Source organism: Scytonema hofmannii PCC 7110, assembly GCF_000346485.2.
Lineage (GTDB): Bacteria > Cyanobacteriota > Cyanobacteriia > Cyanobacteriales > Nostocaceae > Scytonema > Scytonema hofmannii.
On record NZ_KQ976354.1, the window covers coordinates 6,299,510 to 6,351,255 of the forward strand.

Here is a 51,746-nt window from a genome sequence, read left to right on the forward strand (position 1 = left end):
GGAGTGGGGGAGTGGGGGAGTGGGGCGTGATGTGCTGGCATTTGCATGGTATGAGACATCAGTAGGTCATGCCAAATGTGGGTGCCGAAAAAGTACCATAAGATAAATGTTAATAGAGCAGCTGTCAATACACCGTAGGTAAAGTATCCTGCTACTGTATCTGCTAATTTTTGTACGGGTGCTTTGCGAGTTTGGGCTGTTTCTACTAAAGCAACAATTTGAGCTAAAGTGGTATCGCTTCCAGTACGAGTTGCCCGGATTGCGATCGCACCTGAAGTATTGATTGTCCCTGCTACTACTAAATCTCCCGGTTGCTTGATAACTGGCACTGCTTCTCCAGTTAGCATCGACTCATCTACAGTTGTTTGTCCATCCACAATCTCGCCATCAACGGGAATTTTCTCTCCAGGAAGAACTTGCAACCATTCACCAACACGCACGACCTCAGCAGGAATTTCTACAACTCCCCCATTGGCAAAAACTGTAGGAGTCCCATCTTCCTCTGCTTTTGGTTTAGCAATCAACCGGGCTACTTGCGGCTGGAGAGCAAGTAATCCTTTAAATGCTACAGCCGCACGATTCCTGGCTTGTTTTTCCAGTGTGCGCCCTAGTAAGATAAAGCCCAGCATCATCACTGGTTCATCAAAGAAACACTCCCAACCAAGTTGGGGAAACAGTAAGGCAACTAAGCTGGCAATGTAGGCTGTTAGCGTTCCCAGTCCTACAAGAGTATTCATATTAGGTGCATTGTGCCGCACGCCCAGCCAGCCATCTACCAGAATTGGACGACCGGGGATCAGTATGGCAACAGTTGCTAAGCCACAGTGGAACCAAATATTTTGCAAACCGGACGGTATCGGTCCACCAAGACTGCCGATATGCCCGGTAATTGATAGTACCAGAAGTATTGCTGCGATCGCCAACTGCTGACGTGCCACCTGCATTTCTCGACGCTGCCGCTCTTCTGGATTGGGCATTTCTTGTGTCTCGCTTGCTCCTTCTTTGCCTCGTTTCCGGGGTTGAGTCGGAAATCCAGCCGATGTCAATTTCTTTGCCAGTGCTTCTGGCTCTGCCGCACCAGTTTCTAATTCTACGACTGCTACTTCTGTCGCTAGGTTCACACAAGCGCTTTTAACTCCCGGATGTTGAGTTAGCTGACGTTCTACCGCCTTTACACAGCCAGCACACTTCATCCCCCCAACATCCAAAGTAATTTTCTCTGTTGTTAGGGCTGGTTCTGAGGGAAGGTTAGTCTTCGAGACAAATTGCATGGAAATGTTTAGATTTGCTACGAAAGAAATATAAACGCTAAATTAAGCGCCTCTTATTTGAGCGTAGGCGAAATCCGAAGCATTGACAGATTGTCAAATATATTAAGTTTTGTTAAGAGGGCATTGGGCATTACCTCTGCTACTTCATCGATAGCAACGCCAATAAGTCACGTAAATTAACGCAAGCACCTGTAGTGGTATAAGAACAAATTCACCTTTCAAAAAAGGATGTATTTCCAAATGAGACATAGTACTGAAATACGCCATTGCCATGAGAGCAAGAGCTATTAAGGTTAGATTTTTACCTTTGAGAGCTAACATAAACACAACTATAGTGTGGGACTTCTAACGGGAAATAGTTGAATTTTGAACAAGCATCCTGAAAGGGATGAGATAGTCGAGAAATAATATATTATGTTAGACGGCAATAAAAGATTGTCAGTGACTGGTCACTGGTCACTGGTCACTGGTCACTGATTAGAACCAACCTTGCCTATTCAGGAAATAGGTGCTCACAAACTCATCGTGTGATTTGTTTAAATAAATCATTCCTTCGATTAAACCAACAAGCTGCATAATGAGTAATGTCAAGCCATAGGTAAAATAACTACCGACCAACGAAATGATTAGCATGGCAAATCCTTCTGGAGCATACCCAAGAATGAATTTGTGGATACCAAAACCTCCAAAAATAATACCGCAGTATCCAGCTAAAAGTTGTTTGGTAGCATGACTGGGGCTGAGTTTAGCCATGGGTTTAGTTCCTTTGCTTTATGAGTGATTGATAAGTAAGACCTATAAGTTGAAGCTAGTTAAGGATTTTGGTGACTTAACGAGCGATCGCGGCAGAAGCACGGATAAAAATAGATATGCAGAAATAGCGTGACACCAATGCATAGTGAACGCTAAGAACGCGAAAAACTAACAGTCCTCAGGCATAGCTGAAACTGCACTCCTTCGTGACTCTCCTATCTTTACTTTAGCTAGAAAATCCGGCAAAGCGGCTTGACAGCACTATATGCTGGAAAATTCTTTGATAGAGAGCGATCTATAAGAGTGGTAAAAATACCAGTACGCCTAGTATCTTTTACTACTCAAGCTCTGCGCTCTCCGGATTCTTTTGATATTTCTACAGTGATAAAAATACTAGTGTAGATACCTTTATTATGAAGTGATTTCCTACAAGCTAGGATACCAAGTCGATAAAAATAGCAGTAACTTTATGGTTCGCTGTCTACTCGCAGTTCTGGGATAGAACAGTGAATATGCGATCGGTTAGTTGCAGCTATTCATGCCATCAAACGTGCCTACACCTAATGAATAAGTAGAAGAAGACAACTTTAACACATTTGCTTCAAAGTAGCATTTATTGACATTAAACACCAAGGGTGATGAGTAAATTTTTGTAAAACTTTTAGCAAAGAATTTGTAAAGTTGGTAGCCCGAAAAAATCATTGACCGGGACTACCTAAGATAAACAGGCTTAGAAGAGTGCCACTATTCCAAAGGCTGTGGAGAAGCATGGGAGCAAGGAGGTTGCGCGATCGCGTATAAACGACGCCCAGCACAATACCCAAAGAGAACAGGGGGAAAATTTCCGCCAAGCTAAGGTGAGCCGCCGCAAACAAAAAACTACTGATGAGGATCGATCCCCACACGGGTAGATAACGGGTGAGAGAGGGTAACAAAAAACCGCGAAAGAGAATTTCTTCAAAGATGGGAGCTGCGATCGCCGCCGTCGAGAAAAATATCGTCAGTGCGACAGAATCCTGGCTTTCAAGCACCAGTTGTAACAGGGGATTGCTACCGCCTTGTCCTTTCCACAACTGTTGATTAATCAAGGATACGACAACTACTACAGGCAATGCTACACAGTAGCCACCAAATCCCCACAAAAACCAATTTTCCTTAAAACGGACTCGAAACCAATCATTTGATAGTGGGAAAAAGCGCTTGATAGCTAAATACAGTACTGACAAAGCCCCTAATGCCACGAACAAATAACTGATAAAAACAGATAGCGCTTGAATTCGCACGCTAGAGGCGAGGGTTTTGATAGGGAGAACAGATTTGACTAAAGGCACAAGGAATGCTTTTATCGCCACAGGTACGAGGAATTGTCCCGTGAAGAAAAAACCCACGACAAAAACCACCAAAATCGTTTCAGCATCCCAAGGAGTTAACCAAGTGACATCTCCATTTTGAGCAAGTATTGCAGCTTTTCCCTTGAAAAAACGTTCTGCTAGCAAAAAGAGCAATAAGCCCACCCCAATTAGAGAAGCAATCACCGGGACAGTACCTATCAGTGATAATCTCAACATTGCTGTTTCAGCGACTTCCTGTTGAGATGCTTTTAAATTTGTGAGGGCATCTTGTCGTTGCTGGAGTTGATAGAGTTTTTCCAAAGCAATATATTTAAACCAGCCATCTAAATTAGGTTGAATCAGTGGTTCAGAATCAGGCAAAAGACGAGGGGGATCGCTCCACAGCCCCGCTAAAACTGCTGCAACCTTGCCAAATTCAGAATCACTTCCCAAACTTTGCTGCATTTCATTCCACGTTTTAAAAGCAGCATCCGTTTTTCCTTGCTGTGCTTGTAAAATTCCCAATCGCAAATCTAATTCGGTAATTAATTTTTGCACTTGCTTCAGCGACTGCTGTAACAGTTGCTGCTGTTCGGAAGTGGGGTTAGTTGCAGGAGGATATTGCGATTGAGGTTGAGAGGTTGCAGGAGCCGTTTCTGGTTGAGACTGGAGTTGTGCAAGTTGTGTTTTAATTTTCTCTAAATTACTTTGAGCCGATTTCCTTGCTTCTTGATACTGCTGTGTAGCTGCATCCAAGGGTTTAGTACCAAGGATTGCATCTTCCAAGGGCTTCAAATTTGCGCTGTCGCTATCCGACGCTTCCAAAGAGACTGCTTGCAGGGCAAGATTTGTTTGGTAAAGTTCCAAGCGACTTTGAAACTGAGGTTGCTGCCAACTCGATAATAAAGACTGACCGACAGTCAAGGTTGTTAGCAGAGTCAGAACTATTAAAATAAACCGCCCTGCGGTTCTTACAAACGTTGAACTTGGCTGCTCGTGACTCATTTTTCCTCCCTTGACTAACCAGTGCAGAGTCAATAGTCTCACCCCTTGGGAATTATCGCAAGAAAATGCATTGAATGGTTAGTAACCAGTGACCAGTGACCAGTGACCAGTGACCACTAACCACTAACCTTAGATATCATCAACTCATAAGTCTCTCGCTGTTCCATTATGTTAGAGTACAAACCATTATTCAATTGCTTGCCTTCTGCAGAGGATTTACCTGATTCTGACGATATTCCTGTAGATGACGAACTGCAAGATTTAATTCCTGGTTTTCTCAAAGCAATCTTGGCTTGGATATGGGCTAGCCGTATGGATTGGTTTTTTGGTGTGGACATGGGGGTTTACTACGATCCCGACTTACCTCCTGTCGTACCAGACGGATTTTTGAGTTTGGGTGTCCGCCGGATTGTCAGCGAAAACTTACGCTTGAGTTACTTGCTGTGGGAAGAAAAGGTACTTCCTACCATGGTGCTAGAGGTTGTTTCTAAAAAACGGCGTGGGGAGTATACGAAGAAAAAAGATTTCTACGCCGAGTTAGGAATTTTATACTACGTTATTTACAATCCCATCCGTCCTAACAAACCTCCTTTGGATGTTTATCGTTTGGTAAATGGTGAATATGTTAAACACAAAGGAAACCCAGTGTGGTTGGAAGAGATAGGTTTGGCAATTGGTTATGAAAGAGGAACTCACCTAGGCATTACTCGTGACTGGTTGTACTGGTATGACCAACAAGGAGTAAGATATTTAACACCAGAAGAACTAGCCACCACTGCTGAACAACGTGCTAGCACTGCCGAACAACGTGCCAAAAGGTTAGCAGAAGAGTTACGCTCTTTAGGAATAGATCCAGATACGCTGAGAGCACAGAGGCGAAAGATGAGGAATTACCACCTGAATCAAAATTTTATGAGTCACCTTGACAGAGCTAGCGGTGCCCACCCTACCTACTTTTATTAAGCTACTGCTAACGATTTATCTTCTTCCCAAGAAAGTAATGGATCGAGTTTTCCTAATTCTGTAAAAGTTCTAGCGGCTAGCAAACAACGTAACAAATCAACACACATCTTTGCCGGATAAATTCCTTCTTGTCCGCCAACAACTAGCTTTTCTGTTATATTGGGCTTAGATGAATCAACTAAGCTATAAAAGCTTAAGTTATCAAAAGTTACAGTAACAATATATTTTTCTGACTCACCACCTCCAATACTCATATACATTTCATCATCAGCACCCAGTGTCACTAAAGTTTTACTTTTACCATTTAATTCGCGGATAGCTGTTTCTATATGATTCCAGCTTGGATTTTCAATTAATTCCCCTTCATTTTTGTTTCCAACAGACATATCTAATACAAACATTTTCTCCCTCTTAAACTGCAAGCATTATAGAGTTCTCAGTCTACAATCAAACTTGATTTAGCAACTGGAAATAATTGTCTCTAGAGATTTCGGCTGTTTTCAAATTATTTTTGATGATTGAGACGGGAATTTCATCGTATGTAGGAATTACAATTGGTCTTGAGATGCCTGGTTTGATGTAGCAACGATGACTTCCTTCTTGCCTAGCAAATGTAAAACCAGCAGCAAGAAATACCTTTTCTAGTCGTTGCCAGGAAATGGGTGTTATTCTTGGCATCGTCAGACACCTACTGTCATAGAATGCCTTTCAATTGCTACCCAATCAGGGCTTATCCAGTTTCCATCTTGTAGTTTGTAACCTGTTTCTTGAAGAATTTCCTCTAAAGTATCCATGTCAGCAGCAGTAACTAGAAAAAGATGGACTGCTTCGTCTAAAGCAATTCTCGCCTTTTCTTGTGTTTCTCCTGAACTCATAATGTCTAGCGGCATCGCGTGAGCTACAAATTGCGAGTCTTCTATCCAAATTTGGACTGTATAGTTGATCTGCATTTTTTATCCTATCTTTACGACTCAATTCTCTCACCACTGCTTGTATTTATACTTGTGGTGAATTTTCTCGTACTATCCTAATTTCAGCGATTGCATTTAGACAAATAAATTTTATACTATAGTGATGATAGCAACCTGATAACTTTCTAACGCTCTAGCTACAAAGCAGAATCAAAAATTTGCTGGGCTGTCAGATTGAGTTGAGGGAAAGTAGGGGATACGATTGAAGTGTTGCCCCTAAACAGATTCATTTGATATTCCCCATTAAGTAACTGGCATACAAAAATGGCAGGTTGTTTGGGGTTACCAATAAAGTTGCGTCCCCCTAATGCAGCATAATCAGCAATCCAAAACTCAGGAATACCCATTTCTTCATAATCGGCGAACTTTTTATAGTAGTCATCTCGCCAATTAGTTGAAACAACTTCAACGACTAAGGGAATAGATGCAGGTTGAGAAACAGTTGACTCGTTTTCCCATAGCGGTTCATTTGGGAGATTGTCGCGATTTATTAATAAAATATCTGGAGAGTAGGCTGATTCTTGGTTCGGTGGTTTAACTAATGCAGTTTTAGGAATGTGGTAGGGAAGGTTGAGCCGATCGAACTCTACAGTTATTTTACGTGCTATGAACCCAACAACATTTTCATGCTTCCCGGTTGGTTGAGCCATTTCGACAATTACTCCATTGTGCAGTTCGTAGCGTCCACCTTCAGGACGCCATGCTGTAAATTCTTCAAAAGTTACTAGTTTGGGTGAGACTGGTGCAGTAGTCATAAATTCTTCTGATGATATGAGTCCCTATCAGTCATTAGCGATCGCATTCATACGAATAAATTCTATACAAACAAGCATAGCCTGCGTAGGCAGGCTTCATTCCATAGCTCTATAATTCTATTTTGCGGGGAGCATAAACCTCCAGAATTTAACTTCCAAAACTGCCAAAGAAATCCAAAGTTTCCTTCAGTGCTTTCACAAAAACATCAATTTCTTCACGAGTATTGTAGAAAGATAAACTTGCTCGTGCAGTTGCTGCAATACCTAAATGACGGTGTAATGGTTGAGTACAATGGTGTCCGGAACGAATGGCAATCCCTTCTTGATCTAATAATGTAGAGAGATCGTTAGCATGGACATCTTTTGCAGTGAAAGCAGCAAGGGCGGCTCTCCCCAAACCTGCGACTTTAGGTAATGGTCCGAATAGACGAATTTCAGGAATTTGTACTAGCTTCTCAAAGAGAAAGCCAGTCAATTCTGATTCATAAGCATAGATTTTATCCATACCAATATTGCTTAGGTAATCCACTGCTGCACCTAGAGCAATTGTTTCCGCGATCGCAGGTGTACCCGCTTCAAACTTATGAGGTAAATCGGCGTAGGTTGAACGATCTAAAAACACTTCAGCAATCATTTCTCCACCACCAAAAAAGGGAGGCATTTGCTGTAGCAATTCCAACTTACCATACAAAAAGCCAATCCCAGTTGGAGCGCACATTTTATGCCCAGAAGCTACCAACCAATCACAGTCAATTTGCTGAACATTGATAGGCATATGAGGGACACTTTGGCAAGCATCAATTAAAACTTTTGCTCCATATTGATGAGCGATCGCGCAAATCTCTTTTACAGGATTAATACAACCCAAAGTATTAGAAACATGAACAACCGACACCAATTTGGTTTTATCAGAAACCAGTGTTTTAAACTGTTCCAAATCAACACTTTCCTCTGGTGTCAGTTCCACAAACTTCAGCACAGCACCCGTTTTTTGTGCCACAAAATGCCAAGGAACCAAATTACTGTGGTGTTCCATGACCGAGAGAATAATCTCATCTCCCCGTTGCAAATTCTTCATTCCCCAACTGTAAGCCACCAAGTTAATAGCTTCAGTCGCATTACGGGTAAAAACAATTTCTTGACGCGATGCAGCATTGACAAACGCAGCTACTTTATCTCTAGCTGCTTCATAAGCTTCAGTCGCTTTAGCACTGAGAGCATGTACGCCACGATGCACGTTGGAATTGTACTGCTCGTAATAATCTCGCAAAGTATTAAGTACGAGCAAAGGTTTTTGTGACGTAGCAGCGTTATCAAAATAAATTAAAGGCTTCCCGTTGACTTCCTGATGTAATATCGGGAAGTCAGAACGGACTTTGTCAGCGAGGGTTCTTTCCTGAGTATAAGTCATTGGTTGATAGTTGATAGTTGTTAGTTGTTAGTTGATAGTTGTTAGTTGATAGTGGTTAGTTGTTGGTTGAAAACTACTAACCACTAACCACTAACCACTAACCATTTGCATAAGATATTGTCTCACTGAAGGAATAGGTATTTGATTGATGACTTCAGCCGCAAAGGCGTTAACCAGTAAATTGCGAGAATCATTCGCATCAATTCCCCGACTTTGCAGATAGAAGATTTCATCATCCTCCAACTGACTAACGGTAGCACCATGGGCGCATTTTACATTATCAGCCGTAATCTCTAATTGAGGCTTGGTATCAATTCTGGCTTTAGACGATAGCAACAAATTCTGGTTTAACTGGGCTGCATCCGTCAACTGTGCGGGCTTCGGAACAAAAACCTTACCGTTAAATACTCCATGAGCGCGATCGCTAAGAATACACTTATGCAACTGCTTGCTTGTACCATGAGGATAATTAAGAGCGATCGCACTGTGAGTATCCGCCAACTGTTCTCCCCCAATCATCGTCAATCCGTTGAGGACAGTTTCCGTTTGCTCCCCAGTTTGCAAAATCTCTAAATTATGACGTGAAAGCTTCCCACCAAAAGTTACAGCATGACAACTATACCAACTGTAACGAGCTTGAGAAACAGCCGTCTTCCCAATATGAACAGCTTCTGCACTTTCCGTCTCAATCCGAGTATGATTTACCCGAGCATTTTCCCCAACCCAAATTTCCGTAACCGCATTAGTAAAGTAAACTCTCTCTTCCTCTGCGCCCTCTGCGCCTCTGCGGTTCGTATACTCTTCAACCAAAGTCACACTACTACCAGTCTCCGCCACAACCAAACAACGCGGAAGAGAAATTCCCGACTTCTCACCAGTAGCAAGAAATACCAAATGAATTGGAGTTTCTACAACCACATTCTTCGATACCCACACTACCGCGACATCAACCATTCCACTCGTATTCAGAGCAGTAAACAATTCATGCGCCCCCTCAGTCTGAGCCAAATATTCCTGTATGCGTTGACTACACGTAGCAGGTAGATCGGTTAAATTGCTAACTACAACTCCATCTGGTAAACCCGCAACCGAGGACAACTCAGATGCATAAACCCCGTTAACAAACACCAACCGACTGGTAGCTGCTTCTGGTAAGGAGTCTAGAGACGCGCCATTATGAGACGCGCCATGGCGCATCTCTACATTAAATTGAATTTTCCGCAAAAAAGATAAATCGGTGAAGCGCCACTCTTCATCACGAGTCGTAGGCAAAATGGATTGACGAACCCAAAAAACAGCGCGTTCCCGTAATTCCTGTAACCAAGAAATATCATCGTGACGCGTCTCAACATCACGCACGATTTGATTCAACAAATCTATGAGATAAGCATCTCTATCCAACATAGTAGATGCCAAATCGATGGAATGCGAATTAGGAAATGGACTCGGAGAAACAAGAATACTCATTACACAGTCACCTCAACCCCATTTTCTTCCAACACCCACTCATAACCGCGAGATTCTAACTCCAGCGCCAGTTCCTTACCACCACTAGTAATAATCTGTCCTCGTGCCATAACATGAACGTAGTCTGGTACGATGTAATTCAATAACCTTTGGTAGTGAGTAATCATAATCGTCGCATTCTCAGCGCTCGTCAGTTGATTAACCCCATTCGCCACAATTTTTAGCGCATCAATATCCAAACCCGAATCCGTTTCATCTAGAATTGCCAGTTTCGGTTCTAAAAGCGCCATCTGTAGAATCTCATTGCGCTTTTTCTCACCACCAGAAAACCCTTCATTCACACTGCGGTTGAGGAAAGCAGGATTCATCTTTACCACTTCCAGCTTTTGCTCTACCAAGTCATCAAAATCAAAAGTGTCCAATTCCTCCAAACCCCGTGCTTTCTGACGGGAATTGTAAGCCACCCGCAAGAAATCCAAATTACTCACACCAGGAATTTCCAAAGGATACTGAAATGCCAAAAATATTCCTGTTCGGGCGCGTTCTTCTGGTTCCATCTCCAATAAGTTTTGTCCTTGGAAAATAATTTCCCCACCAGTCACCTTATAAGCAGGATGTCCAGCCAAAACTTTAGAAAAAGTACTCTTACCGGAACCATTCGGTCCCATAATCGCATGAATTTCACCCAATCGAACCTCAAGGTTTACACTCTTGAGAATTGGTGTCCCATCAACATTTGCCGTCAAATCTCTCACTGACAGCACGACTTCACTATTCTCAATAATCATGATTTTCTCTCTTCTCTCTCTTCTTCCTTCGTGTCCTTTGCGTCTTTGCGGTTAGACATTTTTTGAACCACAAAGACACAAAGAGCGCGAAGATAAATTGCTAAGATTACCCAACACTATTTTCCAACTTCAAACTCAACAACTTATCAGCTTCTACAGCAAACTCCATAGGTAGCTGATTGAATACATCCTTACAGAAGCCACTCACCATCATGGAAATAGCATCTTCTGTCGAGATACCGCGTTGTGCAAAGTAAAAGAGTTGATCTTCCCCAATCTTAGAAGTAGAAGCTTCATGCTCTACCTTGGCAGCATTATTCTGCACTTGGATATAAGGGAAAGTATTGGCATGAGCATTATCCCCAATCAACATAGAGTCGCACTGAGAATAATTTCTCGCCCCTTCTGCTTTGGGATTGATTTTTACGAGTCCGCGATAGCTGTTGCTAGAGTTACCAGCAGAAATCCCCTTAGAAATAATTGTGCTGCGGGTGTTCTTACCAACGTGAATCATTTTGGTCCCGGTATCAGCTTGCTGCATATTGTTTGTCAGGGCTACTGAATAAAACTCACCTACAGAGTTATCACCCACTAGCACGCAGCTGGGATATTTCCAGGTAATTGCAGAACCTGTTTCTACTTGAGTCCAAGAAATTTTAGAATTGATACCTTGGCACAAACCGCGCTTGGTGACGAAATTGTAGATACCACCTTTGCCATTTGCGTCGCCCGCGTACCAGTTCTGAACGGTTGAGTATTTAATTTCAGCGTTGTCTAAAGCAACGAGTTCGACAACAGCAGCGTGTAATTGGTTGCTGTCGTACATCGGCGCAGTACAACCTTCAAGGTAAGAAACATAGCTTCCTTCCTCAGCGACAATCAGTGTTCGCTCAAATTGCCCAGTTTCACCGTTGTTAATGCGGAAGTAGGTAGACAGTTCCATTGGGCATTTCACACCCTTAGGAATGTAGACGAAAGATCCATCACTAAATACAGCAGAATTTAAGGCTGCAAAGTAATTATCTGCTCCCGGAACAACGCTACCCAAGTACTTTTGTACAAGTTCTGGATGTTCTTGCAATGCTTCTGAAATGGAGCAGAAGATAACACCATCTTGAGCGAGCTTTTCTTTGAATGTTGTCGCTACGGAAACACTATCGAAAATTGCATCAACGGCAACATTTGCCAGCCGCTTCTGTTCTGATAGGGAGATGCCTAACTTTTCAAAGGTTTCCAATAAAGTTGGATCGACTTCATCCAAGCTGTTAAGCTTTTGTTTCTTTTGTTTTGGTGCCGAATAGTAGATAATGTTTTGATAATCTATTGCAGGGTACTTGACACTCGGCCAAGTTGGTTCAACCATTTTTTGCCACTGACGGAAAGCCTTGAGGCGAAAGTTCAACATAAACTCCGGCTCGTTCTTCTTGGCGGAGATTATACGGACGATGTCCTCGTTCAGTCCACGCGGAATTGTGTCGGCTTCAATGTCAGTAACAAAGCCGTACTTATATGGCTGGTTGACTAAGGTTTTGACAGTGGCGCTCATCGGCTGTTACTCTTGTGTTCGCTTTCTTAATCTCTTTAAGGACGGAAGACGGAATCTTTAACCGGGCTTCCTTTTCAAGCTAGCCGAGTTGTGACTCGACTGCTATCATAATAAGTATAAGGACTAAAACAACATTCGTGTTGTTTAACATATCTTTATTTTACGCTAGATTATCCATAATTTAGCTTTGTCATGAATAAATTTTTGGGACGACGATGGCGACTATCCACCAGTCCTCAACCAAGCAAGATATTCTGGAATATCTTTTAAAACACTCACAAGCTACGGCTTTCGATCTGGCTGACGCTTTAGACGTTAGCCCTCAAGCAATTCGCCGTCATCTTAAAGATTTGGAAGCAGAGCAACTCCTGACTCTCTTGTCATCCGTACAAGGGGGAATGGGGCGTCCGCAACATATCTATCAACTGACTCGTCAGGGCAAAGAACGGTTAAATATAAAAGTCAGCGAACGTCTCGGCGATAGCTATGGCAGGTTCGCCGTTTCTCTACTGGATACATTAGCGGAAACGGTAGGAGTGGACGAAGTCAGTTCAATTCTCAGAAAACAATGGGAACGCAAAGCGCAAGATTATCGAGAACGCGTTGGTGATGCTCCTCTATCAGAGAGAGTGGCGACTTTGGTAGAGCTGAGAAAAGCTGAAGGCTATATGGCTGAATATCATCCAGTAGCATCAGGTGAGTCATTGGACGAGCAGTTTATTCTCACCGAACACAACTGCGCGATTTCCAATGTTGCAGAGTCTTTCCCCAGTGTTTGCGGTCATGAATTAGAAATGTTTGCTGCTGTATTACCAGATTGTACGGTAGAACGTACTCACTGGATTATTAATGGCGAACATCGTTGTGGATATCTAGTCCAAGCCAGAAAGTAAGTGCTTTTATGAGAGGGATTTCCTTTGTGAGTGATGGCTTTTCATTAAGCATAAGTCATCAAGAATAGATCATTGGTAATAGGTATTACCAAGCAAAGTAATGCCATTTTGGATTTTAGATGCGTGGATTTTGGATTGGCAAAGTCTCGCTTGGACTTTATTCCACCCAATTATCTGTCAGATTCTTTCTTCAAGCTGGTGTCTGGTTATTTTAATAAGTGTGAACTTTTTTGAATTATTTATTATGAACTTACCACCGCAATCGCCGCCACAATTTTTAACATTAGAAGAATCAGCAAAGGTTGATGCTGCTTTACTATCTTCACCAGAAAAGTTCTTAACTAGAATAACTATTTCATCCCTCAGGCTTTTGAATCATATAGCTCACGAGTATAACGTGACTATTGAGGATTTAACAGCACAACAAGTGATTGCTTGGTTTGAGAAAGACAGCAAGATTCGCCGAGAACAAGGAGTTGATGCTGCTTATTTGAAGTGGTAAGAAGGGTTAGTTGTTAGTTGTTAGTTGTGTGGGACAGGCGTCTCGCCTGTCATCGTTAGTGATTAGCAATGCCACCACTTACATATTCATGATGGTGGGCATTGCAAACCCTACTAAGTGACGATCGCTATCTAATCAAATAACTAAAAGTCCGCGCAGGCGGACTTTGTTTGTATAGCCTCAGACTTCCAGTCTGAAGGCTTTCTTTGGCTATTCATTAAGCGTAGTTATTATTATTACGCGGACTGCGGGTTCCTGCCGCTGCTCCAACCATTGAGGCAAGTAAACCCAACAAAGAACCAAACACAAACCACCATAAACCTCTACGCAAATTGGCTGCAATTTCAGAAGCCTCCTGAGCAGTTACATTAGGAGTATTTTGAGGTATATTCACACCACCTTGCTGCACCTGGTTAACAACTTCTCCGGCGTTAGAAGCAGCAACACCAAAAGCGCCTGATACTCCACTTGCTAACAACCAAGAACTTAATGCCAATGTTGTTGCCCACAGTATTGCACCATTGAGAAGAGCTGTATTGCGGTTCATTGGACCGCAAGCACGAGCCATTACCCAACCACCAGTAAATAGTGAAATTAATAAAGCAATGGTTGACCAAATTCCCACATTGCCTGCAACATTAGGTGCAATAGATCTGGGTGCGCCTGAACCCTCAATTGTTCCAGCCCCAATTGCTGCAAATATAGAACTTAATATTAATTGAGTTGCTAATGCAATAAATAGACCGGAAATGATAGGACCCCAACGAACGCGATCGTGGTAATCGGCAATTCGACCTACTACAGCCGATTCGGTAATAACCTCGTCACCTACTCGATTTGTGTATGACATACTTTATTTTCCCCTTACCACTCCAGTAATGTTTTTAGTTTATAATAGTCAACTAGTTACTAGAATTAAATTACTTTTTTGTATTTTCAATATCTACCACTAGAAATACTTGTATGGTCTATCTTTGGTGAGAAAAATTTTCTTGATTTTGTCATGTTTTTTTAAGATATATTAAGTTTTAAGTATTCACTAACTTGCAATGAGAATGACTGCTTTTACCAAGCAAACAACTAAATTTGATTTTTAGAATATTTCTAAATTTTTATTGAAATATATCAGAGCTAATTTCTATAGGAATCATAAATGATTTATGAAAAAATCTCAGTACTGTAGGGTGGGCAATGCCCACCCTACATAGATTTCAAAAATCAAATAGGATGGCTATATAGTTTATTCTATCAACTTAATTTTTATTGAAAAATATTTTTTTGGTTATTTAATAACATTTTTGTTAGTGGTTAGTGGTTAATAGAACTACTAACCACTAACCACTAACCACCAACCACTATCGCAATTTCACAGCTGTCCCTGTGGCGGTAATAAGTATGAGAACGCCTGATTGGTCAACATTGATGGTACCAGTATCAATTTCAATACCAATAACAGCATCCGCACCCAAACGCCTTGCTCGTAGGGATAATTCTTCTATTGCTTTCTGTTGACCCTGCTCAAATAGCCGTTCGTAACTTCCAGTGCGTCCACCAATGATGTCTCGGATACTCGCAAAGAAATCTCGCAGGAAATTGCTTCCGTAGACAACTTCTGCGGTCACAATGCCTAAATATGAATCAACGATAGACCCCTGAATGACATCAGTTGTAGTCAAAATCATAAATCGAACCTCAATTCCATTTGATATGCTAACGTTCTGCTCCCCTTAATTTGAAACCAGGGAGTGGGGAGTCGGGAGTGGGGAGTCGGGAAAAATTGGTATCAGAAAAACTTCCTGAGGAGGCAAAAAGCTTATCGAATAGCTGAATTGAGGTACACACTTGTAGGAAAATAGTTTTTGCCCGTTCATAGGGTTCATCTCAACGGGTAGCAATGCTGAGGCTGCGATTGAGTTAGGTCAGCCCCTTAAGCATGACTACCAGTTGTCTTTTGTTGCTCGTCCAAACAAATTGTATTAAATCAAACAAGGCTTTTAACGTACTTTTACAGACCAATGAAAATTCTTCATAAATCTTGTACAAAAGTCAATACAAGCTGTTTGCAAAATCGGATATTTTTGTTTTAATGGACAAGCAATCAAGGAAACTTTGAAAAAGTTGCAAAAAATATCAGGAAAATTACTGTGTACAAGCAAACATCTTTTATAGTAAGTATTTTCATTATTGGCAGTATCGCAGCAACAATACCATCAGTGGCTCGCGCTCAAAACATTTTGCCACAACAGAGTTCTCAGGAGTTGAAAGAACTTCTAGATGAAGGGCGGCGACTTGTGGATACAGGTGATTACGATAATGCGATCGCAGTCTATCAAAGAGCCACAACTTTAGAGCCAAAAAATGCCACAATCTACGCTGGCATTGGCTACCTCTACGCCCAGCAAGGAAATTTGCCTGCAGCATTAACGGCGTATCGGCGTGCTGTAGCGATCAACCCCAACAATGGGGATTATCAATATGCTTTGGGCTACGTAAGTGGTAATTTGGGAGATAACAAAACAGCTAAAGACGCTTACAGACGTGCAATACAAAGCAATCGGACTAATGCCAATGCTTACATAGGGTTATCAACAGTACTTTTGCGTTTGGGAGAGTACGTAAATGCCAAATGGGCGTATGAACAAGCAGTCAACCTAGACCCCAAAAATCCACAAGTGTATGAGTTGCGGGGTAATATATTGATGAAGCAAGGAAAATCGAAAGATGCGATCGCAGTTTTCAAAAAAGCTAGAGAATTATACGAACGGCAAGGTAAGTCAGAAAGCGTGGTTAGACTAGAAGCCGTGCTCCGTAATTTAGGAGTTTGATCGGTGAGCAATTATGCAGTTACCAGTTATCAGTTACAGAATGACTTCATCTTATTATTATTGACTTTTTATTATTTACTGGTCACTGGTCACTGGTCACTGGTCACTGGTCACTGGTCACTGGTCACTGGTCACTGGTCACTGGTCACTGATTAATCCAACTTCCTTCCTGTAAGTTCTACAAAAATATCTTCTAAGTTCGAGGGACGTGCCATCATCCCTGTTTTATTTTGTTGTTGATTGAGGTAATCGTTGGCATCTTCTACAGTTGGGAAAAAGAGATACTCCCAACGATCTTGCAACTGCTTCATGACCAAACCTTTGCCATGAGTAGTGCGTAGTTCTTGTAGAGTGCCTAGAGAAATTAACTTTCCACCATCCATAATTCCAATGCGTCCTGACTTGCCAGAGCCAAAGGCATCGCATAAATATTCAACCTCATCCATATAATGAGTTGTAAGCAGCATTGTCATTCCCTGTTTGTTCAAATCTCGAATAATTTCCCAAAGACGTCGCCTTGTTTGGGGGTCTAATCCCACAGTCGGCTCATCTAAAAACAGAACCTGCGGTTGATGTAACAAAGCTCTTGCTATCTGTAGACGCCGCTTCATCCCACCAGATAAGGTTTTTACCAAATCATTACGTCTGGATGCAAGTTCAACATAATCCAGCCATTGATTGATAAGTCGTTGTCGGTTGGGGTTGGGAATATGATGCAGTCTCCCATGCATTTCCATATTTTCCCAAATAGTTAGATCTCCATCTACGCTCACTTGTTGCAACACCACACCGATATTCTGCTTTGCGAGCATTGGTTGGCGAACCACATCATAACCTGACACTTCTATTTTTCCTTGTGTAGGTTTAGTCAAAGTGGTTAGCATCCGAATTGTGGTGGATTTACCCGCACCATTGGGACCGAGTAAGCCAAAGATTTCGCCTGCGTTGATCGTAAATGAAAGGTCATTCACCACAGGAGTCTTATCGTAAACCTTATAGACGTTTTCTAAACGAACAGCAGCAGTCATGGGAAGGATTCAGTGGGTCGAATAAAGTATAATTACTTAATTTTTACTGAAATTAGTCAAAATTGAAAAATTATTCTTTATGAGTGGAAACCATTCCCCAGATTAATCGTCACTGGAAGAAATGTATCTATCAATTTAAAACTCAACCTCTAAACTATACGCTCACGAGCGATCGCCAACTATACCGGAGGCAATCGCTCACAAAGTTAATGTTGGAAAATAATTCTTTTCTCAATGCCCTATGCCCCATAGAAGTCAAAACTATGCTGCAAAAACAAATTCCCTTGACCCAGTACAAGGGGGTCAAGGGTACATAACTTTGTGCCAATATCATGAAAAACGACCTGAACGTACTTGAACTCTAGCGTATAAGCGTATATAATTACGCTCAACCAAAAAATTAATATGTAAGACTAGCCACCGGGAGACTCACCCCCTTGCCGATCGGACTTGTTTCTACAGTCTTTTTTAATGACATTAGCTACTTTTTTTTAGGCAACTGTTGTATGGGCTGAGATGGTTCAAGTAATTTGAGGCGATTGGTGTTGCTAGAAGAATCGACTCGGGAAATGAGTTCCTGGAGGCGATCGCTGCTGCCATTCTGTTTTTGTCTAGACATAAGTTTTAGCTCCTTTGTGGTAGATACCCTAATAGAAAATCGAAGAAATTAAAATTATACATCAAATACGGTTTTTTTAGCAAGACCCGGAATTAATATTGGATCTTCCTACTTATGATGTATCATCATTTGTGCATTTGGCGATGGTACTCCCGATACTATTTTGTGAAAAAAAGATGAAGAAAATGTGATGATTTGAATTTGTACGCAAATTTTACTACGTTTTCGTCACACATTAGGGATTTCCAGGAAATAAATTACCCCATGTTGTAGGATGGGCGTCAAGGCCCGTCTTATATATAGTGGCGTCAAGGCCCGTCTTATATATAGTGGCGTCAAGGCCCGTCTTATATATAGTGGCGGGCCTTGACGCCCGCACCACAAGAAATTTTGGGATATTTTTTTATTTGGAAGTCCCTTATCTATTGAGTGGCAGAAAGCCCGATCTTCGTAGCATAGCTCGGTTTTTCAACTCAGAGTATGCCTTAACCAATGGACTCCAGTTAGAAACTGTATGACGAGCGGGGAACATTTTTGGTTACCTTTATTTTTAATAAAAATCATTTTTTGGTAAGTAAATATAGCTAATTCTATAGGACTCCTATTTAATTATCGAAGAGACGCGGGACGTAGCGACTCTCCGCGTCTCCGTGCTCTCTGCGCCAGAGCGGTTTAAAAGTAATTTATTTAACCGCCGAGACGCAGAGTACGCAGAGGTAAGAGGAGAGAGAGCTATTGATTGCTTGAAGTTTTTATCCACCTTGACAGGGCTAGTAGGGCTAAAGCCCACCACAAGCTTTATGTGTGCGGCATAGCCCTATCTACAGTACTGAGATTTTTTCATAAATCATTTATGATTCCTATAGTTTTTTTGAAAAACTGTATCTTTGATCTCCGTGGTTTCTTTAAATTATCATTAATGATGTTATCTTTACTTAAGTATTTAAATCGACTATCGTAATTATACGGTGAAATGCATTAAAAAGACGTCTTTAATAGAACTTATTTTTAATCAAAAATTTATGTAAATATCTATTTTTCCTATGCTATTACTGTATTAAGCAATCTACAGTGTAGGTTAAATAAAAATGCAAGAACTGCTCGACAAAGCTTGATTCAATGAAATATATAGAAGTAGCCACCAACAGAAAATGATGAGTTAAAAGTCGATCGCTTAAGGTAAATACTGAGTCTCTAAAGCTTGAGAATGCAGTATAGACTTCACAGAAGAAACAAGAAAATTCAGAAGATAATTGTGGCATCCCTATATTGCACGCAGATAGTAAGTACAGGGTAATTTTGATGCGTAAGCCTGTTTTGACCATTTTCTACCAATTTAATCCTTGGAATAGCACTATCGGTGGTATTCAAACACTCATTAACACCTTCATTAAATATGCACCTAGCGAATTTGAAGTCAGACTTGTAGGGACAGGATGCGATAAGCCGGGTACGGCTTGCGCCAAAGGCGATCGCCATCAAACTATTGGTCAATGGGAAGTGAAAGAATTTGCTGGTAAAAAAATTCGTTTTTTGCCTTTATTAGCATTGCAAAACGATAACGTGAGAAGTCGAATACCAACAACATTCAAGTATACAGCAGCTCTTTTAAGACATTATTGTGACTCCGACTTTCTACACTTCCATCGACTAGAACCAACGCTAGCATCGCTTCAGTGGCGGGGAGAGAAAACCCTGTTTATTCATAATGATATTCAAACACAAATGCAAGGAGTCGGTGACGCAAAAGCAATACTGTGGCGGAAATTTCCGACTGCTTATTTTGCCCTAGAAAAGTTGTTAGTACGTCAATTTAACCAAATCCTCTCATGCAACACTGATGCAACAGAGTTATACAAAGAGCGTTATCCAAAGATTGCAAATCGTGTTGCGTATATCAAAAATTCATTTGACAACGAAATTTTTTACCCCTTGAATTCCACAGAACGAGAAGTTCAAAGACGCGAACTAGCTACTAGGTTGGGGTTATCGGAAAACACGCGGTTTGTTTTATTTGCAGGGAGACTGCATCCACAAAAAGATCCCATTTTGCTAGTTCGTGCGATTTCTGCTTTAAGAGAAGCCAATATTCACCTACTTATAGCTGGAGATGGGGAGTTAACAGCAGAAGTCAGTGCGGAAATTGAGCGATTAGGTGTGTCTGATAGAGTCACGATGTTGGGCGCACTGACTCAGAGTGAGTTAGCACATTTACATCGTATATGTCAAGTTTTCGTTCTAACGAGTGCTTATGAAGGTTTACCTTTGGTAGTTCTAGAAGCGCTTGCTAGTGGAACCCCAGTCGTGACAACTGAATGTGGTGATACTCCAAAATTACTGAAGCCAAATAGCGGAATTGTATGTTCTGAACGTACCCCAACTTGTATTGCGGATGCTTTAAACAACGTGCTCCTGCATCCAGAAAACTATCCTATCGATGCTTGCGTGCAGAGTGCAAACCCCTATGCTGCAAGTACTGTAGTCACTCAAGTTTTTCACCAGATGTGGCAGCGCTGGGAAGAGCGATGTCTTGCAGCTGGCTAATCATTTTTTTGCCTAAAATTGCTGCATTGAGAGGCAGATAGGCACTTTATCTTCACGTACACCTAACAAATAATTTGGAGCAATACAAATGAGTTTGAAAATTGCTGTTATTGGGGCAAAAGGACTGCCTCCCAAGCAGGGCGGTATCGAGCATTATTGTGCAGAAATTTATCCTCGCATGGTGGCACGAGGCAATGATGTCGATTTATTTGCTCGGTGTTCTTATACTGAGAGTGGTTGGGCTGAACGTTACGAATTTCAAGGTGTGAGAGTTATCCCTCTACCTGGTTTGCAAATGAGAGGAATCGATGCCTTTGTGACATCGGCATTAGGAGCGATCGCAACTTCGGGAAAAAAATACGATATTGTACATTTCCACGCTCTCGGTCCATCTTTATTTACCTTTTTACCCAAACTGGTTACCCCGGCAAAAGTTGTTGTCACCTGTCAGGGCTTGGATTGGCAACGTGCAAAATGGGGCAAATTTTCGACTCGGATGATTCAAATGGGAGAGAAAGCAGCCGTTCGGTTTGCTGATGGGCTGGTAGTAGTTTCTGATGCACTTCAAAATTATTTCTTACAAACTTACGATCGGGAAACAGTTTACATTCCCAACGGTCCTGCAACCTACGGTGAATCTGATCCAAAATTTACCTATGGCACTTCGCTGGGTTTAGAGCCAGAACGTTATATCTTATTTTTAGGCAGAATTGTACCGGAAAAACGTCCCGATCTACTTGTTGAAGCTTTTAGTCGCCTAAAACCTGCGGGATGGAAACTGGTATTAGCTGGAGGCGTGAGCGATACCAAAATATTCACTTCCCAAGTTCTGGAAAAGATTTCCAAGAATCACAATATGGTATTTGCAGGAGAACTTCAAGGTTCTCGACTATGGGAAATTGTCCGTGGAGCGGGTTTATTTGTTCTTCCTTCAGATTTGGAAGGATTACCTCTAGCTATGTTAGAAGCAATGCAGCAAGGAGTACCTGTAGTAGCCAGTGATATACCACCTCACCAGCAATTGATTGGTGAAGATCGGGGAATGTTGTTTGAAGCAGGAAATGTAGATTCTTGTATTCGTTCCCTAGACTGGGCGATTCATCATCATGACAAGATAAAGCTCATGGGTAACAAAGCACAAAAGTACGTGCAACAAAACTATAGCTGGGAACGGATTACAACCGAGAACCTCAAACTTTATGAAACTCTTTCTGGCTTACCTGGTGGATACTTAAGCGAGAAAAACAAGAGTTTCCAGTTAAAACCAGCGAATACCTAGTGGTGTACGCAGATGTCGGTCATTAACTCAAGCATTTCACTGATGAAAGAAAGACAGCGTACATTATCTTTGAAAAGGTTGCTTTTACTGCTTCAAGCAGCCAAGATAACGGATGGGCAAGGTTTTTACGGAAAATCGAAAACACAAACTGTATACTGGCTTTGCTTGTTTTTTACTGCTCAAATTTTCATATTATTATCAGTGATTTTTCTGAGAACAATAGTAGTGAAGAGTGCTAGTTTTGATAGTAAGACGAGATTGCAAATTCTTAAACCAAAGGTGACTTCTGAGTGGAAAAACGTTGCTATAGGAGGAGGAGGTTATGTCACTGATATCTATCTCCACCCCCAGGAATCAAGTTTGGTTTATATCAGAACAGATAATGGAGGATTCTTTCGGTGGAATCTCAAGGAAGAAAGCTGGATACCTCTGACAGACCATCTAACTTCTTTGGACATTAATTATTCTGGTGGAGAAGCATTAGCTGTCGATCCTAAAAATCCAAATGTTGTGTACATAGCTGCGGGTAAATATTTAGGGTCTCCAGGTGCAATCTTTAAGTCTCAAGATCGGGGTAAGACTTGGATAAAGTCAAATTTGCAAATACCAATGGGGGGTGATCTCAATAAGCGATGGACGGGGAATAGATTGGTTGTTAGTCCAAGGGATTCCAATATCTTGTTATTTGGTTCCCGACAAAACGGTTTGTGGCGATCTAACGATGGTGGAACAAATTGGTTTCAAGTGAAGAGTTTACCCGCAAAACCTGACCCCAAAATTGGAATTTTAGCGATCGCTTTCGATCCAAAAGTACCCAATCAGGCTTACTTAAGCGCTTACGGAGATGGGGTATACCAATCCCAAGATGGGGGAATGAACTGGAGCAAAATACCTGGTAGCCCCGAAAAAGCTATGAAGTTAGCAGTCAGTTGCGATAAGCTCGGTACGGCTTGCGCCAAGGGCGATAAGCTGGGTACAGCTTGCGCTAAGAGCAAACGCACTTTGTATGTTACGAGTGCAAGTACTCCTGGTGTCAGCAAATTTGTCAATGGAGCATGGCGCGATATCACCCCACCTTGGCTTACCCATAAGGTTTTCAATGGTTTGAGCACTCATCCAAAAAACCCTCAAGAAGTATTGGTTGCTTTAGGGGAAACTGGTTCTGCCAAAATCTTTCATTCCCACAATGGAGGAAACTCCTGGACGGAAAAAAGAGCCAAGATTCACAATACAGTGTCTTGGTGGTCTGAAAAATTTTTTAGCGACCATACCTCAGCCATTGAGTTTAACCCCCAAACCCCAAATCAAGTTTGGTTAACTGATTGGTTTGGAGTGTGGCGCACGGAGAATATCAACACTGACCCCACCCTTTGGAAAAACTACACAAGAGGACACGAACAAGTTGTGACTTTCACTCTTGTTTCACCTCCTTCTGGGGCTTTGCTCTTAAGTGGGATTGCAGATGTAGAAGGGTTTTACCACAACTCTTTGTACGCTTATCCTAGAAAACGCCTTGAATATACTAAAGTAGGCTTTTTTCAAGAACACTTTCAAGATACTTACAGCATTGCTTACAGTGCTAATCAGCCAAAGTCTTTAGTCCGAGTAGGAGGCGATCGCTGGAACTCTAATTATGGTGGAGCGACTTCCAAAGATGGAGGCTTGACATGGCAGCAATTTCCTAAATTCCCGGCTAACACCATACCACTACGAGTCTCTAGCTCAGCAAACGATCCTAAAAACTTTGTAGTTGTTGTCAAAGAAGGGAAACCCTTGCAAACAAGAGATGGTGGGAAGTCTTGGCGAACAGTGTCTGGTTTACCAAATGGTTTCCCCGGACGTAAATTTCCCGGTCCTTGGATTTGGTCTCAACCCTTAACGGCTGATGGAGTCAAAGGAAATAGGTTTTACTACTACGCAGACGGTAAGTTTTACCGGAGTGATGATGGAGGTTTAACCTTTAGCCCCATTAATACCTCCTTACCAAAAGCAAATCATTTTTCAGTAAAAACTATGCCCCATGTTGAGGGAGAAGTTTGGGTTGGTTTAGACGAAAAAGGACTGTATCACTCTACAAATGGAGGTAAGACTTTTCACAAAATTCCTCAAGTTAAAAGAGCAAAACTGATCTCTTTAGGCAAAGCACCTCAAGATAGCTCTACCTCTGTTTTGTATCTTTACGGAACTGTAGCTAGCCAAACTGAAGGAATTTTCTCCTCTTTAGATAGGGGAAACAGTTGGAGAAGTATCGCGGAACCTTCTACCCCTGTTGGAGAACAAGTGAATGTTTTAGAAGCCAGTCAACAACAATTTGGTTTAGTTTTTATTGGTACTAGTGGTAGAGGAGTTTATTTCCGACAAGTTTCTCACAAATAGATTCTGTTCGTAGTAGCGCTTTAGCGCATACATCGCAATAAAAACAACTACAAACATCCCACTAGCATGACTAAGACTGTAACAATTCCTAACTTTCATACCCCTTTAATTTCCAAAAAAATATTAAGTTTAATATCTTTTTGGCTGCTCGCAAACGTAACGATATGGGGAGTGGCTTTACTATACTTAAAACAAAAATCTCCTAGCTATAAAAGCCAGTGGACTATCTCTTTACCTGCTGCTAAATCATCTACAAAAGTTTCTGTACCTGGAATTGGTGAAGCTTCTTCTTCCAGCGATTCTCCATTTGCAAGCCAGTCATCAGATCCCAGAGAAAACTACAAATTTATTGCTCAAACTGAAGAAGTTCTCACAGCAGCAGCTCGCGAACTCAAAATACCTCCTAAGAAGTTTGGAAAACCAAAGATTAAAATTTTAGATAATACAACTCTCATACAGTTTGAAATCGAAGGAGATAGTCCAGAAGAGGCTCAAAAAAAGGCAATTGTTCTTCAAAAGACTTTGGAAGACCAATTAGACGAATTGAGAAAAGTAGAAATAGCCAAACAAGACCAAAATTTGGAGGTTGTACTGGGTACAGCAGAGAAAAAATTGCAAGCAGCACAGCAACGCCTTGCTGAATATCAAACTCGTTCCCGTCTCAGTTCCAACGAACAGCTACAAGATCTATCTCAAAATATTGAAGCATTACGTCGCCAAAGAGCAGAAACTTTTGCTCAATTACGACTTGTCAGTGCTAGATTGAGACAACTTTCTGTAAGTTTAGGTTTATCGTCACAACAAGCAGTTGATGCTTTAACACTGCAATCCAATCAGGTATTTCAGCTTTACTTAACTGATTACGGCAAAGTCAGTGCAGAGTTAACTCATTTAAGTGCTAAATATTTAGTTTCTCACCCTGTAGTGATTACCAAGGAAGAAGAAAAAAACGCTGCTTTAACTGCACTGTTGCAGCAAGCAAAATCTTTGTTGGGACGCTCTGTTTCTTTATCATATCTACAACAATTAAATATTAGTGGTGGTGCTTCAGGAAACTCATCTGCACAAAGAGGGACGCTTTTCCAAGAATTAATTTCACTACAGACACAACAACAAGGACTGCAAGCCCAAGCTCAAGAGTTTGAAGAACAGATTAAGCAGCTCGAATCTAGACTAACAATACTCACTCAGCAAGCTTCAAAATTAGACAATTTGCAACGGAATACCAAAATAGCAGAAGCTGTTTTTTCTTCTACTTTAACAAGATTGGATGTCAGCAAATCTAATATTACGGCTTCCTATCCACAAACTGTAGTTTTATCAAAGCCCAATTTACCAGAAGACGCTAGCGGACCTAAAGATAAAATTGTGCTGCTAGGTACAGTTATAGGCTCTCTATTTTTAACAACGGGAACAATATCTCTAGGATTAATTGCTAACAAAAATCAACGCATTAAACCCAGAAAATTGTAAATCAAAATATCTATTTTTTTCATATAAAAAAGTCAAAAAAGTGAATCCCAACCCAATCAAGCCACAAAATTTACCTGAAGCTCTCATTTGGTACTACATTCTATTTACTTATCTTATATATTTACTGGGAGCGCAATTTTTAATAGCTCCAATTTTAGCTTCTTTTTTAGCCTTTTGCACATTTAAAAAATGGTGTCAACAAAATGAGAATACTCCCTTAGAGGAAAGAGTAGAAATTTCAACTATCGTATGGATTTGGTTAATTGCTGTATTCATTATTGAAGTAGCTTTGATTGTTGGACAATCCAATTTTGATTTGGGGATGGGACAAATTTTGAAATCCTCATTGAATTGGTATAGGACTTGGATGCTATTAGTTTTATTTCTAATCGCCGGTCATCTTAATATCAGACCACAACTAGTTTATCGCTCTATTTGTATACTTGGATTTCAAACCTTAATTATAGTTTTTGTTGCCAATATCGCTAATCTTTTACATTTGCCTGATTTCTACTATCTTTCTCCATTAAAAATTTTTGGAGGTGTGCGAACTAGCTATGAAGTTTACTTATTTTATATTTTTGATGATGGTGAAAGACGCATGCAATTATTTGCTCCTTGGCCTCCTGCTTTAGGTATGATTGGTAATCTATATTTTTTTATTGCCTTACAAGAAAACAATAAAAAGTGGCGATTGGCTGGTATGGCTGGTAGCATCGCTATGATTGTTGTATCTGTATCTAGAGCAGGCTTTTTGTGCCTTCCCTTGGTTTTAGGTGTCAGGTGGTTATTAACAAATTTTCTACGTCCTTGGGTACAGTTAGCTACAGGTTGTGTGAGTACTGTAGCAACTATAGCTGCACCAACTTTAATAAATCTAATAACTACTTTTAAAGAAGATTTGAGTAAGGCTCGTGCTGGTTCTTCAAAAGTACGCGAAACTCTACAACGCATGGCAATAGAACTTTGGTGGAATGAAGCTCCTATTTGGGGACATGGTCGTTTGGAAGAATCCGGTCCAGCACTTGTAGGGAAAATGCCAATTGGTTCTCATCATACCTGGTTTGGAATTTTATATGCTCACGGATTGGTTGGGTGTATCGCCTTAGTCTTAGCTTTAATATCTAGTTTTGTTTACTTACTGATTCAGGTTAGAAATCACCATTTGGCTATGTTAGGACTGAGTATTCTTATAACTATGATTTTCTTTAGTTTTGGAGAAAATATTGATGGTTTTACGTATGTATATTGGCCGGCATTACTAATTTTAGGTATGGCTTATGGTAAAAGCTCATAATATGGCGTTTTATATAGCAGTGCTATTTGAGTTTTAAAAGTTTTCAACCGCAAAGACGCAAAGAGCGCAAAGAAAAGAGAGAGAAGAGAAATTTAAATTTTGTTTTGGATTGCTATTTTTTTTGAAAAAACTTAGTTAAAAAGAAAATGTTTGGAGATTTAAAAAAATGTGTAAAGTTTCTGTAGTTATTCCTGCTTATAATGCTATGCTTTATCTTGAAGAGACAATGGCAAGTGTTCTTAATCAAAGTTTTGATAATTTTGAAGTGATAGTTGTTAATGATGGAAGTTTAGATGAAACAGAATGTTGGGTTTCTCAAATTCAAGATTCTAGAGTCAAACTGATTTCACAAGAAAATCAGGGTTTAGCTGGAGCTAGAAATACAGGAATTCTATATGCAAAGGGTGAGTATATAGCATTTCTAGATGCAGATGATATTTGGGAACCAACAAAATTAGAAAAACAATCTCATATCCTTGATGAAAATCCAGAAGTTGGTTTAGTATATAATTGGGTGACTTACATCGACGAACAAAGTGAATTTACTGGAAAAACCTTTAAAAATCAGGTAGAGGGTGATGTTTGGAAACAGTTGACCGAACATAATATTGTGGAGTGCGGTAGTGTTGCAATGGTACGTCGCACCTGCTTTGAAGATTGTGGCGTGTTTGATAAGAATTTAGGGTCTTATGTAGAAGACTGGGATATGTGGTTGCGTATAGCTTCTAAATATCCTTTTAAGGTTGTAAAAGAGCCTTTAGTTTATTACCGTCAGCGATCGAACAGTGCTTCTAAAAATTGGGAAGCCATGGCAAAAAGTTTTCAAATGGTGATTGAAAAAGCCTTTGCTAATGCTCCGATTGAGTTACAGGCTTTAAAGAACAAGAGTTATGCAACATCTCACCTTTGTTTAGCTTGGAAACCACTACAAAGCCAGCACAAAGATTATAAAAAATCGATTTATTTTCTTAAACTAGCTTTAGCGTATTATCCTCAAATACGCTTTGGTAAAGAATATTGGCGATTGAGCATAGCAATAATCGTTATGCAATGGTTCGGACTTAATGGTTATCAGCGCTTCTTGAGCTTGTTTCATTTCTTACGCCGACAAACAGTCGCGATCGGACGTTAAGACTGGGTTTTTGGGATTTGATAAAAACTATCAACCAAAAATCGAATAAAAAAGAATAAAATAGGATAGAAAAATATGCCAGAAATCTCTGTAATTATACCTGCATACAATGCGGAACTTACTATTGGTGAAACGATAGATTCAGTTTTACAGCAAACATTCAAAGATTTTGAAATCATTGTCATTAATGATGGCTCTCAGGATAGGACTTTAGAAATTCTTCAGAGTATTCAAGACGATCGCTTGAAGGTTATTTCTTATGAAAATGGCGGATTGTGTGTGGCTCGCAATCGTGGTATTGCTCGTGCAAGTGGAAACTTTATTGCTTTTCTTGATGCGGATGATGTGTGGACGCCTGATAAGTTAGAACTACAATTAGCTGCTTTTGAAGAACATCCAGAAGCGGGAGTTGTCTATAGCTGGACTTATTTCATGTATGTCAATGAACAAAGAAAAGCTATCTCTTTTATCCCATCACCTCAACATTCTTGCACGGGTAACGTTTATAAAACGTTATTAGTTGATAATTTTATTCACAGTGGCTCTAATACTTTGATTCGCAAACAAGCGATCGACTCAGTAGGAGAGTTCGATCCAGCGTGTACGGGTTCTGCTGATTGGGATTATTGGCTAAGATTATCACTTCACTGGCATTTTATTGCCGTACCAAAGTATCAAGTGTTTTATCGTAAAGCTAGTGGCTCAATGTCAACAAAAGTAGAAGTCATGAGAAAAGAAGCTTTGATAGCTCTGGAAAAGGCTTATAAAACAGCACCACTAGAACTGCAATATCTTAAAACTTATACTCTAGCGAACCTTCACAAGTATTTTGCAGATATGTACTTGCATTACAGTTCAGATACCAAAGATATTCAGCGAGCTGGAGAAGATTTGTGGTCAGCAATTTATATGCGACCTCAAACTTTACTTGAGGAAAGAACACAAAAATTACTGATCAAGTTTTTGTTAAAACGTATCTTTCCAGTCAGAGTTGCTAGCTATTTTGTTCAATTAATGAAAAATCCTACTTATAGGAACGACCCAAGACTTGAACTTAGGACTTACGCACGCTCTACAAATTCTTGGCGCTCTTGGCGTCTTGGCGGTTCAATAAATCAAGGTTTCTAGCAATTTTTGCGTAAGTCCTGGAACTATCAAAAATCTCTTAAGCTGACATCTTGAAGTCTACTTAATCAAACTTAAAATGATGATGTCAAGAATATTAAATGCTGAGCAACAAATTAAAACTTAATAAATTCAAGCAGACGTTATCCAGCCAATATATTCGTAATGTTGGCTGGCTCGGAGGAGCAGAGTTAGCTAATCGTGTCTTCCGCTTGGCAACTACAGTCACTCTCGCTCGTACATTTAGCCCTCAAGAGTATGGTTTAGTCGCCGTTATCTATACTACTATTGAATTTGCGAGAGTTTTTACCTTAAGAGGCGGAATTGGGGGCAAAATTATTCAAGCAGATAGCCAAGATGTTAAAGCTATTTGCGATACAGCCTACTGGTTAAATTGGATTTTATGCGGAGCCGTTTTTATTTTTCAATGTCTCGCTGCTTTTCCAATTGCTTGGTTTTATGGAGATGACCGTCTCATTTTGCCCTTAAGTGCAGTAGCTTTGAATTACTTAATGCTACCGCTTTTTCTGATTCAGTCTGCTCTACTCGAACGAGAAAATCGATTGAAGATTTCAGCTGCGTGCAATGCTATTCAATCTTTAGTCAGTAATACGATCGCTGTGATTCTCGCTTTTTTAGGCATGGGAGTTTGGGCTATAGTCTTACCAATGATACTCTCAACTCCATTTGTAATTATTATTACTTGCAGAAATCACACTTGGAGACCACCAAAAAGTTTTAGTTTTAAGCAATGGCAAGAAATTACTCGTTTTGGTGGTCATTTAGTTGTCGTTGAATTATTGAACAAATTAAGGTCAAATATAGACTATTTGATTGTAGGAAAATTTTTAGGTATTGAAGCTTTGGGAGTTTATTATTTTGCTTTTAATGCTGGGTTGGGAATCACTATGAATGTGATGAACTCATTTTCTACTGCTTTATTTCCCTATCTTTGTGAGGTTCGTAATGATATCAATAAGTTAGAAGATCGGTTTTTAAATTCTTTGAAAAAAACTTGCACATTTGTTATTCCACTTGTTATATTACAGTCAAGTTTGGCACAATTTTATGTACCAATTGTATTTGGGGAAAAGTGGATCTCAGCAGTTCCTATTTTAGTTATTATCTGTCTTTCTGCTTTACCACTTCCCTTGAGCTACTCTGTTTATTATCTATTAAACGCCGTAGATAAAACTCGGATCAATCTCTACTACGCTTTAACGTACACAGTTGTCTTTGCGATGTGTGTGTTGGTGAGCGTGAACTGGGGAATATTTTGGGTAGCTATGTCGGTACTGATATGCCGAGTGCTCGCTTGCGTTTTTCAAATGTGGGCGATCGGATATGTATTTGCAAAGAAAAATTACCAGTAGTTTAATTTCCAACTAAATACCTGTCTTGGTAATTTTTAAACAGCCTCTTTAAATCGAGTTGTTCTTCTCAAGAAATAAACCAAAAGAACACAGCCAAAATTTTTTAATGTTTTTTCATGGAGCTATCATGTCAGAAGCACAAGTCACAATTGTTGTTGTCCCTCGCGAACGCTTTAGCTATACGCAGCAGTCACTAGAAAGTATATACGAGAATACTAACTGTCCCTTTAAGCTAGTTTATATTGATGGGAACTCACCGAATCACATCAAAGAATATCTTAAGAAACAAGCACAACAAAAGGGTTTTAAACTCATTCGTACCGAACATTTCTTGACTCCCAATAAAGCTCGTAATATCGGTCTTTCACATGTGGATACTAAATATGTCATATTAATTGACAATGATGTGTTAGTTAAGCCAGGTTGGGTAGAAGCATTAGTTCGATGTGCAGAGGAAACTGGGGCTTGGGTTGTGGGTCCTCTTTGTCTTGAAGGAAAAGACTTCAAAACCATTCACATGGTGGGCGGAACATCCATGTTCAAAGAGAAGGGGAACCGTCGTTGGTTAGTAGAGAAACGTCCTTTTATGAAATTACCGCTAGAAAAAGTAGCATCCAAACTACGGCGTCAAGCAACTGAGATTTTAGAGCTTCACTGTATATTTGCTCGGACAGAAACTTTTGAAAAGCTGGGTAAATTAGATGAAAAGTTAATGAGCATGGGAGAAGAAAGCGATTTTTGTATGACCGTTACCAATGCTGGAAAGCTAATTTACTTCGAGCCAGATTCTGTCATTTCCTACGTACCACCACCACCATTAGCTTGGTCAGATTTACCCTTCTACTTTGTTCGATGGAGTAAGGCTTGGTGTCAACAAAGCGTTAAACACTTCCAGGAGAAATGGAACTTAACTGATGACTCTCCTACACTCAAACACTATGAGGAGTTTGTAGACAGACACCGTTATATAGCTTACACAACATCTCGAAAGGACTTAGTTTATATCGCTAAACGGGCAATTCTCGGTCTTATTAATAGATTCATGAATTGGAGAGCATCTAGCGTTTCGTAAGAGAGATCTCTTAACAGAAAATGCAAGATACCCGACTTCTTGAAGAAGTCGGGTATCTGAGCAAACTTACCCATCAAAACTTATGAGATAGACTACTAATCGAACACCAAAAAAAATTCTGTTGTTGAATATTTTAAGAATTATGGCTACTATATCTGTTATTATCCCTGCTTACAATGCAGAACACACAATTCGTGAAACAATTGCTTCCGTACAAAATCAAACTTTTTCCGATTTTGAAATTATTGTTATTGATGACCAGTCACGCGATCGCACTTTAGAAGTACTGCACGCTATTCAAGATGAGCGACTCAAAGTATTCTCCTACGAAAATGGAGGAGCCTCAGTTGCACGCAATCGTGGAATTGATCATGCTACAGGAGAATTTATAGCCTTTCTTGATGCTGACGATTTATGGACTCCCAACAAGTTAGAGCGACAAATTGAAGCTTTACAAAAAAATCCTGAAGCAGGCGTTGCTTATAGCTGGACTTACTACTTCTTCAAAGATGAAAAATCTTCTTATATCGAAAAGTCGAATTGTTTTGAAGGTAATGTCTACGCTAATTTGCTTGTCACCAACTTTTTACATAATGGTTCTAATCCACTAGTTCGGCGAAAGGCAATAGATTCTGTTGGGTTGTTCGATCCTAACATTAGATCGGTTGAAGACTGGGACTATTGGCTGAGATTATCAGCTAAGTGGAACTTTGTTCTGGTACGCGAACCACAGATAATTTACCGCCAGCACTCCCAGTCAGTATCGGAAAACATTGAAGCAATGGAAAAAAATTGTCTGGCTTTAGTAGATAAATCTTTTCAAACAGCGCCACAAGAGCTTCAATTTCTTAAAACACGGACTTTAATTGTTATCTATCAATATTTAGCACAAAAGTATTTAAACCGTGCATCCCACAGTTATAAAGATGTAAATTTTGCCGGACAGAAACTTTGGGCAGCTATTTGCTTGCAACCCAAAATTCTGTTAGAACAGTATACTCAAAGTTTAATCCGAGGCTTTCTTAAAAAATGGATTTTTACACAATTACTCCCTTCTCGCCAGAAGATTACTTATGAAAAACCAATACCCGTGAATGAAATTGATTCAAATCGGGAAACCTTTGTTTAGCAAGGGATACAAGTTTTAAGTTCAGACGGTAATGATTAACCCACAGAACCCAATATTACTCGGATAAGCAGAAATTAGAACCCCAATAAATCAGTGCGAAACAGGGGTTCAAGATAGACCCCCATGGGCGATCGCCTCCGGTACGCTTCGTGATCGCTCACCACTAAGTGTGAAAATTCCTCTTCCCTATCCCCTAACCCACCCCCAACGCCTCTCCCAGTTTAGGGAGTTGGGGGTGACAAATGTCAGGAGCGCAAAATAAGGACTGTACGTTCGCTCATTTTTGAAGGGTGAGAGGAATTAATGCCTGACAGGGTAAGGAAAAACCTCATAAGGAATGAGATTGTGCTGATACCGTGTAATACGTGGTAAAGGGTAGAGGGGAGTAACGGTGTAATACATGGAAAAAGAAAATGAGAGGTTCCGTGTATTACATGGTGTATGAGAACAAAAAAGCCTTACACTGAACAATAAACTCGTACCCTAAACAATAAAGTCCTACACTGAAACCCTACTAAAAAAGACACTGCTCCGCTGCCTTTGGGTATCCGAAAGAGCGATAAGCCGCAAACTTAACGGCTTACGTCGTATCGCTTCTTTTAAAGTATTAAAGAGCAGCTATTGAGGTCGGCAAACTTTGAGATACTAAGACCGTAAGGCTCTCAATACTGCAAGGGCTGAGAAAATTGTCGCGTGAGACAGGCACCTTTGTGCAGGGGAGGAAAAAACGGCTTAACCGACGAGTATTGGTAAGGCTCTAAAAACTCCTCCTTAGGATTAACTAATCGACTATGTCAGTAATCGACTATCAAAGTATTCGATGTAAGTTGTATAATTACATAATAAATGCTAATATTCGACTAGTCGAGTATTCTGCTACTATTTGATATGTCAATTTATTAGATATGAATAAGGTAATGTTTTGTAAATTAAAACAATACATGGATACGGAAGGGTTAAATATAGCTCAACTATCTAGAGAGATAGGTGTTACAGAAAATGCTATACGCGGTTATGTTAAAAACTCTTTTAGCCGTATTGATTGTCAAGTCGCTATGAAAATATGCGATTACTTTCAAGTAAATGTAGGTGAAATGTTTGTCATTAAGGAAAATATATAACAATGACTAACGCTAACAACGGTAACAACAATAACAGCCAAGAAATTTACGCCATATTAGCCGAACTAGCTAGAAGACAATTACAGACAGAAAATAATTTACAACGCACTCAAGAACAAATCGAACGCACCCAACTGCAAATAGACGCTACTCAACAGCAGTTAAGCGCTACTCAATATGAAGTAGAATCGCTGACAAACGACGTTACCCGCATATTGGGACGTAGCGCTATTTTAGATGACGTACTGTTAGAAATGCGTAATAGTAACCAAGCTATGCAAGCTAATTTTGAGCGTCATATAGAAAATTATGAAGAGCATAAACGAACTACTAACGCGGCATTAAATAGCCTTGAAGCTATCAATATTAGGCTTATTCAAATCATTACAGGCGACCAAAACTAATAAGGAGGAAAATTAAAAACTAGTGCCTATAACAGAACAACTAAAAACCTTTTTTCGTATCTGCATTCACCTTAGAGAAACTATCAATTTTTGCAAGGTTTAGTGCAATTCGTAGTAGGATTCGCGTCCTAAATGCTGTACGTATGTTTCCACCAAGTTTTGAAGAGTATCGGGAAGCCCGATATTAATCCAGTCATCAACTGAACCCAAAAAACAGTATCTTTGCAGCTCGAAAAGTCCAAAAGAATTAGCAACTTGAAAGTATCCAACTTCTGTTGTTTCTTCACGGTAGAAGCCTTTGGGACCTCTGCCATAGTAACCGGGGCGGAAAATTCCATTAATGAATCTACCCGTCCCATCATAATTTGCTAAATCTGTTGTGATAGTTGCACCAAAGTGAAATGGTGTGGTTGTTCCTCCACAGCAAGCATACTCCCATTCTGCTTCAGTTGGTAATCGATAGGGTTTACCAGTTTTGTTGGTTAATCTGGCACAAAACTCATTCGCATCTTCCCAAAATGCACACTCAATTGGTCGATTTACTCCTTTAAAGTTGGCTATGTCAGATTCTAGATCGATATTAATTTTCGGTAAGTTAGTAACAGCTATCCATTGAGCTTGAGTCACTGGAAATTTACTGATAAGGAAGGATGAAATCGTAACGCGGTGCTTTGATCCCTCTGTTTCTATCCACTCCGGTTCTCCCTGAGGTGAACCCATGAAGAAAGTATCGCCGGGAATCAAAACCATTTCTAAAGCAATTTCATTCCCCACAACAACAAAATCTCCTATTTTGCCGAAAGATTATCTCTGTCCGATCGCTTTCAGAATTCCTAGACTAGTAATTGAAGTCAATGAACAAGCAACCAACTGAAGTGAGAAGTGTCAACTTACCTCACCTGTAAAGGGATGAGGTATGAAGAGATCGCGACATTGAAAAGAACTTTGATCGGGTGTTCAATAACGACTCATTGCCACATATATTGACTGCATCTTTTAGATAAAGTTCCACTTGATAATTGTAATGCAATCAAAACCATAAGTAAACTAGGAGTATATAAAAATGGATCGAAATATTTCCCAAGAACAACCTCAGACTGAGAAGCCATCCTCTTATCAACGACAACAAGTCCCCATTGCGATCGTTGGAATGTCTTGCTTCTTTCCCAAAGCTAAAAATTTGCAGGAATATTGGAATAATATTGTTGGTAAAGTAGATTGTATCACCGATGTACCCCCTTCCCGTTGGGACATAAAAGACTACTACGATCCAGACCCCAAAGCTCCTGATAAAACCTACTGCAAGCGGGGTGGCTTCCTTCCGGACATCGAATTTAATCCAATGGAGTTTGGATTGCCTCCCAGTATACTCGAAGCAACTGATATCGCCCAGTTACTCTCGCTGATCGTTGCAAAAGCAGCAATGGAGGATGCGGGTTACGGTGAATCTCGCAATTTTAGTCGAGAACGCACTGGAGTTGTCCTAGGTATCGTCGGAGGATGCATGCAATTGATTGTTCCTCTGACGACACGATTGCAATATCCTGTTTGGGAAAAAGTTCTGAGTAGCAGTGGTCTATCGGAAGAAGATACGCAAAAAATTATTGAGAAAATGAAACTGGCGTATGTGGGCTGGGAAGAAAATTCTTTTCCAGGTTGGCTGGCTAATGTGGTTGCTGGACGTATTGCTAACCGCTTGGATTTGGGAGGAATGAACTGTGTTGTGGACGCCGCTTGCGCCAGTTCGCTGGTATCTATCAAAATGGCGATGAGCGAGTTGATTGAGGGTCGCAGCGACATGATGATCGCAGGTGGGGTTGAAGCTGATGCTTCTGCTTTCAACTATATGTGTTTTAGCAAAACGCCTGCTTCATCTAAAAAAGAGTTTTTGAATCCCTTTGATGTCACATCAGATGGCATGATGATTGGTGAAGGGATCGGGATGTTAGTGCTCAAACGTCTTGAGGATGCTGAACGGGATGGCGATCGCATTTATGCTGTCATCAAAGGCGTAGGTACTGGTAGTGACGGTCGATACAAGAGTATTTATGCTCCTCGTCCGGAAGGACAAGTCAGAACTTTGCGTCGCGCCTATGAAGATGCAGACATTTCCCCGACAAGTGTTGGTCTGCTCGAAGCTCACGGTACGGGAACCCCAGCCGGTGATTTGTGTGAAGTCACTGCTCTCAAAGAAGTTTTCAGCGAAAACAACCCCAATCAACAGCACATTGCGCTTGGGAGTGTTAAATCCCAGATAGGACACACTAAAGCAGCCGCCGGAGCCGCAAGTTTAATCAAAGCTGCTCTTGCTCTACATCACAAGATTCTACCACCAACTCTAAATGTCACCCAACCCAATCCCAAGTTTAAGCTTGAGGAATCTCCATTTTACCTCAACACAGAATCTAGACCTTGGTTCCAAACAGAACCAGGGACACCAAGACGTGCGGCGGTGAGTTCATTTGGTTTTGGTGGGACAAATTACCACGTGGTTTTAGAAGAGCATACTAGCGAACATCAAGATGCTTACCGCCTACACTCTGTTCCTCAGTCAATCCTACTTTGGGCTGAAAGTCCAGAACAGTTGTTAGAAAAGTGCGAAACCGTCTACTCGCAGCTAAAATCCGATCGGAGCGATCGCTATTACACCGAACTTCTTAACTCTTGTAAATCCGTCGCTCCCGTCGCCTCAGCCAGAGTGGGTTTTGTTGCAACATCACAGGATGAAGCAGGTGAATTGCTACAAACAGCGATTCATCAGCTGAAAAAACAACTGCACTCCGCGTCTTGGGAACATCCTCGTGGTGTCTACTACCGCAAAACGGGTTTATCCCTCCAAGGAAAAGTCGTAGCTCTCTTTCCCGGACAGGGTTCCCAATACTTAAATATGGGGCTGAAATTAGCAAATAACTTTCCCGTCCTGCGCCAAGTTTACAACTCTTTGGACAATCTTTTCATTCAAGATGGTTTGCAACCCCTCACTCAAGTCGTGTTCCCCAACCCTACATTTGACAGCGATCGCAAAGCCAGTGACATTCAAAAGTTGCAGCAAACAGAAAATGCTCAACCAGCCATTGGTGCGTTAAGTGCGGGTCTATACAAAATCTTAAAGCAAGCGGGATTCCAACCAGACTTCGTTGCGGGACATAGCTTTGGAGAACTAACGGCTCTTTGGGCTGCTGAGATTTTAAGTGATGCAGATTACTGTTACCTTGTTAAAGCTAGAGGTCAAGCAATGAGTAGCCCACACAATGGTGCTGATTGCGATGCAGGAACTATGCTAGCTGTCAACGGGGATGTTCAGTCTATCTTAAATATCATCAAACCCCTGTCCCATCTCAGTATTGCCAACTATAATTCTCCAAATCAGGTCGTGCTTTCTGGAGCCAAACCAGAAATCGCAGTCATACAACAAATTCTAACCAAACGCGGGTTTTCTGTCACGCCACTCCCCGTATCAGCAGCATTCCATTCCCGGTTTGTCAATCATGCGAGCAAACCATTTTCTAAGGCTATTGAATCCGTCACCTTCAACAGCCCTAAAATCCGAGTGTATTCCAACACCACAGGAGAAGCTTATGCAAGCGATTCGGAAACAATTAAAACAACACTAGAAGCTCATCTTCTCAAATCGGTTCGGTTTACACAAGAAATTGAAAATCTTTACGCTGCGGGTGGTTACTGCTTTGTAGAAATCGGTCCCAGACAAATTCTGACCAATTTTGTTAAGAGTATTCTTGGCGATCGCCCTCATCTTGCTATAGCCTTAAATCCCAGTCGAGAAAAAGACAGCGACCTACAATTGCGACAAGCAATGATGCAGTTGCGCGTAGCTGGATTACCTTTACAAGATTTAGACCCCTATCAAATTGAGCCTTCTACCGTTGGAACTGCTAAAAGCAGCCCATTAAACATAGTCCTTAGTGGAAGTAATTATGTTAGTGAAAAAACAAAAACAGCATTTGAGCAAGCTTTGCAGGATGGTCATAAGATTGGAGCGCCTGTTGCTCATCCCGAAATGATTCCTGTCGCTGCAAATCTCAACACAGAAGAGATCATTTCTTGGGAAATACCCGAAGCCACTCCTTCAGCAACAAAAATAAATGCAGAGATAATTTCCTCAGAAATATCCGAAATCGACCATGCTGAATGTGTAGCTATAACTATCAATAAAGATGTGATGTCCTGGGAGTTACCCGAAGCTACAGATTCCGACACAGACGCAATACTCACTCAAACTATTGCTACAACATCTCAGTACGCCTTCGCGGATACTCCCAACTCAACAAATTTTCAAACCATTGTTCCTATAATCGAGACAAACAATATGTTGCAACCTATGACTCAACCTTCTTCTAATCTGCAAGGTACAAACGGTACTGTAGAGAAAATCCTGCTTCATTTTTACAGTCATCAATCAGACGTGCTGCGGGTACACGAACAATATCTTCAGAGCCATGCAGAATCTTCTCGCTCGTTTTTCCAGTTGATGCAACAATACAATCAACCTCAATTAACCAGTCACAACAACTCCCATTGGGTAGAGTTTGCACCAGAGGTAACACCAACTAACGCTCCTCAAGCTAACCTAGTTGCTAACGAAGTCTCCAAAACAGATGCTCACTCAGCTGTGACTCAAACAATTGAGCAAGACAACAAACCCCAGACAAGCGATAAGCTGGGTACAGCTTGCGCCAAGGGCGATAAGCCGGGTACGGCTTGCGCTAAGAGCGATAAGCTGGGTACAGCTTGCGCCAAGGGCGATCGCACTTTGGCTTTTACCGCACCAGTTGCTCAACCACAGGCTACCCCAGTCAAGACATCAGACACTCTACTGACACAGCCAGATAGAGAACCAAAGTCTCCTTCCACAACAGTTGCAGCACCTGTTGAGTACATTCCTACCCCGGTTCCACAAACCAGTCCATCTCCTCAAGTCGAGACCTTAACCCCATCATCAGTAGAGTCTGGCGATGACCCTTCCGTCACCCAAGCCCTCTTAGAAACAATTAGTAACAAGACAGGCTATCCAACAGAAATGTTAGAGATGGAAATGGACTTAGAAGCAGATTTGGGTATTGACTCCATCAAACGAGTAGAAATTATCGGTGCAATGCAGAACCAATTCCCCAACTTACCCCGGTTAAGTCCAGATGAATTGGGAGAACATCTCACCATCGGTAAGATTGGAAGTTATCTAAGCAAAAAGCTCGCAGAGGCTAAAAAAAAATGCCTCAGTCACGCCTGACAGTCAGCAGTCTCTAGTAAACCATAACATTCGGCGCTGTCTGGTCAAACTTATGCCTTTATCGACACCTGATTTTTGGGAATTTACTCTACCTGAGTCTCGTACTTGCTTGCTCACTGATGACGGTTCCTCTACTACCAGTCAGTTAGCTCAGATGTTAACTAAACGAGGTTGGCAAGTCGTTGTTTTAAGTTTTCCTCAGAACATTATAACAACCCGTCAACCTCTGGGTCAAGGAGGCGATCGCATCGAGCTTAACGATCTAAGCGAAGAGCACTTGCAACAGCAACTGACAATTATCTCTAATACTTACGGTTCCATAGGCTCTTTCATCCATCTACACCCTGTAAGTCAACAGTTGCAAACAGATAAGGTCGTTTATTCCAAATCAGAAAAGTCCATTCTCAAGCATGTGTTTCTTTTAGCCAAACACCTGAAGCGATCGCTTAACAGCGCAGCACAAACAGGACGGAGTAGTTTTTTAACAGTTGCTCGTCTTGATGGTGAGTTTGGACTCGGAGCAAGAATGGACTTCAGCGCTCTGAGTGGTGGTTTGTTCGGTCTGACAAAAACTCTCAATCTAGAGTGGGAAGAGGTATTTTGCAGAGCTATTGACCTGAGTCCTGAATTAAATGCGGAAGCAATGGTAGATTGCATCTTTAGTGAAATGCACGATCCTAATTCTCTGATCTTGGAAGTTGGGTACAACTTACGAGGAAGAGTGACTCTAGCGCGTGAAATAGCATCAGTCGCTTAGTTTTTACGGGGTTAACTTTGATAGATTCTACGATGGGTTAAAATTGGGTTTCTTGTTGAATAAAGAAACTCACCATCTAAATCTTTTTAAATTAAGGAACCGCAGATGAACGCAGACGAACGCAGATGAACAAGTGAGAACTGCTGTAAAAAACAATGAATACTAACACAACGATTAATTCATCATCAGTGATTCTGATAAGTGGTGGGGGAAGAGGGGTTACGGCGCAATGTGCAATTAAATTAGCTGAGGAGTATCGATGTAAATTTATTTTGCTTGGTCGCTCTGAACTTACTGAATCTGAACCGACATGGGCTAAAGGATGCTTTGATGAAGCTCAATTGAAAAAGCGGATTATGCAGGATTTAATGACTCAAGGTGATAAACCTACGCCTGTAAAAGTCCAAAAGGACTTCAATTCTTTACTAGCTCAACGGGAAATTAAGTCAACCATTTCTGCAATTCAGCAAGTAGGCGGACAGGTGGAATATCTCAGTACGGACATTACCAACAAGTCTAGTTTACAAGCTCTAGCGTCGGTGGTTCAAAGTATTGGACAGATTACGGGAATTATTCATGGGGCTGGTGTTTTAGCGGATAAGTTGATTGAAAATAAAACAGAGCGAGATTTTGATAGTGTTTACGCTGCTAAGATTGAGGGTTTAGAAAACTTACTGAGTTGTGTAAACGTCAATCAATTAGATTTCATTGTTTTGTTTTCCTCTTTCGTAGCTTTTTACGGTAACGCAGGTCAATCTGATTATGCATTAGCCAACGAGATTCTTAATAAAACAGCTTATCTGCTCCAACGGAAATCTCCCTCTTGTCGTGTTGTCTCCATTGGTTGGGGACCCTGGGATGGTGGTATGGTGACACCAGAATTAAAAAAGGTCTTTTCTCAACTCAACATGGAACTGATTCCTTTGGAAGTTGGTGCTCAAATGTTAGTTGATGAACTTAAGCCTTGCTATCATGGAACCGCACAAACTCTGGTCATGAGCAGTGCGATCGCTGCTTTACCCCAGCCTCTGTATTCTAAATCACAAACATTTCGGTTTCGCCGTAAATTAACCCTAGCAGCCAACCCTTTTGTTTGCGATCACGCGTTTGGTGGCAAAGCCGTTTTACCAGCCATGTGTAGCATAGCATGGATTGTTAATGCTTGCGAGCAAATCTACCCCGGTTACAAATTCTTTAGTTGTAGCAACTACAAAGTTCTGAAAGGGATTGTTTTCGACCAAAGTCTATCCACAGAATACGTTTTAGACATCAAAGAAGTTAATCAAGTGAATTCTGGCGAAATAGATTTTGAGGTATTGGTATGGAGCGAAAGTCCAAAAGGAATACCTTATTATCATTACAGCACTCAAGTTAAACTTCTCCAGGAATTTCCCCAAGAAAGACATTTTAAATCTTTGAATATCACGCAAGACCCAGCACTTCTCAGTCTTTTTCCTTATCAAAATGGAACTTTATTTCATAAACGCAAATTTCAAGGAATAAAGCAAATTCTCCAGATTACTTCTGACAGAATGATTGCTCGGTGTAAACTAGACAAGATTGATATCAGAACACAAGGTCAATTTCCAGTAAAAACATTTAATCCTTACACATCTGATATTTTATTTCAATGTTTGTTAGTTTGGGTCAGGCATTTTTATAATTTAGCAAGTTTGCCCTTACAAGTTAAAAAGCTTGAACAATTCCGAGAGATTTCTTTTGAGCAAGAATTCTATGTTTCTTTAGAAGTTACCTCAAATCAGGAAACAAATTTCTTTGCTAGCGGTACACTGTACGATTCTCAAGGAGAAATCTATATGAAGATTTCTGATATGCAGGTGACCGCCAGCGATCGTCTTAATCCTTTGTTTTTGAATAATTCTTTGAGTAGGTTGGGTTGAGGAACGAAACCCAACTAATATTCGAGACCCCTGGCAGTATTGAACCAATAACAATATTTAAAGGAGTCAATTTTAGAGCGCTAAATGTATTGTGTAGGTTGGTCAGAACAAAGACATCCAATAATTCGATTAAATGTTGGGTTTCGTTCCTCAGCTAATATTCGAGACCCCTGGCAGTATTGAACCAATAACAATATTTAAAGGAGTCAATTTTAGAGCGCTAAATGTATTGTGTAGGTTGGTCAGAACAAAGACATCCAATAATTCGATTAAATGTTGGGTTTCGTTCCTCAAGCCAACCTACTAACTAATAAGGAGCATAAATCATGGTTAAGCTTGCAATTGTTGGCATGGAAACTTTTTTCGGAACGTGTTATGGATTGGATAACTTTCAGCATAGTGTTTATGAGGCAAATCAAAATTTTACTCCTGTTCCTTATACACGAGTTCAAGACATACAATCAACGCACCAAACCGAGCAAATCTCATTGGGAGCCTACATTCAAGACTTTGAAATCGATACCTTTTATTTCAAAATTCCACCTAATGATTTAGATAAATATGACCCCCAGCAGCTGTTACTGTTGAAGGTGATTGACAATGCTTTGAGGGATGCTGATTTAGATGAAAAGGGTAAATTACTGCAAAATATTGCTATTGTTACAGTCCTAAAAGATGGACCTGTTCTAGAAATTGCGTCTGGCTCTGATTCTAGTGACAAAAGCTTGCTCAAACAGCAAAGAAATATTGTTTATAGTAAAATTTCTAGTCTGTGGAATGTTTCAGGACCTAATTTCAGTGTATGTGTTGAAGAAAATTCCGTCTTTGATGCTCTGGAAATAGCAAAAAGACTTTTGACAAATGGTTCTGCGGATACTGTTGTTGTGGGTGCTGTGAACTTGGCAAATGACTCGGCTTTGTGGCACGATCGCTTAACAAGTATGGGTACTGGTACGCCAACTTTGAGTTATGACCGCAATGCTAATGGTTCGGTGTTGGGGGAAGGTGCTGGAGCGATCGTTTTAAAGCGCTACCAAAAGGCTCAGCAAGATTGCGATCGCATCTACGCTGTCATTGACTCTGTTATTGTCACCCATAAAGCTTCGGTTACCCCTAGTGAATCCGTCCGCCAATGCTGCTTCAGGGCTTTTGATGAAGCAGATGTGGAACCAACAGAGATTGGTTATCTGGAAGTTTTTAGCAGTGGGATTGAAGAGCAAGATGAGGCTGAAATTAATGGCTTACTCCAAGCGTATCATGTTCCTGGTGCAGAATTAAGTTGTGCAATCGGCAGTGTTAAATCCAACATAGGAAACACTTATGTTGCTTCTGGTATTGCTAGCTTAATCAAAACTGCTCTCTGTCTTTATCATCGCTATATTCCTGCAACTCCGCAATGGTCGGGTCTCAAAAAACCAGAGATTTGGCAAAACAGCCCTTTCTATGTCCCCACGGAGTCAACACCTTGGTTGTTGACAGAAAAACAAACAAAAAGGGTAGCTGCAATTAATAGTTTAGATAAAAACTCTAATTTTTCACACGCGATCCTCTCAGAAGACCCAAGTCAAGAAAACCGTAGCAATAAATCTTTACAAGAAAGCGATTGTTATCTTTGTCCCATTGCAGCAAACGAGATATCGGCTTTACTCGAGCAACTTGATGCATTAGAACAGACGATTAAAAACAGTTTCTCTTTATCTGCGACAGCTAGCGAAATATGGAGCGCTTTTCAAAAAAATTCCCAAGCTACCTATGCTTTAGCAATTGTGGGACATAACAAAAAGGAATTGCTGCGGGAAATCGAGCGCGGACGAAAGGGGATACCAGATGCGTTTGCTCGAGGTAAAGAGTGGAAAAGTCCTTTAGGGAGTTATTTTACTTCTAAGCCTTTGGGTAAAAAGGGTACTGTCGCCTTTGTTTATCCAGGTGCTTTTAATTCCTATATTGGGATGGGTCGAAAACTTTTCCACTTGTTTCCTAAAACTTGCGATCGCATTCCCAGTTTTGTCAGCGATCAAAGCCAATTTTTTAGAGATAAACAGCTTTATCCCAGAAGTTTACATCCGTTGTCCAAACGACAACTCGAAGAACTCGAAACACAATTCCTCAGCGATACCTTAGGATTACAAGTCTCCGGAACGGGTTTTAGCTGGCTGTGGACGTTCATCATGAAAGAATATTTCCAAGTGCAACCTCAAGCAGCATTTGGATATAGTATGGGCGAAGGCAGTATGCTGTATGCCTTAGACGTTTGGGTCAATGCTAAAGATGTGAGTAAGTTCGTACATTCGTCTCCAGTTTTCCAAACGCGGTTAGCAGGTCCTAAAACTATACTTCATGATTTTTGGAGCATATCCCAAGCCAATGTTGGCGAAGATTTATGGCATACTTATGTTCTTATGGCTCCAGCGTCTACAGTCAGGAAGTGCTTGGAACAAGAAAGTCAAGTTTTCTTGACAAATATTAACACACCAACAGAAGTTGTAATTGGTGGAGAACCTCAAGCGTGTCTGAGGGTGATTCAAGCGTTGAATTGTGAGTCCTTCCGCGCACCTGCTGACATGGTGTTGCATTGCGAACCAACAATTTCGGAATATGGTGAGTTAGTGAAACTGAACACCACAGATGTAAATCATGTAAAGAATATCAAATTTTATTCTACAGCTCATTACGACCCGCTACGTCTTGAGAAAGAGTCCCTAGCGCATAGCATTAGTCAAGGATTCTCCAGGCTTGTTGATTTTCCCCGACTTGTGAACCGAGTGTATGAAGATGGAGCGAGAATATTTATTGAGTTAGGACCGGGTAATACCTGTTCTCGGTGGATTTCTGAAAACCTTCAACAGAAAGAACATATAACGATGTCCGTAAATCGCCGGGGAGTCGATGATTGCACTGCGATCGTCAGAGTCTTAGCCCAACTTCTCAGCCACCGGGTTTCTATGGATTTATCACCACTGTACTCCCCAATACCGGAGAGTGTTCAGACAAAGAAAACTCTGATTAAAACTGTTACCCTACCCCCCACTCCCAATTCCCCACTCCCCACTCCCAACTCCCCACTCCCCATTCTTAATGAAACTCAAGTACTAGAGTTTGCACAAGGACAAGTTTCACGCGCACTTGGTAAAGACTTTGAAAGTATCGATCCTTACGCCAAAAGAGTCCGCCTTCCGTGTCCTCCTTATTTGTTTGTCAGCAGAGTTACCAAACTTGAAGGTCAAAGAGGCGAGTATGACACTGGGTTTATACAAACTGAGTATGATGTTCCTCAAAATGCTTGGTATTCCGTTGACGGTCAAATTCCCTTGGGAATCTATGAAGAAGCAGGACAGGGAATTTTACTTTTACTTGGTTATTTGGGAACTGACTTTGAGAGTCAAGGACAAAGATCATTTCGCTTATTAGATCTTACCGCCAAATTTCTTTGCGAGCCACCTCAAGAAATCAAAACACTCCGTTATGATATCAAAATTGATTCTTATGTAAGGACGACCAGCAACTTAATTGTCTTTTTTCAAGCAGAGTGTTTCGTTGGGGAAAAACCGATTATCAAAATCTCTGGAGGCTGTGCTGGGCTATTTTCTGAGGAAGAACTCGCCCAAGGTCAAGGGATTATTGTCAGCGATCGCGAAGAGAAAGCAAGAAGTCGCATTCAAAAGAAGACATTTCAACCCTTACTGTTGTGTCAAAAATCTACTTTTGAGAAAGAAGACTTACTTCACTTAAGCCAGGGCGATCTTGCGACTTGCTTTGGAGATAATTACGAACAAAATGGCTTAAATCCGTCACTCCGGTTACCCTCAAAGATGCTGACAATGGTCGATCGCGTGGTATCTGTCGATCCTAAAGGAGGAGTTACAGGATTAGGTCTAGTCATGGCTGAAAAAATTGTAGAGCCAAATGACTGGTATTTTCTCTGTCACTTCAAAAACGATCCTACTATGCCTGGTAGTCTCATGATTGAAGGAAGTTCCCAGTTATTACAATTTTACACTCTTTTCCTGGGACTACAACAGTGTACTTCAAATGCTAGGTTTCAGCCAATTCCCCAACGTCCTCAAGTGTCACGTTTTCGCGGACAAGTGACTCCGACTTCCGGAAAATTGATCTACCGATTGGAAGTTATGGAAATCGGTCTGTCCCCAACACCTTACATTATATGTAATGTCGATATTATCTTTGGAGACAAAACAATTGCGACTGCTCAAAACTTGGGATGGCAATTATCTGAAAAGCCAGAACAACCCTTATTAACACAACCAAATTTGCTTCAAAAACCAGTTTTATTTAATGAATCGCAAGTTCAAGAACTGACTAAAGGCGCTGTTGCTAGCTGTCTGGGTCCAGAATACCACATTTATGACAATCGTCGTTCGGTGTGTCTGCCAAATAGAGATTTATGCTTGGTCAGTCGTATTGTAGAATTTGAAGGTAAACGACACGATTTGACAAAAACTGCCAATCTGGTCACAGAATACGATGTTTCTCCAGACGCCTGGTTTTTCCGTCATAATTCTTATCCTTATTTACCCTACTGTACGTATATTGAAATAGCCGGTCAGCCTTGTATTTTCTTGGGCGTTTACCTAGGAGCACCTCTATTATTACCAGAAGAAAACCTTCATTTTCGCAACCTTGATGGTAAAGGTACAATTCTCAAAGATGTAGATGTCCGTGGTAAAACTATTACCGACAAGGTACACATAAAATCATCAACTGTAGTCCAAGGAGCAATTATTCAAAAATTTGATTTTCAATTATTGTGTGATGGCGAAGTTTTTTATCAAAGTGAGATGGTATTTGGTTATTTTAGCGACCAAATGCTAGCGAATCAAGTAGGATTGGATAGCGGAAAAATTGTACGTCCTTGGTATGAAGACAAGAAGAACTTATCAGCGATCGTGATCGATCTCAAAAATCCCGTCCATCAAGAGAAATTTTATCAAGTACCACTGAGCCAACCATACTACCATTTAGCTCACAGTCAGTTAAACTTTCTCAATGAAGTTTTGATTGTTGAAGCAGGTGGAAAATATCAACAAGGCTACATTTATAGCAGTAAAGATATTAGCCCAACAGACTGGTATTTCCCCTATCATTTTCATCAAGACCCAGTTATGCCAGGATCGTTAGGTATTGAAGCTATTATGCAAGCCATGCAAGTTTATGCATTACAACTTGACTTGGGAAGACAGTTTAAATCTCCTCGATTTGGACAAGTCCTTAACCATGAGATGACCTGGAAGTATCGCGGTCAAATTACTCCTGAAAATCGCAAAATGTATCTTGAGGTTCATATTTCAAAAATTGATGTTAAAAACGAACAAGCGATCGTTGTTGGTGATGCAAGTTTGTGGAAAGACAATATGAGAATTTACGAAGTAAAAAATGTAGCAATTTCTTTATCTGAATCCGATATGGCTTTTTAATATAGCAATCCTAAATCATTTGTAAAATCTCTTATTTCCTTTCTTTGCGCTCTTTGCGTCTTTGCGGTTAATAATTTTTATAACTCAAATAGGACTGCTATAGCTCTCTCATGTCTTACCTCTGCGTCTTTGCGGTTAAATAAATAATTTTTTGAACCGCAAAGACGCAAAGAGCGCTAAGAAAAGAGGGGAAGAAGAGAAGTGAAAAACGTAGGAATTTCTTTATCTGAATCATAGGAGTTTTAAAATGTTAACGAATGGTAATGGAAAAAAAGCACAAAATCTGTCTACATCTCTTCTAGAGGGTGGCGGTGATGCGACAAATTATTTCAACAGTACAAACAAAGCTTGGAAAGGTTATTTAGACTTAATTTCCTTTGATGAAGTTGGAATCAAAGCACGACTGCTGAATTTGCACCAACCTTGTTATATCCTTAAAGATAGAGAGAGAATTGGTATTGCTAACCATGGTTCTTCCTACAACTTTGACAACAGCCAAGGCGGGTTGATAGAGATTTTGATGGTAGCGCCACCAATGCTACCTCAACAGTTAGGCGATCGCGACTTCTTAAATTTTCATGGCGTCAAGTACGCCTATGCTGCTGGTGCGATGGCTGGTGGTATTGCGTCAGCAGAATTAGTCATTGCTCTGGGAAAAGCAGGCTTTCTGGCTAGTTTTGGTGCTGCGGGCTTAGTTCCTGCTCGAGTTGAAGCAGCCATTCAGCAAATCCAGCAAGCCCTTCCCAATAGACCTTACGCATTTAACCTCATTCACAGTCCTAGTGAAGAAGCTTTAGAACGGCGAGCGGTAGATTTGTACCTAAAATATGGTGTAAAAACTGTAGAAGCTTCTGCATTTATGGATTTAACACCCCATATTGTTCGTTACCGAGCTGCGGGTTTAAGTGTCAATGCACTCGGTCAAATTGAGATAAAAAACAAAATTATTGCTAAAATTTCCCGCCCAGAAGTCGCATCGCAATTTTTACAACCAGCGCCTGCAAAAATTCTCAAACAGTTAGTTGAAGAACAACTGATTACAGAGTTACAAGCCAATCTAGCTCAAAAAGTTCCTATGGCGGATGACATCACGGTAGAAGCCGATTCAGGCGGTCATACAGATAACCGTCCGTTAGTGTGTCTGCTTCCTTCCATCATCTCCTTACGCGATCGGATGCAACAAAAGTACTGCTACGAAAGACGGGTGAGAGTTGGCGCAGGAGGAGGTATTGGAACACCAGAATCAGCATTAGCCGCCTTTATGATGGGAGCTAGTTACATAGTGACAGGGTCTGTCAATCAAGCCTGTGTGGAAGCCGGTACCTCTGCTCATACAAAACGTTTATTAGCCCAAGCTGGAATAGCAGACGTTATTATGGCTCCATGCGCCGATATGTTTGAATTAGGAGTAAAGGTACAACTACTCAAGCGCGGGACTCTTTTCCCGATGCGAGCACAAAAATTGCACGATCTTTATAAAAACTATAACTCCATCGACGAAATTCCCACCACAGAAAGACAAAAATTAGAAGAACAAGTCTTTGGAAAACCTTTAGAAACAGTTTGGCAAGAAACAGTGAGCTTCTTCACCGAACGAGATCCAGAGCAAATTGCTAGAGCGGACAACAATCCCAAACGGAAAATGGCCCTAATTTTCCGGTGGTATCTAGGACTCTCCTCACGCTGGGCTAGTTCCGGCGAAAAAAACCGAGAGATGGATTACCAAATTTGGTGCGGACCTGCGATCGGTGCTTTTAATGAATGGGTACAAGGAACTTACCTAGCCCCCCCAGAAGCGCGACACGTAGCAGACGTTGCTTATCATATAATGACCGGAGCCGCCTACTTATATCGGTTGCAAAACTTAAAACTGCAAGGCTTGCAATTACCAGCCCACTTTAGTTATTACCATCCAATTTGTGGGGAGTAGGGAGTAGGGAGTAGGGAGTAGGGGGAAGGGGGACAAGGAAGAAAGACCAATCCTCAATCCAAAATCCCCACTCCCTAAATAAAGTTTTTGTAAAGTTCGCGAAATTACAGTTTTTCGATGTGAAGAATTTAATAACAGTTAGCTATAGCGTTTTTCATCTGGATGAAGTACAAATTCATCTGCGTGCATCCGCGTTCATCTGCGGTTCCTTAACTCCTTAATATATTGCACCCAATTGAAAACTGCTACATTCCACAAAGCATCAAAAAATTAACGCTTAAGACTTAACTCCAGAAACTTCACTTAATAAACTTTCACCTCAAATCATATTCAAAGGAATCGGTGCATGGCTATTTCAAATAAGCAGTCTCAAACAGCAGAAACCATTCAATCTTGGTTAATCAATGAGTTTGCTGAAAGACTTGAACTTTCGCAAGATGAAATCGACGTGAATGAACCATTCGATAACTACGACCTGACTTCTGCTGAGACAATGATTCTACTTGGAAAACTAGAAAAATGGTTGGGAATCAAACTGAACCCCACCCTGATCTTCAACTATCCAACTATTGCAGAACTTGGCGATCGCTTGGCTGAGTAAATTAATATAGCGTTTCCCAGTATCAGCGTTCGTCTGCGTTCATCTGCGGTTAAATAAATTATTTTTGAACCGCAGATGAACGCTGATGGACGCAGATAAAAAAGATAATGAAAATGGTAGATTAAAAATGGAACCAATTGCAATTATAGGTATTAGCTGCCGATTTCCGGGAGCAGATAATCCAGAAGCTTTTTGGCAACTCCTGCGTGATGGAGTCGATGCTATTACAGAAATACCCTCCAATCGCTGGGATATCCGGCAATTTTACGACCAAGATCCAGAAGTTTCTGGTAAGATGAATTCTCGCTGCGGTGGCTTTTTGCAGCAAGTAGACCAGTTTGACCCTCAGTTTTTTGGCATTTCACCGCGAGAAGCGGTTTCTATGGACCCCCAACAACGACTCTTGCTAGAGGTGGCTTGGGAGGCGTTGGAAGATGCGGGACAGGTACAGGAACAGTTGTCTGGTTCGCAAACTGGTGTGTTTGTTGGTATTTCTACGAATGATTATACTTTGATTCAGGGGGAGGAATATTCTCAGCGACCTCAGGGTTACGATTTAACTGGTAATGTATTGAGCATTGCGGCTGGTCGGATTTCTTATCAGTTTAATTTGAAGGGACCGAGCATGGCAATTGACACTGCTTGTTCTTCTTCACTGGTTGCTGTTCACCTCGCTTGTCAAAATCTCTGGAATGGAGATGCGACCATGGCTTTGGCTGGAGGGGTGAACGTTATTGTTTCGCCTACGGGTAATGTTGGTCTGACTAAACTGAAGGCTTTGTCTCCTGATGGGCGCTGCAAAACTTTTGATGCGGGTGCTAACGGTTATGTTCGGAGTGAGGGAGTTGGTTTTGTTATTCTTAAACCCTTATCAAAAGCTTTGGCGGATAAAGACCGGATTTATGCGCTGATTCGAGGGAGTGCTATTAATCATGATGGTCGTAGCAAGGGATTGACTGTACCTTTCGGTCCCGCTCAAGAAGCACTCATTCGTAAAGCATTGGAGAAAGGCGGGGTAGCACCTGCTGACGTTAGTTACGTCGAATTGCATGGTACGGGAACTCCTTTAGGGGATCCAATTGAAGCGATCGCACTGGGAAGCGTGCTTGCTCAAGACCGTTCTCCCAATAACTACTGTACTGTAGGTTCTGTTAAAAGCAATATTGGGCATTTAGAAGCCGCTTCTGGGATCGCTGGTTTAATTAAAGTTGCATTATCCCTCAAGAACAAACAGATACCACCAAATCTGCATTTTCACAACCCCAATCCCTACATTCCTTTTGAAACCCTACCAATACGCATATCGCAAGCTTTAACACCTTGGTCTACATCAACCCCAGCCTTTGCTGGTATTAGCTCTTTTGGTTTTGCTGGAACCAATGCTCATGTTGTCCTAGAAGAAGCACCCCCCTCCCCCCCTCCCC

At 41.0% G+C, this 51,746-nt stretch carries 41 protein-coding genes; 24 read left to right on the forward strand and 17 right to left on the reverse strand.

The window, feature by feature from the left end:
• The 4 genes from WA1_RS60275 to WA1_RS26245 form a co-directional block, all read right to left on the reverse strand.
• On the reverse strand, positions 1 to 1,271 hold a 1,271-nt coding region (locus WA1_RS60275; RefSeq protein WP_419183597.1), incomplete at its 3' end, for a heavy metal translocating P-type ATPase.
• Between the two features lie 144 nt (positions 1,272 to 1,415).
• A complete protein-coding gene (locus WA1_RS58230) occupies positions 1,416 to 1,592 on the reverse strand; it encodes a hypothetical protein (RefSeq protein ID WP_169886890.1) in 177 nt (58 codons plus the stop codon).
• Between the two features lie 156 nt (positions 1,593 to 1,748).
• The gene (locus WA1_RS26240) at positions 1,749 to 2,024 is read right to left on the reverse strand and encodes a TM2 domain-containing protein (protein WP_017746908.1); all 276 of its coding nucleotides are present in this window, start codon (positions 2,022 to 2,024) and stop codon (positions 1,749 to 1,751) included.
• A 698-nt stretch (positions 2,025 to 2,722) separates the two neighbouring features.
• Positions 2,723 to 4,360 (reverse strand): CPBP family intramembrane glutamic endopeptidase, encoded by a 1,638-nt coding sequence (locus WA1_RS26245; protein WP_017746906.1) that lies wholly within the window; start codon positions 4,358 to 4,360, stop codon positions 2,723 to 2,725.
• A 168-nt stretch (positions 4,361 to 4,528) separates the two neighbouring features.
• Here WA1_RS26245 and WA1_RS26250 point away from each other — a divergent pair, with 168 nt between their 5' ends.
• Positions 4,529 to 5,323 carry a Uma2 family endonuclease gene (locus WA1_RS26250; protein ID WP_017746905.1) on the forward strand — a complete coding sequence of 265 codons (795 nt, stop codon included), beginning with the start codon at positions 4,529 to 4,531 and terminating at the stop codon, positions 5,321 to 5,323.
• Here the strand turns inward: WA1_RS26250 and WA1_RS26255 are convergent.
• The 8 genes from WA1_RS26255 to sufB form a co-directional block, all read right to left on the reverse strand.
• A complete protein-coding gene (locus WA1_RS26255) occupies positions 5,320 to 5,724 on the reverse strand; it encodes an Imm1 family immunity protein (protein WP_017746904.1) in 405 nt (134 codons plus the stop codon). The genes WA1_RS26250 and WA1_RS26255 overlap by 4 nt on opposite strands.
• A gap of 46 nt (positions 5,725 to 5,770) precedes the next feature.
• Complete coding sequence (locus tag WA1_RS26260) at positions 5,771 to 6,001, reverse strand: type II toxin-antitoxin system HicA family toxin (protein ID WP_017746903.1); 231 nt, start codon at positions 5,999 to 6,001, stop codon at positions 5,771 to 5,773.
• Positions 6,002 to 6,003: 2 nt separating this feature from the next.
• The gene (locus WA1_RS26265) at positions 6,004 to 6,273 is read right to left on the reverse strand and encodes a hypothetical protein (protein ID WP_017746902.1); all 270 of its coding nucleotides are present in this window, start codon (positions 6,271 to 6,273) and stop codon (positions 6,004 to 6,006) included.
• A gap of 158 nt (positions 6,274 to 6,431) precedes the next feature.
• Positions 6,432 to 7,049: a Uma2 family endonuclease gene (locus tag WA1_RS26270; RefSeq protein ID WP_017746901.1), complete on the reverse strand. Its 618-nt coding sequence runs from the start codon at positions 7,047 to 7,049 to the stop codon at positions 6,432 to 6,434.
• Between the two features lie 148 nt (positions 7,050 to 7,197).
• The gene (locus tag WA1_RS26275) at positions 7,198 to 8,460 is read right to left on the reverse strand and encodes a SufS family cysteine desulfurase (RefSeq protein WP_017746900.1); all 1,263 of its coding nucleotides are present in this window, start codon (positions 8,458 to 8,460) and stop codon (positions 7,198 to 7,200) included.
• 90 nt (positions 8,461 to 8,550) lie between these two features.
• Positions 8,551 to 9,927: a Fe-S cluster assembly protein SufD gene (gene sufD / locus WA1_RS26280; protein ID WP_017746899.1), complete on the reverse strand. Its 1,377-nt coding sequence runs from the start codon at positions 9,925 to 9,927 to the stop codon at positions 8,551 to 8,553.
• Positions 9,927 to 10,715 (reverse strand): Fe-S cluster assembly ATPase SufC, encoded by a 789-nt coding sequence (gene sufC / locus WA1_RS26285; RefSeq protein WP_017746898.1) that lies wholly within the window; start codon positions 10,713 to 10,715, stop codon positions 9,927 to 9,929. The genes sufD and sufC overlap by 1 nt, the downstream gene beginning before the upstream one ends.
• Before the next feature lie 106 nt (positions 10,716 to 10,821).
• Entirely contained in the window at positions 10,822 to 12,261 is a 1,440-nt protein-coding gene (gene sufB, locus WA1_RS26290; protein ID WP_017746897.1) for a Fe-S cluster assembly protein SufB, read from the reverse strand.
• 215 nt (positions 12,262 to 12,476) lie between these two features.
• On the opposite strand from sufB, the gene sufR reads away from it, so the two are divergent.
• Positions 12,477 to 13,154: an iron-sulfur cluster biosynthesis transcriptional regulator SufR gene (gene sufR / locus WA1_RS26295; RefSeq protein WP_017746896.1), complete on the forward strand. Its 678-nt coding sequence runs from the start codon at positions 12,477 to 12,479 to the stop codon at positions 13,152 to 13,154.
• Between the two features lie 244 nt (positions 13,155 to 13,398).
• On the forward strand, positions 13,399 to 13,656 hold the full coding sequence (locus WA1_RS26300) for a hypothetical protein (RefSeq protein WP_026135052.1): 258 nt from the start codon (positions 13,399 to 13,401) through the stop codon (positions 13,654 to 13,656).
• A gap of 217 nt (positions 13,657 to 13,873) precedes the next feature.
• On the opposite strand, the gene WA1_RS26305 is transcribed toward WA1_RS26300, so the two are convergent.
• Together WA1_RS26305 and WA1_RS26310 are read right to left on the reverse strand one after the other, a co-directional pair.
• On the reverse strand, positions 13,874 to 14,506 hold the full coding sequence (locus tag WA1_RS26305; protein WP_017746894.1) for a hypothetical protein: 633 nt from the start codon (positions 14,504 to 14,506) through the stop codon (positions 13,874 to 13,876).
• 505 nt (positions 14,507 to 15,011) lie between these two features.
• Positions 15,012 to 15,338 (reverse strand): YbjQ family protein, encoded by a 327-nt coding sequence (locus tag WA1_RS26310; protein ID WP_017746893.1) that lies wholly within the window; start codon positions 15,336 to 15,338, stop codon positions 15,012 to 15,014.
• Between the two features lie 462 nt (positions 15,339 to 15,800).
• Between WA1_RS26310 and WA1_RS26315 the strand changes: the two genes are divergently transcribed.
• Positions 15,801 to 16,481 carry a tetratricopeptide repeat protein gene (locus WA1_RS26315; RefSeq protein WP_017746892.1) on the forward strand — a complete coding sequence of 227 codons (681 nt, stop codon included), beginning with the start codon at positions 15,801 to 15,803 and terminating at the stop codon, positions 16,479 to 16,481.
• A 3-nt stretch (positions 16,482 to 16,484) separates the two neighbouring features.
• Positions 16,485 to 16,637, forward strand: coding sequence for a hypothetical protein (locus tag WA1_RS58235; protein WP_017746891.1), 153 nt, complete (start codon positions 16,485 to 16,487; stop codon positions 16,635 to 16,637).
• On the opposite strand, the gene WA1_RS26320 is transcribed toward WA1_RS58235, so the two are convergent.
• A complete protein-coding gene (locus WA1_RS26320; protein ID WP_017746890.1) occupies positions 16,634 to 17,509 on the reverse strand; it encodes an ABC transporter ATP-binding protein in 876 nt (291 codons plus the stop codon). The two genes, WA1_RS58235 and WA1_RS26320, sit on opposite strands and share 4 nt — an antisense overlap.
• A gap of 481 nt (positions 17,510 to 17,990) precedes the next feature.
• Positions 17,991 to 18,128, reverse strand: coding sequence for a hypothetical protein (locus tag WA1_RS57285; RefSeq protein WP_017746889.1), 138 nt, complete (start codon positions 18,126 to 18,128; stop codon positions 17,991 to 17,993).
• Positions 18,129 to 19,430: 1,302 nt separating this feature from the next.
• Here WA1_RS57285 and WA1_RS26325 point away from each other — a divergent pair.
• From WA1_RS26325 to WA1_RS26380, 12 genes are all read left to right on the forward strand, one after another.
• Positions 19,431 to 20,672 carry a glycosyltransferase gene (locus WA1_RS26325; RefSeq protein ID WP_017746888.1) on the forward strand — a complete coding sequence of 414 codons (1,242 nt, stop codon included), beginning with the start codon at positions 19,431 to 19,433 and terminating at the stop codon, positions 20,670 to 20,672.
• 94 nt (positions 20,673 to 20,766) lie between these two features.
• Positions 20,767 to 21,951: a glycosyltransferase family 4 protein gene (locus WA1_RS26330; protein ID WP_081403146.1), complete on the forward strand. Its 1,185-nt coding sequence runs from the start codon at positions 20,767 to 20,769 to the stop codon at positions 21,949 to 21,951.
• 42 nt (positions 21,952 to 21,993) lie between these two features.
• A complete protein-coding gene (locus WA1_RS26335; protein ID WP_017746886.1) occupies positions 21,994 to 24,327 on the forward strand; it encodes a WD40/YVTN/BNR-like repeat-containing protein in 2,334 nt (777 codons plus the stop codon).
• Positions 24,328 to 24,393: 66 nt separating this feature from the next.
• Positions 24,394 to 25,800: a GumC family protein gene (locus WA1_RS26340; RefSeq protein WP_017746885.1), complete on the forward strand. Its 1,407-nt coding sequence runs from the start codon at positions 24,394 to 24,396 to the stop codon at positions 25,798 to 25,800.
• 40 nt (positions 25,801 to 25,840) lie between these two features.
• Positions 25,841 to 27,097, forward strand: coding sequence for an O-antigen ligase family protein (locus tag WA1_RS26345; protein ID WP_026135051.1), 1,257 nt, complete (start codon positions 25,841 to 25,843; stop codon positions 27,095 to 27,097).
• Between the two features lie 166 nt (positions 27,098 to 27,263).
• A complete protein-coding gene (locus WA1_RS26350; RefSeq protein ID WP_017746883.1) occupies positions 27,264 to 28,229 on the forward strand; it encodes a glycosyltransferase family 2 protein in 966 nt (321 codons plus the stop codon).
• A gap of 75 nt (positions 28,230 to 28,304) precedes the next feature.
• Positions 28,305 to 29,357: a glycosyltransferase family 2 protein gene (locus WA1_RS26355; protein ID WP_017746882.1), complete on the forward strand. Its 1,053-nt coding sequence runs from the start codon at positions 28,305 to 28,307 to the stop codon at positions 29,355 to 29,357.
• Between the two features lie 98 nt (positions 29,358 to 29,455).
• Positions 29,456 to 30,727 carry a lipopolysaccharide biosynthesis protein gene (locus WA1_RS26360; protein WP_017746881.1) on the forward strand — a complete coding sequence of 424 codons (1,272 nt, stop codon included), beginning with the start codon at positions 29,456 to 29,458 and terminating at the stop codon, positions 30,725 to 30,727.
• Positions 30,728 to 30,854: 127 nt separating this feature from the next.
• Complete coding sequence (locus WA1_RS26365; protein WP_201789120.1) at positions 30,855 to 31,799, forward strand: glycosyltransferase family 2 protein; 945 nt, start codon at positions 30,855 to 30,857, stop codon at positions 31,797 to 31,799.
• A 142-nt stretch (positions 31,800 to 31,941) separates the two neighbouring features.
• Positions 31,942 to 32,928: a glycosyltransferase family 2 protein gene (locus tag WA1_RS26370; RefSeq protein WP_017746879.1), complete on the forward strand. Its 987-nt coding sequence runs from the start codon at positions 31,942 to 31,944 to the stop codon at positions 32,926 to 32,928.
• A 905-nt stretch (positions 32,929 to 33,833) separates the two neighbouring features.
• Complete coding sequence (locus WA1_RS26375; protein ID WP_017746878.1) at positions 33,834 to 34,049, forward strand: helix-turn-helix domain-containing protein; 216 nt, start codon at positions 33,834 to 33,836, stop codon at positions 34,047 to 34,049.
• A gap of 2 nt (positions 34,050 to 34,051) precedes the next feature.
• The gene (locus WA1_RS26380) at positions 34,052 to 34,453 is read left to right on the forward strand and encodes a hypothetical protein (RefSeq protein ID WP_017746877.1); all 402 of its coding nucleotides are present in this window, start codon (positions 34,052 to 34,054) and stop codon (positions 34,451 to 34,453) included.
• 99 nt (positions 34,454 to 34,552) lie between these two features.
• Here the strand turns inward: WA1_RS26380 and WA1_RS26385 are convergent, their stop codons facing one another.
• Entirely contained in the window at positions 34,553 to 35,227 is a 675-nt protein-coding gene (locus WA1_RS26385; RefSeq protein ID WP_017746876.1) for a formylglycine-generating enzyme family protein, read from the reverse strand.
• A gap of 289 nt (positions 35,228 to 35,516) precedes the next feature.
• Between WA1_RS26385 and WA1_RS26390 the strand changes: the two genes are divergently transcribed.
• From WA1_RS26390 to WA1_RS60280, 7 genes are all read left to right on the forward strand, one after another.
• Positions 35,517 to 39,701, forward strand: coding sequence for a type I polyketide synthase (locus WA1_RS26390; RefSeq protein ID WP_051077101.1), 4,185 nt, complete (start codon positions 35,517 to 35,519; stop codon positions 39,699 to 39,701).
• A gap of 52 nt (positions 39,702 to 39,753) precedes the next feature.
• Positions 39,754 to 40,458 (forward strand): Rossmann-fold NAD(P)-binding domain-containing protein, encoded by a 705-nt coding sequence (locus WA1_RS26395; RefSeq protein WP_026135049.1) that lies wholly within the window; start codon positions 39,754 to 39,756, stop codon positions 40,456 to 40,458.
• Between the two features lie 155 nt (positions 40,459 to 40,613).
• Complete coding sequence (locus WA1_RS26400) at positions 40,614 to 42,359, forward strand: SDR family NAD(P)-dependent oxidoreductase (RefSeq protein WP_017746875.1); 1,746 nt, start codon at positions 40,614 to 40,616, stop codon at positions 42,357 to 42,359.
• A gap of 326 nt (positions 42,360 to 42,685) precedes the next feature.
• A complete protein-coding gene (locus tag WA1_RS26405; protein WP_017746874.1) occupies positions 42,686 to 47,791 on the forward strand; it encodes a PfaB family protein in 5,106 nt (1,701 codons plus the stop codon).
• Positions 47,792 to 48,038: 247 nt separating this feature from the next.
• Positions 48,039 to 49,721, forward strand: a complete 1,683-nt coding sequence (locus WA1_RS26410) for a PfaD family polyunsaturated fatty acid/polyketide biosynthesis protein (RefSeq protein ID WP_017746873.1) — start codon at positions 48,039 to 48,041, stop codon at positions 49,719 to 49,721.
• Positions 49,722 to 50,067: 346 nt separating this feature from the next.
• Entirely contained in the window at positions 50,068 to 50,322 is a 255-nt protein-coding gene (locus WA1_RS26415; protein ID WP_017746872.1) for an acyl carrier protein, read from the forward strand.
• Positions 50,323 to 50,407: 85 nt separating this feature from the next.
• The coding region (locus WA1_RS60280; protein WP_272819233.1) for a type I polyketide synthase at positions 50,408 to 51,746 on the forward strand (1,339 nt) is incomplete at its 3' end.

Bases quoted from the DNA above. Each gene is read 5' to 3' on its own strand.
- WA1_RS58230 (WP_169886890.1), bottom strand. From the start codon at position 1,592: ATGTTAGCTCTCAAAGGTAAAAATCTAACCTTAATAGCTCTTGCTCTC.
- WA1_RS26240 (WP_017746908.1), bottom strand. From the start codon at position 2,024: ATGGCTAAACTCAGCCCCAGTCATGCTACCAAACAACTTTTAGCTGGA.
- WA1_RS26245 (WP_017746906.1), bottom strand. From the start codon at position 4,360: ATGAGTCACGAGCAGCCAAGTTCAACGTTTGTAAGAACCGCAGGGCGG.
- WA1_RS26250 (WP_017746905.1), top strand. From the start codon at position 4,529: ATGTTAGAGTACAAACCATTATTCAATTGCTTGCCTTCTGCAGAGGAT.
- WA1_RS26255 (WP_017746904.1), bottom strand. From the start codon at position 5,724: ATGTTTGTATTAGATATGTCTGTTGGAAACAAAAATGAAGGGGAATTA.
- WA1_RS26260 (WP_017746903.1), bottom strand. From the start codon at position 6,001: ATGCCAAGAATAACACCCATTTCCTGGCAACGACTAGAAAAGGTATTT.
- WA1_RS26265 (WP_017746902.1), bottom strand. From the start codon at position 6,273: ATGCAGATCAACTATACAGTCCAAATTTGGATAGAAGACTCGCAATTT.
- WA1_RS26270 (WP_017746901.1), bottom strand. From the start codon at position 7,049: ATGACTACTGCACCAGTCTCACCCAAACTAGTAACTTTTGAAGAATTT.
- WA1_RS26275 (WP_017746900.1), bottom strand. From the start codon at position 8,460: ATGACTTATACTCAGGAAAGAACCCTCGCTGACAAAGTCCGTTCTGAC.
- sufD (WP_017746899.1), bottom strand. From the start codon at position 9,927: ATGAGTATTCTTGTTTCTCCGAGTCCATTTCCTAATTCGCATTCCATC.
- sufC (WP_017746898.1), bottom strand. From the start codon at position 10,715: ATGATTATTGAGAATAGTGAAGTCGTGCTGTCAGTGAGAGATTTGACG.
- sufB (WP_017746897.1), bottom strand. From the start codon at position 12,261: ATGAGCGCCACTGTCAAAACCTTAGTCAACCAGCCATATAAGTACGGC.
- sufR (WP_017746896.1), top strand. From the start codon at position 12,477: ATGGCGACTATCCACCAGTCCTCAACCAAGCAAGATATTCTGGAATAT.
- WA1_RS26300 (WP_026135052.1), top strand. From the start codon at position 13,399: ATGAACTTACCACCGCAATCGCCGCCACAATTTTTAACATTAGAAGAA.
- WA1_RS26305 (WP_017746894.1), bottom strand. From the start codon at position 14,506: ATGTCATACACAAATCGAGTAGGTGACGAGGTTATTACCGAATCGGCT.
- WA1_RS26310 (WP_017746893.1), bottom strand. From the start codon at position 15,338: ATGATTTTGACTACAACTGATGTCATTCAGGGGTCTATCGTTGATTCA.
- WA1_RS26320 (WP_017746890.1), bottom strand. From the start codon at position 17,509: ATGACTGCTGCTGTTCGTTTAGAAAACGTCTATAAGGTTTACGATAAG.
- WA1_RS57285 (WP_017746889.1), bottom strand. From the start codon at position 18,128: ATGTCTAGACAAAAACAGAATGGCAGCAGCGATCGCCTCCAGGAACTC.
- WA1_RS26325 (WP_017746888.1), top strand. From the start codon at position 19,431: ATGCGTAAGCCTGTTTTGACCATTTTCTACCAATTTAATCCTTGGAAT.
- WA1_RS26335 (WP_017746886.1), top strand. From the start codon at position 21,994: ATGAAAGAAAGACAGCGTACATTATCTTTGAAAAGGTTGCTTTTACTG.
- WA1_RS26340 (WP_017746885.1), top strand. From the start codon at position 24,394: ATGACTAAGACTGTAACAATTCCTAACTTTCATACCCCTTTAATTTCC.
- WA1_RS26350 (WP_017746883.1), top strand. From the start codon at position 27,264: ATGTGTAAAGTTTCTGTAGTTATTCCTGCTTATAATGCTATGCTTTAT.
- WA1_RS26355 (WP_017746882.1), top strand. From the start codon at position 28,305: ATGCCAGAAATCTCTGTAATTATACCTGCATACAATGCGGAACTTACT.
- WA1_RS26360 (WP_017746881.1), top strand. From the start codon at position 29,456: ATGCTGAGCAACAAATTAAAACTTAATAAATTCAAGCAGACGTTATCC.
- WA1_RS26365 (WP_201789120.1), top strand. From the start codon at position 30,855: ATGTCAGAAGCACAAGTCACAATTGTTGTTGTCCCTCGCGAACGCTTT.
- WA1_RS26370 (WP_017746879.1), top strand. From the start codon at position 31,942: ATGGCTACTATATCTGTTATTATCCCTGCTTACAATGCAGAACACACA.
- WA1_RS26375 (WP_017746878.1), top strand. From the start codon at position 33,834: ATGAATAAGGTAATGTTTTGTAAATTAAAACAATACATGGATACGGAA.
- WA1_RS26380 (WP_017746877.1), top strand. From the start codon at position 34,052: ATGACTAACGCTAACAACGGTAACAACAATAACAGCCAAGAAATTTAC.
- WA1_RS26390 (WP_051077101.1), top strand. From the start codon at position 35,517: ATGGATCGAAATATTTCCCAAGAACAACCTCAGACTGAGAAGCCATCC.
- WA1_RS26395 (WP_026135049.1), top strand. From the start codon at position 39,754: ATGCCTTTATCGACACCTGATTTTTGGGAATTTACTCTACCTGAGTCT.
- WA1_RS26400 (WP_017746875.1), top strand. From the start codon at position 40,614: ATGAATACTAACACAACGATTAATTCATCATCAGTGATTCTGATAAGT.
- WA1_RS26405 (WP_017746874.1), top strand. From the start codon at position 42,686: ATGGTTAAGCTTGCAATTGTTGGCATGGAAACTTTTTTCGGAACGTGT.
- WA1_RS26410 (WP_017746873.1), top strand. From the start codon at position 48,039: ATGTTAACGAATGGTAATGGAAAAAAAGCACAAAATCTGTCTACATCT.
- WA1_RS26415 (WP_017746872.1), top strand. From the start codon at position 50,068: ATGGCTATTTCAAATAAGCAGTCTCAAACAGCAGAAACCATTCAATCT.